This is a genomic window from Micromonospora sp. NPDC049107 (assembly GCF_040648595.1).
GTDB lineage: Bacteria > Actinomycetota > Actinomycetes > Mycobacteriales > Micromonosporaceae > Micromonospora.
The window spans coordinates 112,388-168,002 of sequence record NZ_JBEZEC010000015.1; the positions used below are offsets into that span (position 1 = coordinate 112,388).

Here is a 55,615-nt window from a genome sequence, read left to right on the forward strand (position 1 = left end):
GCACCAGAGCCAGCGGGCGACCCGGCCGGGCCTTACGGCCGGCGGTACGCGAGAGCAGGGGAAGCCCGAAGGCGAGCGTCTTACCGGAGCCGGTACGACCCCGGCCGAGCACGTCCCGACCGGCGAGCGAGTCGGGCAGCGTGGCCGACTGGATCGGGAACGGCTCGGTGATGCCCTGCGCGGTCAGGGCGCTCAACAGCGCCGGCGCCAGACCGGTATGGGCAAAAGACGGAATAACTGTGGTCACGCAGAAGCCTTCCTCGACGCGGCACGTGTCGAGGGAGGGCGCCGAACTCGGCGCTGTCACCGGCGAAACAAGGCCGCCAGGACTCACAAGCACGAACCGATTAGGGTACGGGCCGGCCCGCCGCCGAGCCGCCGCCCGCGTTACGCGGGTCGACGGCGGGGCGGGCCGGTCCCGTCACCGTCACACCCGGAGGGCGCGACGGGTACTACGAACCGATCCGAAGATCAGAGCGGACGGATGTTCTCCGCCTGCGGGCCCTTCTGGCCCTGGGTCACCTCGAACTCGACCCGCTGGTTCTCGTCCAGGCTCCGGTAGCCGGAGGACTGGATCGCCGAGAAGTGGGCGAAGACGTCAGCGCCGCCGCCGTCCGGGGTGATGAAGCCGAAGCCCTTGTCAGCGTTGAACCACTTCACGGTGCCAATAGCCATGTGTTTCGTCTCCTTGACGGAACGTCGGACGCGCACTTGTTGCGCGCCCGAAGAGGAGCGCTCCGCGCGGGGATGCGCGAATCGCCTGTCGCTTCTGGTCGCCCCGCCCGGAGAACTCCGGACACAACAAAGAGCGCCTGGGGCCACAATCCCGCCAGGCGCACACAGAGTCTCTGGTAACCAAAACTGCAACCCGGTCAACCTACCACGGATTTCCCCGTCGTGGTCAAACTTGGCCGGAATCCACGGGCAAGTGAGCGATCATGGCGGTGAGCCCGGTCACGTCCAGCAAGTCGGTCGGACGGACGGTCGCCCCGTCCCGCACATAGTGGAACGCCGCGCCCACCCGCTCGACGTCGACACCGGCCAGCTCGGCCCAGGCCAGCCGGTACACGGCCAACTGGACCGCCGCCACATCCGCCGCCGGGCCGGTGGGACGCGCGCCGGTCTTCCAGTCGACCACGTCGAACCGCCCGCCCGGGCGGGCAAAGACCGCGTCCATCCGCCCCCGGACCACCACACCCGCGATCACCGTGGCGAACGGCACCTCCACCTCGACCGGCACCCGGTCAGCCCACTCGCTGGCCAGGAAGCGCTCCTGAAGCTCGACCAGGGCCTCATCCGGGGCGGCGTCCGCATCCGCCGCGCCGGGCAGCTCGTCCACGTCGAGCAACCGGTCGGCGCCGAAACGCTGCTCCAGCCACGCGTGGAAGGCGGTGCCCCGGCGGGCGTACGGATTCGGCTCGGTGGGCACCGGGCGGCGCAGCGTACGGGCCAGCGCCGCCGGGTCACGCCGCAACGCCACCAACTGGGTGACGCTGAGCTGTCCCGGCAGGGCCACCTCGACCGCGCCGGAGAGCCGGGTCAGCTCGGCCCGCTCGGCCAGCAGCAGGTCCGCCTCCTGCCGCCAGCGCGCCACCTCCGGGTCTGCTGTCTCGGCCGTCTCGGCGTTCGACCCGGTCGACGGCAGCGCACCGGCGAGCGCCGGCCCGACCGGCCCCGGCAGCGCCGACGCCGGACCGTCGGTCATCAGCCGGCGGACCAGTCCGGCCGCCTCGGCCAACGCCGGCCGGCGGCCACCCAGCGGGTCGGCCGGCCACTCCGCGCGGAGCACCACCTCGGCCGTCGGGTTCGTGGCGTCCGGGGTGGGCTCCGGCGTCCACGTGTCGACCAGGTGCCCGGTGCCGCCGTCCAGGCAGGCGTCGTACACCTCGCGCAGGAAGATCGACGGACCTCGCGGTCGCTTCGTGCCCTCGCCCCACCAGTACCCGGAGCACAGCAGCAGCCGGCGCGGCCGGGTGACCGCGACGTACGTCAGCCGGCGCTCCTCCCGCTCGTCGTGGGCCCGCCACGCGTCGGTGAAGTCGGCCACCGCCCGGGCCACGGCACGCTGGTCGGCCGCCTCGTCGAGCGCCAGCTCGGGCAGCCCGTCGGCGTCCCCCCGCAGCGGGAACGGCAGCACGCCCAGGCCGCCCAGCCAGTGGTCGGAGTTGCGGACCGGACCGGGCCACGAGCCACGGCACAGACCGGCCACCGCCACCACGTCCCACTCCAGGCCCTTGGCGGCGTGTGCGGTGACCACCTGCACCGCGCCCTCCACGACCTCGACCTCGCCCGGGGCGAGGCCGCGCTCCTCGTCCTCGGCGGCGGCCAGGTAGGACAGGAAGCCGGAGAGCGTCGCGCCGGGCGTCTCACCGCTGAAGCGGGCCGCCACGTCGGCCAGGGCGTCCAGATGGCCCCGCGCCAGGCCGGCGTCGCCCGCGCCGTCGCGGCCGGCCCGCACCGCGACCTCCACGTCCAGGCCAATGGTCCGCTCGATGTCCGCGATCAGATCCGGCAGCGCCTGGTCCAGGCGGTAACGCAGCAACGCCAGCTCGGTGCCGTACGCCCGCAGCCGCGCGAACCCCTCCGCCGAGTACGCCTGCGCCGGCCCGAGATCGGCCAACGCCTCCACCAGGGTCGCCTCGTCCAGCAGGTCGGGGCTGATGTCCGAGTCCTCGTCGGCGGCCACCTGCCGGCGGGCGTTCGCGATGCCCCGCGCCCGTCGGTGCAGCGCCACCAGGTCCCGCGGCCCGATCCGCCACCGGGCGCCGGTGAGCAACCGCAGCAGGGCGGCACCGTCGGTCGGGTCGGCCAGCACCCGCAGCGTGCACACCACGTCCCGGACCTCGGGAGTGTCCAGCAGGCCACCCAGCCCGACCACCTCGACCGGGAGGCCACGCTCGCGCAACGCCGACTCGATCGCCGGGATCTGGCTGCGGACGCGGACCAGCACGGCCGTCGTCGGACGCTGCGCCACCGGGATGTGCTCCGGTGCCGCACCGGGCATCCGGGCGGCGCCACGCCACGCGGCGAGCACACTGTCGGCGATCCACGCGGCCTCGTCGGCATACGTGTGCAGCAGCGCGCAGTGCACCGTGCCACCGGCCGCCCCACCGGGGCTGCGGTGCGGAATCGGGTCCCGGACGGTCAGCGCGGAACGCAGCTCCGGAACCCGCGCGCCGGCCGCACGCAACGGCGTGGACAGCGCGTTCGCCACCCGCAGGATCTCCGGGCGGTTGCGCCAACTGGTGGTCAGCCCCAACGCCCGCGCCGGCTCGCCGTCGGACCGCGCGAACTCGGCCGGAAACCGGTCGAGGGTGCCGGCGCTGGCTCCCCGCCAGCCGTAGATGGACTGGCACGGATCGCCCACCGCGGTGACCGGGTGACCGCCACCGAACAGCGCGTTGAGCAGCACCACCTGCGCGTGGCTGGTGTCCTGGTACTCGTCGAGCAGCACCACCCGGAAGCGGTCCCGCTCGATCTCGCCGACCGCCGGGTGATCCCGCGCCACCCGGGCCGCCCGGGCGAGCTGGTCGGCGAAGTCCATCGCCTCGAAGTCCAGCTTGCGCCGGGCGTACGCCCGCACCAGCGGCAGCAGGCGCAGCCGGGTCTGTTGCAGGGTGAGCGCCTTGCGTACGTCGGCGTAGACCCGGCCCGGTCGCGACTGCACCTCGGCGAAGAACCGGCCGGTCCAGGCGGCCAGCTCGTCCGGGGCGACCAGGTGCTCGTCCAACTCCCCGGCGAGCGCCAGCACCGCGTCGGTGATGGTGCTCGGCATCCGGTCCACCTCGGACATGTCGCCGTCGTAGTTGCGCACCAGCAGGTCGACCAACTGCCAGCGGGACGCCTCGGTGAGCAGCCGGGTCGACGGCTCGTAGCCGGCCCGCAGACCGTGCTCGGTGACGATCCGCCCGGCGTACGAGTGGTACGTGGAGACGGTGGGCTCACCGGCGAGCGGATCGTCGAGCGGGTCGCGCTCCTGCCGGCCGACCCGCCGGATCAGTTGGTCGAGCCGGGTACGGACCCGGTGCGCCAGCTCACCGGCCGCCTTGCGGGTGAAGGTCAGCCCCAGGATCTGCTCCGGGCGCACGTACGAGTTGGCCACCAGCCAGACCACCCGCGCGGCCATCGTCTCGGTCTTGCCGGACCCGGCGCCCGCGACCACCAGCAGCGGCTCCACCGGGGCGGCGATGATCGCGGCCTGTTCCCGGGTGGGCGCCGGCAGCCGCAGCAACTTGGCCAGCTCCACCGGCGTGTACCGGGGGCCGGAGTCCGCGAGCCGGGGCGTCGGCGCGGGACCCGCGCCGAACAGGGTGGGCTGGCTCATGAATTCTCCGGGGGACGGACGGTCGGCGGCTCGACCACCTGCCGTCCCTGCCCGGAGACCGGACAGCTGGTCCGCACCGGGCAGACCCGGCACTTCGAGTTGGCCACCGCGGCGAACGTGGCGGCTGCCATCGTATCGGCGGTCCGCCGGACCAGCGCCGTCGCCCAGCCGGCCGCCGGTCCCTCCCCCGCGGCGGGCTGGTTCTGCTCCCGGGCGTCCTTGGCGGAGGTGCCGAGCTGCACCAGCGCCGCGCCACCGGACTCGTCGCCGAACTCGGCGAACGCCCCCGCCTCCACCGCAGCCTGGTACGCGCCGAGCTGCGGGTGCTCGGCCAGTTCGCTGCCGGTGACCGCGGTCGACTTGCCGGTCTTGAGGTCGATCACCACCAGCCGGCCGGCCTCGTCGACCTCAAGCCGGTCGACCCGCCCGGTCAGGTCGACCGGGCGCTGCGGATCGTCCAGCCGGACCGCGAACTCGTGTTCGATGGCGAGCAGCCGACGCGGATTGGTGGCCAGCCAACGCAGCAGCTTGTCGACCATCGCCTCGGCGCGCTCCCGCTCGGGGCCGGCCATCCACCGCGCGGCCAGCTCGATCGCGTCGAACCGGGCGGCCACGTAGTCGAGCAGGGCGCCCCGGTCGGCGCTCGCGTCCTCGGCGAGCATCGCGGCGGCGTGCACCAGGTTGCCGACGCCCTGCGCGGTGCTGGTCGGGCCGCTGCCGCCGTGCCGTTCGAGCAGCCAGCGCAGGCTGCACCGCAGCGCGCTCTCCATCGCCGAGGGCGTGACCCGCACCGGGTCCCCGTCGTCGACCAACGGCCGGTCGTCGGAGAGCGCCCGCAGCCCCCACCAGTCGTCGGGGTGCGCGCCGGGCACTCCGGCGGCGGCGAGCCGCGCCAACTCGGTCGCCGCGGCGCGCCGCCGGGCCGCCGACGCGGCCGGGTCGATGACGGCGGTACGCAGCTCGGCGACCAGCGCCGGCAGGGTGAGCGCCCGTGGCGGCCGGGTGACCGGCAGCGCACCGGGCTGGTCCGGCTCGTCGTCTTCGTCGCTCACGGCAGCGCCGTCGCCGGCCGGGCCGGTTCGCGGGCCGGGCGGGCTCGGCGGCACGGTCGGCGGGTCGGGCGGGCCCGGCCTGTCCGGTGGCGCGCTCGGCGGACTCGGCGGTGCGATCGGGCCCAGCTCGTGCAGGAACCGGCTGGGCTGCTCCTCGTGGTCGTCGCCGCCGACCGCCGCCGACGCCACCGCGCTGACCAGCAGGCGGTGTCGGGCCCGGCTGATGGCGACGTGGAACAGCCGGCGCTCCTCGTCGAGCAGCGCCGAGGTCTGACCCACGACGTTGGCGGCGCGGGCGCCGCCGACGGACCGGCCGGCCAGGACGTCGACCAGCCGTTCCGACCCGAGCAGGCTGCCACGCAGGCGCAGGTCCGGCCAGATGCCCTCCTGCACGCCGGCGATCGCCACCAGGTCCCACTCCAGGCCCTTGGCGGCGTGCGCGGTGAGCAGTCGTACCGCCGCGCCCCGGTCGGCGGTCGGCGCGATGGTGTCCGCCGGCAGGTCCTGGGCGAGCACGTGGTCGAGGAAGACCTCGGTGCGCGCGCCCGGTAGCCGGTCGGTGAAGCGGGCCGCCGCGTCGAAGAGCACGAGCACGGCGTCCAGGTCGCGGTCGGCCGCCTCGGCCCGCCGACGCCGGGCCAGGTCGCCCTCGCCGGCCACCGGCCGCCCCTGGGCGATCGCGCCGGCCCAGCGTTCGGCCAGGCCGCTGGCGTCCCACACCTCCCAGAGGACGGTCTCGGCGGTGGCGCCCGGTTGGGCGGCGGCGTCCCGGGCGGTGGCGAGCAGCCCGGCCACCGCCTGGGCCGGCTCCGCCCACCGCCGGTCGATGGTGGCCAGCTCCGTCGGGTCACGCAACGCCTCGACGATCAGCTCGCCGGACGGGCGGCGGTCGCCCCCGGCCAACGCCAGGGCGCGCAGCCCCTGCCGCAGCCGTCGTTCGGCCAGCGGGTCAGCGCCGCCCAGCGGCGAGTGCAGTAGCGCGACCGCGGCCTCCTCGTCGAGCCGGTCCGGTTCGAGGGCGCACCGCAGCAGCAGCAACAGCGGCGCCACCGCGGGTTGCAGGTGCAGCGGAAGGTCCTCGCCGTGCACCACGGTCGGGACGCCGGCGGCGTGCAGCGCGCGTCGCAGGGTCGGCAGTTGCAGGGCGGTGGACCGCACCAGCACCGCCATCCGCGACCACGGCACGCCGTCCAGCAGGTGGGCCGAGCGCAGCATGTGGGCCAGCCAGGCGGCCTCGCTGGTCGCCGACCGGAAGGTGTGCACCTCGACCACGCCGGCCGGGGCGTCCGGCAGCGGACGCAGCCGGCGGTGCGCCGTCGGACCACGGAGACGGCGGCCCAGCCGGGCCACCGCGTCGAGCAGAACCGGCCCGGCCCGGTACGACGTGCTCAGCAGCACCTGCGCGGCCGGCGCTCCGGAGGCAGTCCGGAAACGGTGCCGGAAGGTGGACACTCCGGCCGGGTCGGCGCCCCGGAAGGCGTACGTGGAGGAGTCGGGGTCGGCGAAGGCCACGAGCGGCTTGCCACCGCCGGCGATGACCGAGAGCAGTTCGAGTTGGGCGGGGTCGGTGTCGGCCAGCTCGTCGACGTACACGTGGGCGAGGCGGTGGCGCTCGGCGGCCAGCAACTCCTCGTCGTCGCGCAGCAGACCGGTGGCGGCCCGGACCAGTTCGGCGGGGTCGTACGCGATCGAACCCCGGTTGCTGACGTCGCGCAGCGCGAGCACCTCGACGTACTCCCGCAGGAAGCGCGCGGCGGCCGGCCAGTCGGCGCGGCCGAGCTTCTCGCCCAGCCGGGCCAGGTCGCCCGGACCCACACCGCGTTCGGCGGCGCGCATGAGCAGGTCACGCAGTTGACCGGCGAAGGCCCGGGTGCGCAGTGCCGGCCGCAGGTCGGTGGGCCAGCCGACCGGGTCGTCCTCGGGCGCCTCGCCCACCACGTCGAGCAGCTCACGGATGATCAGATCCTGCTCGGGGCCGGTCAGCAGGCGGGGTGACGGCTCGCCGCGCTCGGCGGCGGCGCGACGCAGCAGCCCGAAGGCGTACGCCGGGAAGGTACGCACCAGCGGCTCCCGCAGCACCCGGTAGCCGTCCTGCGCGACCCGGGCCTCGATGCGCTGGCGCAGTGCGGTGGCGCCGCGGCGGCCGAAGGTCAGCACGAGGATCCGTTCGGGGTCGACGCCCTCGGCGATCCGGGCGGCGACCGCCTCGACGAGGGTGCTGGTCTTGCCGGTGCCGGGGCCACCGACGACAAGCATCGGCCCGTCGGTGTGCCCGACGATCTCGGCCTGGACGGGATCGGCGTGCCAGCGCGGGCCCGCCGACCGGGTCGGGTCGGCCGCGACGGCGAGGACGCCACCGTCACCCGGCGCGTCCCCGTCCCCCAGCGCCGGCCCCCCGGGCCGCCGCACCAACCGGTACGACTGCATCACCAAATCCCATCACCCCCCTACGACAGCAACCCCATCCCACGCCGCCACGCCGATCGTGAAGGTGAAGGCACGACACGCCGACGGCCCTGCCGCCACCCTCACGACCGACGAGGTGGCCCGGAGTCAGGGTAGGTGGGACTCCAGCGCCTTCAGGGCCTCGGGGACCGTGGTGACCACGGTCAGCAGGTCGAGGCCGGCCGGTTTGAGGAAGTGCTGGTCGGTGATGGTGTGCAGCCAGTCCAGCAGGGGGCGGTAGAAGCCGTCCGCGTCGATCAGCACCATCGGCTTGGCGTGCAGCGCCAGGGTGGCGGTGGTCCAGACCTCGAACAGCTCGTCCAGCGTGCCGAGGCCGCCGGGCAGGGCGAGGAACGCGTCCGACCTGTCGATCATCAGGGTCTTGCGATCGGCCATCGAGTCGGTGACCAGCAGTTCGTCCGAGGCCAGGTCGGCGACCTCCAGGTCGACGAGCGCCTGCGGGATGACACCCACCGTGCGTCCACCGGCGGACCGGGCGCCGTCGACCACCGCGCCCATCATGCCGACGCAGCCACCGCCGCTGACCAGGGTGTGCCCGCGCCGGGCCAGCTCCGCACCGGTCTCGGTGGCGAGGTCGAGCCAGCGTTGGTCGAGGGTACGGGAGGAGGCGCAGAAGACACAGACGGCCGCCATCAGTTCTCCCGGGGCCGGTCGGCGGCCTGCTCGGCGGCGGCCTGCTGGTCGGCGCCGGTACGCGCCACGGCCTCGTCGCGGACCGCGTCCTGCTCGACCGAGAGCGCCGCCTCGGCCTCGACGATGTGGCGGACGGCGGCGTTGACGTCGTCGGTGAGGCAGATCAGGTCCAGGTCCACCGGGCCGATCTTGCCGCTGGCGGCCATCGTGTCGCGCAGCCAGTCGAGCAGCCCCTGCCAGTAGGCCACCCCCATCAGCACGACCGGGAACCGGGTGACCTTGCCGGTCTGCACCAGGGTCAGCGCCTCGAAGAGCTCGTCCATGGTGCCGAACCCACCGGGCAGCACCACGAACGCCTGGGCGTACTTGACGAACATGGTCTTGCGGGCGAAGAAGTAGCGGAAGTCGATGGCCAGGTCGACCCAGTCGTTGATGCCCTGCTCGAACGGAAGCTCGATGCCGAGCCCGACGGAGAGCCCGCCGGCCTCGGTGGCGCCCCGGTTGGCGGCCTCCATCACGCCCGGCCCGCCGCCGGTGATCACCGCGTAGCCCGCGCGGGCCAGCGCGCCGCCCACCTCCTCGGCCAGCCGGCACTCGGCGGTGTCCGGACCGCTGCGCGCCGAGCCGAACACGCTGACGGCCGGCGGCAGGTCGGCGAGGGTGTCGAAGCCCTCGACGAACTCGGAGAGGATCCGCAGCGCCCGCCAGGCGTCCCTGGTCTTCCAGTCCTCGCGCCCGCGCGAGTCCAGCAGCCGCTGGTCGGCGGTGCTGCTCGGGATCGCCCCCCGGCGCAGCGTGACGGCGCCCCGGTGCCGCTCCCGCCCCGGGCTGCGGCCGGCCTCCCGCCCGTTGTTCTGGCTCATGCAGCAACCGTAGTGGAGCCGCACACCTCGGGGGCGCGGGCTACCGACGCCGGGAAATAGTTCGCGATCAAGGGCAACTATTTGGCTTCCCCGTACGTCTTACTATTCACATACCGGGTATGCCCCGGCGCGCGCCTTCGGGGGAGGAGACAGCGTGATCAGCAACAGCGAGATGATCCGGATCCGTCGACAGATGCAGCGACGGATCCACGATGTGGTGGCCGAGCGCCGCCGCACCCGCGATCTCGACCCCGCCCTGTCGCCCGCCGCCGCCACCACCACGGGATCCGGAGCCGATCAAGAGGTTCGCGCCGCCGACAACGGGCCAGGCTGACGCGAACCTCTTGATCGCCGGAAACGGGGCCGACCGGCCCGACCTGAGCGATTCCGACCGGGTCAGGCCGGCGCGAGCCAGCGGTGCAGCGTCGCCGCGCCGTCCCGGATCTTGCTGATCTCGACGTGCTCGTCCGGGTGGTGGGCGAGGTTCGGATCGCCCGGGCCGAAGTTCAGCGCGGGAATCCCCATGGCCGCGAACCGGGCCACGTCCGTCCAACCCAGCTTGCCGATCGGGGCGGCGCCGACCGCCGCCAGGAACTCCTTCGCCGGGGCGGCGCTGAGCCCGGGCGGGGCGCCCGCGATCGAGTCGGTGACCCGCACCTCGAAACCGGCGAACACCTCACGCAGGTGTGCCTCCGCCTCGGCCGGGGTCCGGTCGGGGGCGAAGCGGTAGTTGACCTCGACCTCGCACAGGTCCGGGATGACGTTGCCGGCCACCCCACCGTTGATGCGTACCGCGTTCATGCCCTCGCGGTAGTCGCAGCCGTCGATGGTGACCCGTCGTGCCTCGTACGTCTGGAGGCGGCGCAGCACCTCCCCAGCGCCGTGGATGGCGTTGACCCCGTGCCAGGAGCGCGCCGAGTGGGCGCGTACGCCGGTGGTGGTGACCACTGAGCGCATGGTGCCCTGGCAGCCCGCCTCGACGATGCCGTACGTCGGCTCCAGCAGCACCGCGAAGTCCGCCTCCAGCCACTCCGGGAACGCCTGGGCGACCAGGTTCAGCCCGTTGTAGCGGGACTCGATCTCCTCGGCCTCGTAGAAGAAGTACGTCACGTCGTAGCGCGGCTCGGGCAGCGTCACCGCCAGGTGCAGCGCGTAGGCGGTGCCGGACTTCATGTCGGAGGTTCCGCAGCCGTACATCAGGTCGCCGCGCATGGTCGACGGGAAGTTGTTGTTCAGCGGCACCGTGTCGAGGTGCCCGGCCAGCACGACGCGCTGCGAGCGGCCCAGGTCGGTACGGGCCATCACCGTGTTGCCGTGCCGGTGCGTGGACAGGTGCGGTACGCCCCGCAGCACCTCCTCGACGCAGTCGGCGATCGCCTTCTCGTTGAGGGACACGGACTCTATGTCGACCAGTACGCGGGTCAGCTGCACCGGATCGGCGAGGACCTCGGGGGTCAGCGGGTTCTCCATGGTTCGCACGGTACCTTCAGGTCTGTCAGCGCGAGGAGCGAGCCGAGGCCGGCGTGGCCGCGACCGAGAGGGTTAACAGTGACGTCCGCAGATTCCGCGTGGGGCATCGGCCTGGCCACCGTCACCGCCGACGGGCAGGTGCTCGACACCTGGTACCCGACCGGCAAGCTGGGCCTGGGTGAGCTGCCGCTGATCGCCGGCGAGGACAAGTCGGACGTGCTGGACCTGCCGCCGGGTGCGTTGGGCGACCGGCCGCTGCCCGGTCTGCGTACCGTGCAGGTGGTCACCGTGATCGGCTCGCTGGACGAGCCCATCAAGGACGCCTCCGACGCGTACCTCCGGTTGCACCTGCTCTCCCACCGCCTGGTGCGGCCCAACCAGCTCAACCTCGACGGCGTCTTCGGCAAGCTGGCGAACGTGGCCTGGACGTCCGCCGGGCCGTGCCCCCCGGAGCGGGTGGACGAGCTGCGGGTGATCGAGCGGGCCGCGGGCCGCCACCTGTCGGTGTACGGGGTGGACAAGTTCCCCCGGATGACCGACTACGTGGTGCCCTCGGGTGTGCGGATCGCCGACGCCGACCGGGTGCGCCTCGGCGCCCACCTGGCCGCCGGCACGACGGTGATGCACGAGGGCTTCGTCAACTTCAACGCCGGCACGGTGGGCACCTCGATGGTGGAGGGGCGGATCGTGCAGGGGGTGCTGGTCGGCGACGGCTCCGACATCGGCGGTGGCGCCTCGATCATGGGCACCCTCTCCGGCGGCGGCACCGAGAAGGTGACCATCGGCGAGCGGAGTCTGATCGGCGCGAACGCGGGCGTGGGCATCTCCCTCGGCGACGACTGCGTGGTCGAGGCCGGCTGCTACATCACCGCCGCCTCCAAGATCACGCTGCCGGACGGCCGGGTGGTCAAGGGCCGGGAGCTGTCCGGCGTCGACGGCCTGCTGTTCTGGCGCAACTCGGTGACGGGCGCGCTGGAGGCCCGCCCGCGCACCGGCCGCGGCATCGAGTTGAACGCCGCCCTGCACGCCAACGACTGACGTACCCGCCGGGTCCGCGGCGCTCGGCCGCGGACCCGACGGGGGTACGCCTCAGCGCAACCGGTAGGCCTGGATGATCCGCTGCGTCACCGTGTTACCGGCGGCGTCCCGGGCGGTGGCCCGCAGCGACACGTGGCCCTTGCCGGCCGGATGCCGCAACAGTGCCGACCAACCATCGGCCGAGGTACGGACCAGCTTCGCCTTGTCCCAGGTCTTCCCGCCGTCGTACGAGACGTCGACGGTGAGCCCCTCCACCGGGGAGGCCGGAGCGCCCGGCTGGCGCTGCACCCGCACCGGTACGACGAAGCTCCGCCCGGCCGGAGCGCTGCCGTCGACGCGCAGCGGCGGCGCGAAGCGCACCGCCATCAGCGGCAGGCGGGCCGGCGTGTCACCGGCGACGTGCCGGGACCGGAAGGTCCAGCTCGATTCCACCTCGGTGCTCAGGTCGGTGAAGCTCCGCTTCGATGACGTGACGAGCCGGTAGTCCGCCGCGGCCGGCGGCACGGTGAACTCCCCGTAGCCGGCGTACTCGCTCTCGCCGACCAGCTTGCCGTCGCGCCAGAGCTTGGTGTGCTCGCTGTCGTTCAACGAGCCGCCCGGGTGACCGGCCGCGTCGCTGAAGATCGGCAGGTCGACCGCGATGGTGTCGCCGGCCCGGGTGAGGCTCTGGTACGGCCAGCGCGGGTTCGGGAAGGACGGCCCGAACGGCGCCTGGTTCCAGATCTCCTGGACCGTCCGCCCGGCCCGGTACGCGGTGGGGACGGAAAGGAGCACGGCCTGCGGGTTCAGCCAGCCGTCCTCGCCCCGGGTGCCGAAGTAGATGTCCGACTCCCACTGCACGCCCCGGGTGTTGTAGTACTCGACCCGCTGACCGGGCACGCTCGTGGGCAGGACCAGCGTGGAGCCACCGACGTTGTACTCCAACACGGGGTACACGGAGCGCTCGGCGTCCATGCCCGCGTAGGCACCGAGGAACCGGTGCACGACGGCGGCCAAGTCGCTCCGGCGGTAGTCACGGACGAACCCGGTGGGCATCCGACCGGGGATCGCTTCGGCCAGCGCGTACAGGTATGGGCTGTCGGGCGTGCCCGGCTTGATCCACTGGCTGCTGACGGTGGAGACGAACTGGTCGGCGGAGACCGTCTTGCCGAGCTGACCGCTGGTCAGACCGGTGAAGGTGTCCGCCCAGAGTCCGATCCCGTACCCACTGCCGTCGGCAGCCGTGAAGTTGCCGCTGACGTCGATCAGTTCCGGGGCGGCGTTACGGTCCGGAATGGTGGTCCGGACCGGTTTGGCCCGGCGGGCATCCACGACGATCCGGGTGTCCCGCTCGATCGTCAACACGGGCTGCATCAACAACGACATCCCGCGTTGCTCGTCCTCCGGCCCCGGCTCGAAGACCAGGCCGCTGAGGCCGTAGTGCCCCTTGGGCACCCGCACGGTGGCCACCCCATCGGAACTGAAGAGGTCCCAGGCGCCGAAGGTGTCCATCCCGACCAGCGTGCTCCAGTGGTCGGCGGTACGCGCGCCCGCGCGGTTCAGGTGTTCCACGGTCAGCGTGTAGCTCTCCACCTCCCGGTTCACGGCCAGCGGCGTCACGGCGACGGCCGACCCCGCGCGGGCCACGATCCGGCCGGTCCAGTAGCCGTCGGCGTCGCCGATCCGGGTGTCCGTGGTGACGGTCGTGGCGGCCGTGCCACCCGCCGGTACGGTGAGCTGGCTGGCGCCCAACTGGAAGAGACCGGCCGGCAGCGCTCGACCCCCCGGGCCGGCGCCCTCGACGCTCAGATCCACGGTGACCGGGGCCGGACCGTCATTACGCCAGGTCACCGTCCGGGTGACCGGGGTGTCGTCGTTGTGCGGCCAGAGCGTACGCCCGAACGAGACGCTCACCGGGTCGGTGGTGATCTGCTGGGTGATCGCGTGGGCGACGTCGACGCGCCCGGCGCCCTGCTGGTAGGCGGTCTGCTCCGGGTGCGGCTTGGCGGCGGCCATCAGGGTGGCCTTGAGCCGGTCGGCCCGCCATCCCGGGTGCTGCTGGGCCAGCAACGCGGCCGACCCGGCGACGTGCGGGGTGGCCATCGAGGTGCCGGAGAGCGTGACGTACCGGTCCCCCACCGGATCACCGATGACGCCGTTGGCGGACTTCGCGGCGACGATGTCGACGCCGGGTGCGGTGATGTCGGGCTTCAGCGCGTCGTCACCGACCCGGGGACCCCGGCTGGAGAACTCAGCCAACTCGTCGTCGCGATCCACCGCGCCCACGGCGAGCCCGGCGTCGGCGCTGGCCGGGGAGCCGACCGAGCCGTCCGAGCCGTCGTTCCCCGCGGCGAGGACGAACAGCGTGCCGGTCTGCGCGGTCAGGGTCTGCACCGCCTCTTCGAGCGGGTCGACCTCCGGCGTGTCCCAGCCGCCGAGGCTCATGTTGATGACGGCGGCCTTCTTCTCCACGGCGGCCCACTGCATGCCGGCGAGGATCGCCGAGTCGGGGCAGCCCTGGTCCTCACAGACCTTGCCGTCCAGCAGCGTCGCGTCCGGTGCCACACCCCGGTAGCGGCCGTCGGAGGCCGCGCCGGAACCGGCGATGGTCGAGGCCACGTGCGTGCCGTGGCCGACGGTGTCCCGGGCGTCGGCGACCTCGGTGAAGTTGCGCGCCTCGGCCACCTTGCCGGCCAGGTCCGGATGGGTCGCGTCGACGCCGGTGTCCAGCACGGCCACGGACACGCCCTTGCCGGTGAACCCGGCCGACCAGGCGGCGGGCGCCCCGATCTGCGGCACGCTGTGGTCGAGGGCCACCCGTCGACGGCCGTCCAACCAGATCCGCTCGACGCCCCCCGCCGCGCCGAGCCGAGCCGCGCTGGAGCCGGTGCTGACCGCCGCCCAGACCGCGCCGAGGGAGGACTTGTCGCTGGTGAGGGCGGCGCCGTCGATCGCCGGTAGGTCGCGGACCACCCGGGTGCCGGGCAGCGTGGCCGGCGCTCGCCGGGCGGCGTCCGTCGAGCCGTACGACACCAGCAGCGGCAGCGTCTTGCGGTGGGTGTCGTCGTAACCCGCCTCGATCAGCCCGGTGACGTCGAAGAGTCGCCGGTCCACCCGACCCGAGCGCAGCAACGGCAGCGCGTCCGTCGGCAGCACCGAGAGGCGTCCTCTCTCGCGCTGGACCAGGAACTGCACAGCTGCACGGCCGGGGCCGGGCTGGGCCGAGGCGCCGGATGCGGTGACGGTGACGCGGTCACCGGTGATCAGCGTGACGGTGGTCGAGCGCTCGGGGCTGGTTCCGAGCGCAGTGGACTGTCGGTCGGCGCCGCCCGGTGCGGCGGGCGCGGCGGTCGCGGCTGAGGCGGGAGCCGGCGCGGCGAGCGCCAGCACCGACACGAGGCCGAGAGCGGCCAATCTTCTTCCCTGGTGCAACGTTTCCTCCTGGTCGTGCGTCCTGATTGATAGGAGTCGCATTGACAACCCAGAATTGCATACCGAGTATGCAAAAAGAAGTCGAAAATACGACGAACCTGCCACGGGACACCGCGCCCCGCCGGCATCATCGACCGGGTGACCTCCATGAAGGACCGGATGCTGGCGGGTGAGCCCTACCTGGCCGACGACCCCGAACTCGTCGCCGACCTGGACCGGGCCGCCCGCCTGATGGAACGCTTCAACACCAGTTCAGCGGCCGACCCGGCGGCCCGGCTCGCGGCGCTGCGCGACCTGCTCGGCGACCTGGGCGACGACACCTGGGTCCGGCCGCCGTTCTACTGCGACTACGGCTGGAACATCCGGATCGGGCCGCGCAGCTTCGTCAACTACCACGCGGTCTTCCTCGACGTCGCCCCGATCACCCTCGGCGCGGACGTCCAGGTCGGACCGAACGTGCAACTGCTCACCCCGACCCACCCGGTGCAGCCCGGCCCACGCCGCGACAAGTGGGAGGCCGCGAAGCCGATCACCATCGGCGACAACGCCTGGCTCGGCGGCGGCGCGATCGTCCTGGCCGGGGTCGCGGTCGGCGCGAACACCGTGGTCGGCGCGGGCGCCGTGGTCACCCGGGACCTGCCCGCCAACGTCGTCGCCGTCGGCAACCCGGCCCGACCGGTCCGCGACCTCGACTAGGGCGTGTGTCGAAGTCCTGGGTCGAGCCGAGGCGGAGTCCAGGCGGCGGTCCGGCAAGGCGGAGATGGGCTCGGATACCGGTGTTGTATCCGGGTCCATCTCCAACGCCGCCGGCCGTCGGCTGGGCCCGCCGCAGGCCGGCCAAGGGCTTCGACACACGCCCTAGTCCCGCAGGCGGACCACCAGGTCGGCGTGCACGGCCGTCGGGGTGATGAGAGCCGCGTTGGCCTCGTCGCTGCCCAGCGCCCAGGTCCGGGCCTCCTCCGGCGAACGCCCGTACGCCTCGTGCCGGGCGGTCAACCGGCCCTGGCGCAGCTCGGCGTCCAGGTCGAGGAACCACACCTCGTGCAGCAACGTCCGGACCTCCTGCCACGGAAAGTCCGGCACCAGCAGATAGTTGCCCTCGGTCACCACGAGGCGAACCGACGGCGGCACCTCGATGGCCCCGGCCACCGGCTCCTCCACCTCTCGGCGGAACTCCGGCGCGTACACCGAGGTCGGCTCCAGCCGGCGCAACCGGCGCAGCAGCGAGACGTACCCGTTGGCGTCGAAGGTGTCGATCGCGCCCTTGCGGTCGGCGCGGCCCAACCGTTCCAGCTGCGTCTGCGCCAGGTGGAAGCCGTCCATGGGCACCAGCCGCGCGCTCGCCCCGACCTCGGCGACGATCCGCTCCGCCAGGGTGGACTTTCCCGCACCGGGCGCCCCGGTGATGCCGAGCAGTTGCCGCGGGCCGGCGTCGGCCAGTGACCGTGCCCGCGCCACCATCTCGTCGATGGCCAGCACCCGGGCCGGCGGCATCAGTCGAGCACCGGTTCGCTGATCGTGAACCGCGCCTGCACCGCCGCCTGCACGGTCTGCGGTTGCGGGTCCAACTCCAGCTCGGGAACACCACCGCCGGCACCGCCTCCGACGTCGAACGCCGCGCGGGCGAACATCGGCCGGTCGGCCGGACCGGAGTCGGCCAGCTCGATGAGCGCGGTGACCCGGGCGCCCAACGCCTCGGCGTACTCCCGGGCACGCAGCAACGCGTCGCCGATCGCGGCGTGTCGCGCCTCGCGGTACGCCGGACTGTCCGGGCGCAGCTCCCACCAGGGGCCGGACACCTGGACCTGATCCTGGTCGGCGAGCCGGAGCATCAGCTCACCGAGCGCGGTGAAGTCGGTGACCGTCACGTTGGTGGTGACGCTGCCGAGCCAGCCCACCACACGCTCACCCGAGCGCTTGGTCTGCGGCCGGACCCACAGGTCGCCGGTCTCCCGTCGGGCCACCGCCGGCTCGGAGCCGTCCAGCAGCACCCGGACGGCGGCTGCCCCCTCGGCCAGCTGGGTGAGCGTCGCCTCCCGGTCCCGGCCGCGGGCCGTCACGGTCACCGCGAACCGGGCCAGTTCGGGCTGCACCTCCCGGGTCGCCTCGCCGCGCACCTGCACCACCGGGCCGTCCGTCGCCATGCCTGTCAGCTTAGGGCCTGTTTCATGAGGGCGGTCGAGCCGAGGCGGAGTCCGGGCGGCGATCCGGCAAGGCGCGGTGACGTCCGGATACCGGTGTTGTATCCGGACGTCACCGCAACGCCGCCGGGTGCCGTCCGGGCCCGCCGCAGGCCGGCCAGTCCTGATGAAACAGGCCCTAATCAGCCAGCGGCAGCAGTGCCGGGTAGGAGACGACGTCCGGACCGACCCGGCAGCCGGTCAGATGGCCGCCGGCAACACCCAGTTCGCGCAGCCAGGCCACCTCGACGGTGTGGTCGCCGTCGGCCGGGAACTCCCGGTCCGCCGCGGCGAACCGCCGGTTCCGCAGCGCCGACCGCGCCGCGCCGGCCTGCGCGTACCGGGCGGTCAACCCCGTCGCGTCGGCGGACCGCAACGCGTCCGCCAGCTCATCCAGGAGTACGCGCACCTCGGCCAACTCGTCCAGCACCCGCGCCCGGTTGCCGAGCAGCATGTTGGCCGTCCGCTCGGCCGGCGTCCCGGCGACCCGGGTGCCATCGGAGAAGCTGCCCGCGGCCAGCGCCAACACCGCGTCACGCAGCGGCGACCGCTGCGTCGCACCGGCCAACGCGCCGGCCAGCAGGTGTGGAACGTGCGAGGCGAGCGCGGCCACCGAGTCGTGCGCGGCCGGGGACATCGGCACCACCCGGGCGCCGAACAACTCCACCAGGAGCCCGGCGAGCCAGCGGAAGGCGAGCGTCGCCGCGCCCGGCGCCGGGCAGAGCACCCAGGCGGCCCCGGCGAGCAGCGTCGAAGAGGCCGCCGCCAGGCCGGCGGACTCCGCGCCCGCCATCGGATGCCCGGGTACGAAACGCTCGGTGAGCCCGAGCCGGTCGGCAGCCTCGGCCACCTCGACCTTGGTGCTGCCCACGTCGGTGAGCACACAACCCGGCGCGGTCAGCTCGGCCACCTGCGCCAACGTCCGGGCAAGGGTGGGCAGCGGACCGCAGAGGAAGACCAGATCCCGACCGGCGACGGCCTCCTCGACGGCGTCCGGTGCCGACACACCGCACGACCGCATGCTCTCCCGGGTGGCCGGATCGGGATCCCAGCCCGCCACGTCGAGGCCCGCGTCGCGCAGCCGCAACAGCACCGAACCGCCGATCAGACCGGTGCCGACGACCGCCACCCGCGTCCGGGCGTACGCCCCGCCGGCCGCGGGTTTCCGGTCGTCCACCTCCGGGCCTGACCCGGCGGCCTCGCGGCGCTGGTCGCCCGTCTCGCGGCGCTGGTCGCCCGTCTCGCGGCGCTGGTCACTCGGTGGCGTGGCGGTACCGGCGTCCGGCGTCGGGACGGTCCTGCCGTCGGTCATCGCCGGACGCCCCGGTCAGGCCCGCAGCCGACCGGCGACCGCGGCGACGTGCTCGTCGGACTCGGTGAAAGCCACCCGCACGTACCGCTGGGCGGCGGGGCCGTAGAACGCGCCGGCCGCGACCAGGATGCCGCGCCGGGCCAGCCAGTCGACGGTCTGCCAGCAGTCCTCGTCGCGGGTGAGCCAGAGGTAGAGGCCCGCCTCCGAGTGCTCGATCGTGAAACCGGCCTCGGTGAACGCGGCGCTCAGCACCTCGCGCCGGGCACGGTAGCGCTCCCGCTGCTCGACGGCGTGCCCCTCGTCCTGCAGGGCGGCCACCATCGCGGCCTGCACCGGCGCGGGCACGATCATTCCAGCGTGCTTACGGACCTTCAGCAGCTCGGCGACGAGGGCCGGATCGCCGGCCACGAACCCGGCTCGGTAACCGGCGAGGTTGGACCGCTTGGAGAGCGAGTGCACGGCCAGCACACCGGTGTGGTCGCCACCGCAGACCTGCGGAGACAGCACCGAGACCGGCTCGGCCGACCAGCCCAGCGGCAGGTAACACTCGTCGCTGGCGACCACCGCGCCACGCTCCCGGGCCCAGTCGACGACCTTGCGCAGGTGCGCGGCGGGCAGTACCCGGCCGGTCGGGTTACCGGGCGAGTTGATCCAGACCAACCGGACCCGCGAGGTCGGCCCGACCGAGGTGAGCGAGTCGGCGCGGACCACGGTGGCGCCGGCCAGCCGGGCACCGTCCTCGTACGTCGGGTAGGCGATCGACGGCACGACGACCACGTCGCCCGGGCCGATGCCGAGCAGGGTGGGCAGCCAGGCGACCAGCTCCTTGGAGCCGATGGTCGGCAGCACACCGAGACCGTCGACGCCCGCGCCACAGGCCCTGGCCACCCACGCGGCGATCGCGTCGCGGAGCGCCGGGGTGCCGGCGGTCAGCGGGTAGCCCGGCGCGTCGGACGCGTCAGCCAGCGCCTGACGGATCACCGCCGGGACCGGATCGACCGGCGTACCCATGGAGAGGTTGATCAGGCCCTCCGGATGCGCCGCGGCCAGGGTGGCCGCGGCGTCCAGGGTGTCCCAGGTGAACTCGGGTAGCCGTGCCGAGACCGGCGCGGGCCGGTTCAGTGGCCCTCGCCGCGCGGCGGCTGCGCGGCGACGAAGGTCGCGTCCTTCTCCACCTTGCCAATCTTCGAGGCGCCTCCGGGCGAGCCCAGGTCCTCGAAGAACTCGTAGTTCGCGCCGGTGTAGTCCTTCCACTGCTCCGGGACGTCGTCCTCGTAGAAGATCGCCTCCACCGGGCAGACGGGCTCACAGGCACCACAGTCGACGCACTCGTCGGGGTGGATGTAGAGCATCCGGTTGCCCTCGTAAATGCAGTCGACCGGGCATTCCTCGATGCATGCCTTGTCGAGCACATCCACGCACGGCTCGGCGATGATGTAGGTCACCGGTCTTCTCCTCCGCAAGACGCGCCGCGATCTCCCGCGACGGTAAGAGCCTAGTATCTCGCCGGGGAGGGGGTCGATCGTGCTCCGACAGCAGGATGTGGGACATCGGATCGTAGTCCGGCGGATTGTGGGGATTCGCGAAGGCCGCCCGCTGTTCAGCGACGCCCTCGGCGAGCTGGTCGAGCTGAGCGAGACTCATCTCACCCTCGCCACGGCGCAAGGTCCGCTGCGCGTGCCGGTGGCGCAGGTGCACCGGGCGAAGCGGGTACCGCCGACCCGCCGGCCGACGGCCGCGGCGGTGGTGGCGCTGGAACGGGCCGCCAACGAGGCGTGGCCCGCCCCGACCCGAGGCCGACTCGGTGACTGGCTGCTGCGCTCGGCCGAGGGCTGGACCGGCCGGGCCAACTCGGCCCTGCCCATCGGCGATCCCGACCGGCCGTTGCCGGCGGCCGTGGACGCGGTCGAGCGCTGGTACGCCGAACGGGGTCAGCCCGCGATGATCAACACGCCGCTGCCGCTCGCCGCGCCGGTCGGCGCCGAGCTGGACGAGCGCGGTTGGACCACCCGCCCACCGACCCTCGTCCAGACCACGCCCCTGCCCCTCGACGCCCTCGCGCTCGGTGGGCCGGGCGCCGCGGTCGTCGAGGTGGTGACCGCGCCGAGCGAGGACTGGCTCGCCATCGCGGCCGGCCGCAAGGGCGGCCTACCGGATGCCGCCCGGCACGTGCTCACCGCCGTGGACCAGGTCCGCTTCGCCCACGGGTACGTCGACGGCGCGCTGGCGGCCATCGGCCGGGCAACGGTGACCGGCCAGGGCCGATGGCTGGGCCTCAGCCTGATCGAGGTGGTGCCGGCCGCCCGCCGGCAGGGGCTGGCCCGCCACGTGATCGGCGCGCTGGCCGCCTGGGGCGGATCGGCGGGCGCGACCCACGCGTTCCTCCAGGTGGAGCAGCGCAACACGCCAGCCATCGCCCTCTACCGAACGCTGGGCTTCACCACCCACCACACCTACCTGACGCGCGTCGCCCCGAGCTGACCCCCACTCGTCGATCTTGCACTTTCTGCGGCGACATAAAGGGCATCTGCCCTCATATCGACGACCGAAAGTGCAAGATCGACGCGAGGTTCTGGCTGGCGCGAGGCGCGAGGGCGTCAGCGGCGGACTACCCGGCGGGGCTTGGCGGCCTTGACCTCGGCGTACCGCTTGAGCTGCTGCGAGCGGTGGTCGAGACCGAGGGCGGTCGCCACCAGGTAGCCGCCCAGCGCGCCGAGGCCGGTGGCGAGCAGGTAGAGCCAGATCTGGGCGAAGAACGTCCCCGCGCCACCGGCGAACGGGCTGTGGCCGACGAGCAGCGGCCCGACCAACACGGTCAGGGCCATGGCGATCAACACCACGACCGTCACGTCGCCCGCCCAGACGGCCAGCGGCCGGGCGCGTCCCCAGCGAAAGGCGACCACGGCCAGGGTCAACCCGATCACCACGAACATCACCAGTGTGACCCGGTCGGCCGCAGCGTCGTCGCCGTCGAAACCGAATCGGGTGATCAGCCGGGCAACCACGTTGACCGCGAACAACGCTCCCGCGAGCACCCCGACATCACGCCACCGTCTGTCCATCGCACGACCTCCTGCCGTACGCCCCTCGTCGCGGGGCCGCTTCCCTGGCAGGAATATCTACCACTCGTAGCTGTGTGACGTCACCAGCCGCCGAGGGTGGACGGCGGGGCGAGGACCTGCCGGAAGCCCATCACGGCGAACGTCATCGCGCCGGCCACGATCATCGCCAGGCCGACCCAGTTGTCGCCGGCCAGCAGCAGGTCGCCCTCGGTGGTGCGGATGGCCGCCACCGCCATCAGGGCGAACCACGGCACCGCCGGCAGCGCCACCGCCCAGCGACGGCCGACCGTCTCGTGCGCGAACCAGCTCAGCAGGATGTTCGCGCCGACGGCGAGCAGCGCCGAGAGGCCGATGAGCTGCCCGCCGACCCGGACGGTGGCGAGTAGCAGCTCCAACACCCCCGTCACCACACCGGCCACCACCACGACGATCGCGCCGGCCACCCGTAGGCCCAGGTCCAGCAGACGCGGCGGCGGCCCCGCCGGCGGCGGGGCGTCCTCATCGTTCACGACCGACATCGGCGCGGCGGGCAACGTCACCGGAGACCGGCCGCCGCGACCGGGGAGCGGTCCGCGTCGGCCACGTCCGGCAGCCCGGCGAAGAGGTCTTCCTCCCAGCCGTACGGGCCGAAACCCGGCCCCTTCGCGCCGACGGCGAGGGTGAAGAACTCCACACCCATGAACTCGCCGCCGAAGTTGCCCGCGATCGAGTAGAGCCACGAGGTGGCCGGGATCTGGGTGCCGTGTGCCCGCATCGCCGCCTCCTTGGCCGCGTGCTGGTCGGTGCCGTCGATCCGGGCGGCGATCTGCTCGTCCGGAGTGCCGAAGGGCAGCTCGGCCAGGTCCTGGATGCCGGCGAACGGATTGTCCGAAGATTCGGCGAAGTGCGACATGCCGGCCTCCAGCACGCTGAGCGGCATCGCCGTCCAGTAGACCTTGGCCGGGGCGCAGCCCTCGAGAGCGGCCAGCTCGACGGCGCGCATCGCCACCCGGTGCGCCTGGATGTGGTCGGGGTGGCCGTAGAAGCCGTTCGGGTCGTAGGTGACCAGCACCTGCGGGCGTACCTCTCGCATGATCTCCACCAGGTGCCCGGCGGCCTCGTCGAGGTCGGCCTGCCAGAAGGCCCGGGGGTGCTCGTTCGTCGCGAGGCCCATCATCCCCGAGTCGCGGTAACGACCGGCGCCGCCCAGGAAACGGTGGTCGGCGACGCCGAGCGCCGCGCAGGCGGCCGCCAGCTCCGCGATCCGGTACCCGCCGAGCTGGTCGGCCTCGGCGGCGGCGAGCTGCGCGAGCGCCGGGACGTGGATCTCGCCCTCCTCGCCGAGCGTGCAGGTCACCAACGTGACGTGCGCGCCGGCGGCGGCGTAGTGGGCCATGGTCGAGCCGGTGCCGATCGACTCGTCGTCAGGGTGCGCGTGGACCAGCAGCAGGCGGCGGTCGGGCAGCGTCGTCACGACGGTCACTCTAACCGGCGGTACGGTCCGGGAGTCGTTGGACGCGTCCGCCCAGGTCGGCCACATCACGCCCGGCGCGGCTCTACGATTTGGCCTGTGGACTTTCCGGAGCTGGCCGCCCGTACCCGCCGGTTCAGCCACGGCGCGCCCCGGGCTGTCTCCGTGGCCGCGGACGGCTCCCGGGTGATCTTCCTGCGCTCGGCCGGTCCGGAGGATCCGGCGGACGCGCTCTGGCTGCTGGACGTGGCGACCGGCGAGGAACAGCTCGTGGCCGACCCGGCGGCCCTGCTGGGCGACGACGGCGACGTCCGGGCGCTCACCCCCGGCGAGCGGGCGCTGCGGGAACGGCTCCGGCTCAGCGCCGCCGGCATCGGCTCGTACGCGTTGGACGCCGTCGGCCGGGTGGCCGTGTTCGCGCTGGCCGGCCGCCTGTTCCGGGCGGATCTGGTGCACGGCGACGTGGTGGAGGTGGCCACCGTCGGTCCGGTGCTGGACCCTCGACCCGATCCGACCGGCGAGCGCCTGGCCTACGTGACCGACGCGGCCGAGGGGGTACGCCGGGGTGAGCTGCGGGTGATCGACGCCGACGGCGCCGACGCGCTGCTGGCCGGCGAGGACGCGGGCGTGAGCTGGGGGTTGGCCGAGCACATCGCGGCCGAGGAGTTCGGCCGGTACCGGGGCTACTGGTGGGCCCCGGACGGGCGCATGGTGCTTGCCGCCCGCGTGGACGAGTCCCGGCTGGACCGCTGGCACCTGCACGACCCGGCCGAGCCGGGCAGTCCGCCGACCGCCGTCGCGTACCCCCGGGCCGGCGGCCCCAACGCCGAAGTGAGCCTGCACCTGCTGGACCTCGACGACGGCTGGGTCGACGTGCACTGGGACCGGGAGACCTACCCGTACCTGACCGGGGTGAGCTGGGGTGAGGGCAGTCCGCTGATCACCGTGCTGCGCCGCTCGCAGCAGCACGGGCTGGTCCTCGCGGTGGATCCTCGTACCGGTGAGACGCAGGTGCACGCCGAGCTGGCCGACCCGCGCTGGGTGGAGCCGATCGCCGGTACCCCGGCGCACCTGCCCGACGGCCGGGTGCTGGTCGGGGGCGAGTTGGCCCACGACGGGTACGACGCGCGGTGCCTGTTCGCCGACGGCACGCTGCTCACCCCACCCTCGCTGTACGTGCGGCGGGTCGTCGGTCGACTGCCGGCCGTCAGCGGTCCCGCCGACCTGCTGGTGGAGGCGAGCGACGGCGAGCCCAGCGAGCGGCACCTGTTCCGGGTCCGTACGACGATCGGCGGCGGGGTGGACGCCCGGCGTATCACCACCGACTCGGGCTGGCACACCGCTGCTGTCGGCGGGGACGTGCTGGTGGTCGGGACGGCGTCGCTGGACCACGCCGGGGTGCGCTGGACCGTGTCGCGCGGCGGCCAGGAGCTGACCGAGCTGCGGTCGTTGGCCGCCGAGCCGCCGTACTCGCCGCTGCCGCTGCTGGAACGGGTGACCGACCGGCGGTTGCCGGCGGCGGTGCTCTACCCGGACAACCACGTGACCGGCCGGCGGCTACCGGTGCTGCTCGACATCTACGGCGGCCCGGGGCACCAGGAGGTGGTGGCGGCGCGGGCCGCGTGGTTGGAGCGGCAGTGGTGGGCCGACGCCGGGTTCGCCGTGGTCACGATCGACAACCGGGGTACGCCGGGAGTGGCCCCCTCGTTCGAGAAGGCGATCCACCGACGGCTGGCCGACGTGATCCTGACCGACCAGATCGACGCGCTGACCGCGCTCGCCGGCAAGCACCCGGACCTGGACCTCGGTCGGGTGGCCATCCGCGGCTGGTCGTTCGGCGGGTGGCTGGCCGGGTTGGCGGTGCTGCGTCACCCGGAGCTGTTCAAGTGCGGCATCGCCGGCGCCCCGGTGACCGACTGGGCGTTGTACGACACCGCGTACACCGAGCGGTATCTCGGCCTGCCGGAGGACGGCATGGACGTGTACGCGCACCACTCGCTCATCGAGTTGGCCGCCGAGCCGGTCACCGGTCCGGACCAGGCCCGCCCGTTGCTGCTGGTGCACGGCCTGGTCGACGACAACGTGGTGGCCGCGCACACGCTGCGGCTGTCGGCGGCGCTGCTGTCCACCGGCCGGCCGCACGCCGTGCTGCCGCTGACCGGCGCCACCCACATGGCCGCGAACGGCACCGCCGAGCGGCTGCTCCCGCTGGAACTGGAATTCCTGCGTACGCATCTGCGCTGAGCGGCATTCCGCACATCGAGCCCACGGCCGCATGCCATGCTGATCGAAGGCGGGACCCGACGGCGCAATTTCCGGGGTGATACCGCGTTTCGCTATCCCGAAAGGAATCCAGGATGGTTGGCATCGCCCAGAAACCCTCGGTCGCCGCCGTCCAGGAGGGCGAATTTCCCGTCACGCACTTCCGAACCGCGACCGTGAACGGGATCGACATCTTCTACCGCGAGGCCGGGCCGGCCGACGGTCCCGCGGTCCTGCTGCTACACGGCTTTCCCACGGCGTCCTCGCAGTTCCGCCACCTGATTCCCCTGCTCGCGGACCGGTACCGGGTGATCGCGCCGGACCTCCCGGGTTTCGGCCACAGCGTCAGCCCGGACCGGTCGACGTTCGACTACACGTTCGCCAACTTCGCCGACCTGATGCACGGCCTGATCGACCAGCTCGGCGTGGACCGTTACGCGCTCTACTGTTTCGACTACGGAGCGCCGACCGGATACCGGCTGGCCCTCAAAGGGCCCGAGCGGATCAGCGCGCTCATCGTGCAGAACGGCAACGCGTACGAGGAGGGCCTGAGCGAATTCTGGAATCCGATCAAGGCCTACTGGGCGGAGAAGACCGACGAACGCCGACAGGCGATCGCGTTCATCCTCAGTTCCGACGCGGTGCGGTCGCAGTACACCCAGGGGGTGCGGGACCTCAGCCGGCTCGACCCCGACCGGTGGATCCACGACGAGACGCAGCTCGCCCGCCCCGGGAACGCGGACATCCAACTCGACCTGTTCTACGACTACGGCAGCAACGTCGCGCTGTACCCCGAGTTCCAGGCCTTCTTCCGCGACCACCAGCCACCGACGCTGGTGATCTGGGGCAAGAACGACATCGTCTTCCCGCCCGATGGCGCCCACCCCTATCAGCGTGACCTGCCGTCGGCCGAGTTCCACCTGATCGACACCGGCCACTTCCTGCTGGAGGACAAGCTCGACGTCGCCGCGCCGATGATCCACGACTTCCTCGACCGCTCGATCGGTCGCTCCTGACCCGCAGTGGTGACGACGCCGCAGGGCCCCTTTTAGACAGCGCTGTCTAAAAGGGGCCCTGCCCGCTCAGCAGTGGATCCGCGCGGGTGGTGGCGCGGACTGCGGTCAGCCCTTGGGGCTGGGGCCGAAACGGTTCGCACCCGGCGTGCTGTCCTGCACGAAGAACACGATCAGGACGATGGCGCCGATGAGCGGGATCAGGGCGATCAGCAGCCACCACCCCGTCTTGTCGGTGTCGTGCAGGCGTCGTACCGCGACGGCCAGCGTCGGCAGCAGCAGCGCCAGGGAGACGACGAGGCCGATGAAGCCGCTCGACGAACCGTCCACGAAGTTCAGTCCCAGCGCGCTGTCCAGGACGGAGGTGACAATGCTGACAAGGACAGTGAACAGGGCGAACCACCAGTACTCGGACCGGCGGGCCCGACCCGCGAAGCCGACGTACTGACTGAGAACCGATTTGATCGCGGCATTGAAGGACACAGCTATCTCCCGTTGGGTGAGGGGCTTGCAAGCTCAACGCGGAGGCAGCCAAGCAGATCGATCTGGCGGGGGCAACGGCCGAGCGGCCGGATAGCGGTAGCTACAGCGCCTGACTGTCGGCGGTATCGGCGGCTACAGGCTCCCCGACTCCGGCCAGTGGGACCAGTGTGTGTTCGGGTGCGCTCTCGGCGCGTAGAGCGTGCGATCGCCGGTCGCCAGGACATCGGCGATCTGGCGGAACGTCTCGGACTGGCTCGGACGTGAGCCACCGGCCAGGTCAGGGTGGTGCCATTCGTCCAGCCGCAGAACCTCGGGCAGGTCGACGGGGACTCGGCGTCGCAGTTCCCGTTCGTCCGCCAGGAGAAGCTCGCGGTGACGCGGAACAAGCCGACGCAGTACGTCGATGAGATCCTCACCTGATTCGGCGGCAACGGCGATGTCCTGACCGCGGAGCACCAAGGGCCCTCCCCGGTAGGTCTCCGGCTCCTCCGAATCCTCTATCTCGTCCCAGTTGTCGACCCGATCGAGAAAGTCGCCGTTGTCGGTGCCAGGTTCGCCGCTGGTCAGGCAGTTGCCGAACACGAAGAGTACGTCGGTGAGGTTGCCGGCCCGTGGCGAGTAGCCGATCGTCTCGACGATGAGAGCCCATCGCCCCGCGTCCCGATATCCGTGCAGCCGAGCGTCGACGGCGTAGGAGTAGCCATTGTCGAGGTCCGGAAACCGGAACTCTTCGGCTGCGGCGTCGAACTGTTCGAGGATGTCGGTCGAGCGCACAGCCGAGCACTGTAGTGCCTAACGCGGTGACCGTGGAACAGACCGATCCCGCCGGCTACTACCGCGGAGCCCGTTACCACGGCGCCATCCAGCTTCTGGTGGAACCGACGGGCAGGCGGATGGCCGGAAAATGGGTCGGATTCGGCAAGGACATGGACGTCAACACCGGCCCATGGGAACTGACCTTTCGCGATGCCTCCACCTCGAAGGCGACGCTCGACCGGTACAACACGTCACCCGAATAGGGCTGCCCTCTTGTGGTCAGGCGCGAGGCTTGGCGAGCGCTCTGCTGAACAGGGCGAGGTAGCTGTCGTGGGCCAGGCACAGTCCGCCGAGCTCGTCTTCGGTGAACCAGCCGATGGCGTCGTGTTCGTCGGGCGCGGCGTTGACCGGGGACCCCTGCCACGCCTCGACCAGCCAGATCTGCATGTCGAACGTGTCGGTGTGCACCTCGTGCATCGGAGACGCCGAGGGTGCCGTGATGTCGATGCCCACCTCCTCCCGAAGCTCCCGGGCGAGCGCCTCGCCCGGTAGTTCCCCGGGCTCGACATGCCCGCCGGGCATGTCCCAGACGTCGGGGTACCACCGACGCCGCGGAGAGCGGTGACACAGCAGCACCCGGTTCCCGTCGCGCAACAGGCCGGCGACGATACGTGCCTTGGCAGAGCTGTCCACGGTGTTCGACACGGCCATATCGTGCCGCCTGTCGCGGCTCAGCGATGCCCCGCGCCCCGCGCCCCACCCCGCCCCGCGCCGCCCCGCCCCGCGCCGCGCCGCGCCAAGATCCTCACAACATCCCCGATGTTGCTGCCTCAGGGTCTCCGCAGGCAGCAACATCAGGGTTGTTGCTGCTTCAGAGGCTCGGCACACAGCAACATCACCGCTGTTGCTGCTTCAGAGGCTCGGCACACAGCAACATCAGGGTTGTTGCTGCCTCAGGGGCTCGGCTGGCACCACCGTCGGCGTCGTTGCTGGGGCGATCAGGGGAGATCGCGCCGACTCGGCGGCCAGCGGTCGGCGCGCCAGTCGTTCCAGGTCGCGAAACCGGCCGGTGGGTCGTCGACAGGTTCGGAGCCGTCGAGTTCGCCTGGCGTCGGGATGTCCATGCGGGCGGCCCAGTCGGCGAGTTCCTCGTCGGACATCGGCCATGTCGTGTGGGGCGCGTCCGCCTGGCGCTGATCCAGCCGCACACGCTGCTCGGCCGGGGTGAGTTCGAAGTAGCGCAGCTCCACCCGCGCGCCGAGGTCGGCCGCGGCCTGCCGCAGGGCGGAACGCTCGTCCCGACTCCAGAGGCCGAAGTCGATCACCACATTGGTGCCGAGTTCGAGGGCGCGCAGCCCGATCTCGATGAGTCGTCCCTCGATCACGTCCGAGGCCGCAGGCGGATTCTCGACCCCGTAGAGGGCCTTCACCCACTCGTCCTTGGTCAGCCGAAGCGCCTTCTGCTCGACCTCGATCCGGCGCGCGGCAGTGGTCTTTCCGGTACACGGGAGCCCCACCGTCAGGAACAGTGTCGGTCGCGTCAGCACGGATGCCATCCGGTCAGCATGCCCGGATCTGCCAGGTTGGCAGCGGGCATCGTCGTTGTGCACGATGACGTCGGCGTGCTGCTGTTCAAGCTCCACCTGCTCGCTCATACCCGAGTCCCCCGGCCGGGCCATCGCCGACTGTCGACCTCAGGCCAGGTTCGCACAAGTCCGCCGGAGAGCCGAGCACAATTCAGTCAAGCCAGCAGATCACCGCGTCGCCGTCACTGGCGGCCGCGGCGAAGAAGGTCTGGACGCCGGGCAGATAGTGGGCCACCCACGCCAGTTCGCCGGGCTCTTCCCAGGTGTGTGGGTAGACCTCGGCCAACTTCAACTCCTGGGGGTCGACACCCCCGATCAGGTTCTCCTGCGTGAGCGCGGCCAGGTGCGAGGCCGCGACCGTCACCTGCGACGGGGTGAGGTAGGAGGGCGGCCCGTAGCCCCAGTCGTCTTCGAGGTTTTCCAGGAAGTCGAACATCTCGTCGCTGTCGGGTTCGACGTCCGGCAGCTCCACAAAGCTCTCCGCGCCGAGGACCAGCGGAACCTCGAAGCCGAGCCGGTCGAGGAGGAAGTCGAGCCCGTGCCACGCCTTGTCGGTGCCGGCCCAGCGTCCGGAGTTGTCGTCCCGCGCGCTCATGGCGTGCTCGTAGGCCCAGCCGAGGTCCCCCTTGGCCCGCTCCAATTCGTCTGGCGAGACGCGCAACCAGTTGCCGTTCATGCTCACGCCGCCAAACCTAGATCCCGGCTACGACAGGACTCGCGCCGGCTCACCTCGGGTTCCAGGAAAGTGGGCTGTCGGGGCGGCCGGAACACCCCGATTTTCTGGAAATCGAGTCGATCAAGGGGCCGAGACGGCAAAGGGCCCCTCCCCACAACCTCTGCCGCGAAGGGCTCGTCACGAATGGCGAGATCGGTTACGGTCTCTGCAACAAACGCATGTGACGACGCGGGGGCCACCCTGACCGTTGAACCGGCGCCTGCCGAGCCGGCCGTCACATCACGGGAGGACAACGTGTCGGATTATCCGAAGATGATCGTCCCGGTCGACCACATTGAGCCGGTGCCTCGCCGGATCCGGGCCTTCCTCGGCGGCGAGCAGGTACTCGAAACCACGCGGGCGTTGTACGTGTGGGAATGGCCGTTCTTCCCGCAGTACTACATCCCCGTCGACGACGTGGATCGCAACCTGTTGATCGAGGGCCAGCACACCGAGGCGTCCCGGCGCGGGACCGCGCGGCTGCTCGGGCTGCAGGTTGGCGAGACGATCCGTCCTTCGTGCGGGCGGTTGTACGGAGATGACGCGCTGGCCGGGTTGGCGAACACGATCCGGTTCGACTGGGCAGCCATGGATGCCTGGTTCGAGGAGGACGAAGAGGTCTTCGTGCACCCCCGGAACCCGTTCTCGCGGGTGGACGCGGTGCGTTCCACCCGCAGCGTCAGGGTGGAACTGGAAGGGGTCGTCCTGGCCGAGTCGACATCGCCCGTGATGGTCTTCGAAACCGGTCTACCGCCCCGCTATTACCTCAACCGGACCGACGTGAACTTCACACACCTCGTGGCCTCGGCGACGAGGACCGCCTGCCCGTACAAGGGCCAGACCAGCGACTACTGGTCGGTCCGTCTCGATGACCAGACCCACCCGGACCTGGCCTGGTCGTACGACTTCCCGACCGCCGCACTCCTGCCGATCGCCGGCCTGATCGCCTTCTACAACGAAAAGGTCGATCTCTTCGTCGACGGCGAGCGACTGAGCCGGCCGGCAACGCCCTTTCACTGAACCAACCGCAGGCCCCGGCACCGCGTCGAACCGGATTCCCGGTGTACGGATGCCCAGCACGCTCGATCCGGTACGCGGGAGCCCCACCGTCAGGAACAGTGTCGGTCGCGTCAGCACGGCTCCCAACCGGTCAGCGTGCCCGGGTCTCCCAGACCGGCTTCTGCGGCTCGTCATTGTGCACGAGAAAGTCGACGTGATCGGTCGGGCGCACGGTGTCGAAGTAGAGCTGTTGGGCGGGGATGTAACGCTCCCGCCAGCGCCGTTCGACCTCCGCCCGGGATGACACCCGCCGCTCACGGATCACGGCACGGTCCACCGTCGTCTCGATCGCCGTGGAGACGAGAATGCGCAGCTCCCACCGATCGATCAGCTCCGGGCGCATGAGGAAGACGCCGTCGAACACCAGCACGGCGTCGGCGGGGGCCGTCCTGCTCGGCGGGGACAGCACGGTATCCGTTGCGCGGTCGTACACCGCGGGTTGGAAGCCCCGATCGCCGCCCGGTCCGAGGGGATCGAGCAGAACCCGGTTCAGCGCCGCCCAGTCGTGGGTGTCGAAGTAGCAGCCTTCGGCCGAGTACTCGCCGCGCGGATAGCGTCGCGCCCGCGGAAAGAGGAAGTCGTCGACCGTCGCGCGGATGACCTGGCGGCCCTGACTCCGCAGGACGGCGGCGAGTTCGTCGGCGAGGGTGGTCTTGCCGGTGGCTGGTGGACCGTCGACGGCAACCCGTACCGGGTGTGCGACATCAACGGACCCGACCGCCTCGGCGAGACGGCCGAGCAGCTCCACCCGGCGCGGCCCCGGCCGTACCTCACTCACCGCAACTCGCAATCTCGGATCTGCAGCCACAGCCTCACGTCAGTCGTCCTCGATGCGCCCGGTGGTGGGATCGACCATGGCCAGGAAATCCCGGATGTTCTTCCGGTGCTCCTCCAGCGACAGGTCCGGAGCCGAACCCACGCCGAATCCGTAGCCGGGCCTCGGCCCGCTGAGCCACGTGTAGTGGGTGCCGTTGCACTCGTTCGGGCGGAGAGCGAACAACTCTCCGTCGACGTCAACCGTGAGTGACGCGGCGTCGGCGGCATCTTCAGGATCGGGGTACAGGCTGGGCACAGCCTCCGGATCGGCGTTGCCGTCATTCGGGTAGATGGGCTTCACGTAGCCATCATCGCGCGGAGAGGACCATCCTGGCGGCCCAGCCGCAACTGCCCTGCTGCCGCACCGACCAACCCGCGACCACGCCGACCCACGACGCCGGCGGTTGCCGTCATGCCCGCACCAGGACGTCCGTCGACCCGCCGACGGCGGTGCGCGAGTGGGAATTGCCATTCCTACGCGGCACAGCCGCGCCGCCAGCCGTCATTGCGGGAACAGGTCCGCAGATTGCGACCGGACGGTGACCCGATCAGCGGAAACGGAGAGGCCCCCTTCCGACGGCATTGTCGGTAGGGGGCCCTCCTGCGACGAGCTACGGCTTGACGTACGCGTTGACGAACGCCGGGTAGCCGAACACGCTGGAGACGAAGACGCCGCCGGCCTTGGAGCCGTGCACGTGGTACGCCACGTCGACGTACATCGGCACCACGGGCGCGTGCTCCTTCATGATCCGCTCGTCCAGCTTGGCCCACTCCGGGCCCTGCTCGGACGGGGCGAGCGCCAGGATCCGGTCCATCTCGGCGTTGATCGTCGGGTCGTTGAAGTAGGACTGGTTGCTGTTGCCCTCGGCCTTGATGCTGCGGCCGTCGTACAGCACCGGCAGGATCGCCGCGCCGCTCGGCCAGTCCGCCGCCCAGTTACCGATGTACAGGTCCCACGGGTTGTCCTTCTTCTTGATCTCGTCGAGCTTCGCGTCGTCGGAGATGTTCCGCAACGTGATCTTGAAGCCGGCGCGCTCCAGGTTGGCCTTGAGCTGGGCGCCCTGCTGCTGCTCGGTCGAGTTGTCGGCGACACCGAGGACCAGCTCGGGAGTCTGCCCGCCGAGCAGCTCCTTGGCCTTGGCGACGTCGCCGTTGGGGCCCGCCGGGTACGCCTCGTACGCCTTGTAGCCGATCGTGGCCGGCGGCATCAGCGTGGTCAGCGGGGCGGCGACGTTCTGGCCGCCGAGCGCCTTGACCATGCCCTCCCGGTCGATGGCGTAGTTGAGCGCCTGCCGGATCTTGAGGTCCTTGACCCGCTGGTTGTTGATGACGAGCTGGTTGGCGCTCGGCGTCGGCGAGAGGATGCTGCGCGACTTCAGCGTGGCGTCCCCGGCCACCTTGGCGACCAGCGAGGCGGGTACGGCGTTGAAGGCGAGCGCGCTCTGGTCGGCGCCGTTGTCGGCGATGACCCGGTTGTTGGCGGCGTCCGCGGTCGGGCCGAAGCTCCAGACGAACTGGTCCGGGTACTGGTGCCGGACCGGGTCGGTGTTCGGGTCCCAGTTGGTGTTGCGGTCGAGCGTGATCTGGACGCCGACCTGGTTCTTGGCGACCTTGTAGGGGCCGGACGAGAACGGCTGCTTGTCCAGGTCGATGCCGGTGTCCTTGTCCGGGGGCAGCGGCGCGGTGGTCGGCAGCGACACGGCGAACGGCAGGTCACAGCGCGGCTTGGCGAACTCGAACCGCAGCGTCTTCGCGTCCGGCGTGGTGAGGCCGGGCGGCAGGGACGTCTTGTTCTTCTTGAAGTCCCACTTGGTGTCGAACTGCGGGGTGTCGGCCAGCCACTCCTGGATATAGGTCGGGCCGCCGGAGAGGTCGGGGTCGAAGGAGCGGGCGATGCCGTACGCGATCTCCTTGGACGTGATCGGCCGGCCGTCCTCGAACTTCACCCCGTCCTTGATGGTGAATTCCCAGACCTTGCAGTCGTTGTTGACGTTCTTGCCCGGCGTCTCGGCGAGGTCACCGACGAGGACCAGGCCGCCCTTGCCGTCGTCCTTCCAGGTGGTCAGGTAGCGGGCGAAGAGCGGGTTGGTCATGAGGCCGGCGAACGAGTACGTCCGCTGCGGGTCGAGGTGGGAGATCGGCGACTCCCGGATGATGGTGAAGGTGCCGCCCTTCGCGGCGCCGCTCACCTCGGCCGCCGGCCCCTGCGAGTCCTTGGGGTCGGTCGCGATGACCCCGGTCTGCTGCCGGTTGTTGTCCACCGTGGTGCCCTCGCCCGTGTTCTTCGAGCACGCACCCAACGTCACAACCAGAGCGATCGCGCCGCCTGCGGCAACCGCCACGCGTGGTCGCATGAAGTACCTCCTTCACCCATGTGTCGTGCGGTTCCGTCGGGGCGGGAACCGCCGACGTCCCGAGGATCGTAAGGAAGAAAACCTACAAGTTGTGTAACAGTTGTCGATAAATTCCGCCAGCAGCCACGCGCGGCACGGCGCACGGCTCAGCGCAGCCGCACCCGTGGGTCGATGGCCGCGTACAGCAGGTCCACCAGCACGTTCGCCAGCACCACGAAGACGGCGGCGATCAGCACGGTGGCCATGATGGTGGGCAGGTCACCCGAGCGCACGGCGTCCACCGCCGTACGCCCCAACCCCTGGATGCCGAACGTCGTCTCGGTGATCACCGTGCCGCCCAGCGCCCCGCCCACGTCCAGCCCCGCGATGGTCACCACCGGGGTGATCGCCGCGCGCAGCGCGTGTCGCCCGTACACCGTGGGTTTGGCCAGACCCTTGGCCCGCGCGGTCCGGACGAAGTCCTCGGACAGCGTCTCCAGCATCTGCGCCCGCGACAGCCGGGCGTAGATCGCCGAGAACAGGAACGCCAACGACACCCAGGCGAGCACCAGCCCACTGGCCCACTTCACCGGATTGTCGAACAGGGACGTGTAGCTGGGCACCGGCAGCCACCGCAGGTTGTAGACGAACACCAGCAGCAGCACCGCGCCGACGAAGTAGAGCTGCAACGACGCGCCGGTGAGCGAGAAGCCGATGGCCGCCCGGTCCAGCCAGGTACCCCGACGCAGCGCCGAGACCATGCCCAGCCCCACCCCGAGCAGCAGCCAGAGGATCGCCGCCGGGATGACGATGCTCAGCGTCACCGGCAGCACCCGGGCGATGGTGTCCGAGACGGCCTCGTTGGTGACGTACGACCAGCCCAGGCAGGGCGCGTCGCACCGGCCACCCTGGGCGCTGCCCAGGTCCCGACCGGTGACGATGCCCTTCATGTAGCCCGCGTACTGGCTGATCAGCGGGTCGTTGAGGCCCAGGTCGTCGCGGACCCGCTCCAGCCGCTCCGGGTTGCAGTTCTTGGAACAGATGCTGCTCACGGGATCACGTGGCAGGGCGAAGAACATCAGGAACGTCAGCACGCTCACCGCGAACAGGGTGAGCACGGCGGAGAACACGCGCTTGAGCAGGAATCGCGTCATGGCGAACCCCCTACCGGGACGACTTCGGGTCGAGCGCGTCCCGCAACGCGTCGCCGAAGAGGTTGAAGGCGAACACCAGCGCGAAGATCGTGATGCCCGGGAAGAACACGTACGCCGGGTCGGTCTGGAGGAAGTCCAGACTCCGGTAGATCATCCGGCCGAAGCTCGGCGTCTCGTCGCTGAGACCGACGCCGATGAACGACAACGCCGCCTCGCTGGTGATGAACTGCGGCACCGCCAGGGAGAACGACACCAGGATCGGCGCCCAGATGTTCGGCAGAAGCTGTCGGAAGATGATGTGCCCCAACCCGGCGCCACTGGCCTTGGCGGCCTCTACGAACTCCCGCTCGCGCAGCGCGATCACCTGCCCGCGCACCAGGCGGGCCGTGCCGGTCCAGCCGAAGATCGCGAAGACGGCGATCAGCACCCCCACCCCGAACGCGGACGACACCTGCCCCCGCTCGCCGTAGAAGCGCAGCGTGATCGTGGGGGTGAGCGCCAACGCGATGATCAGGAACGGCATGGCCAGCGTCAGGTCGGTGATCCAGTTGATCACCGCGTCCAGCCAGCCGCCGAGGTAGCCGGCCAGCGCGCCGAGCGCGATGCCGATCGCGGCCGTGATCAGGGCCGCGGCGAACGCGATGAACAGTGACGTGCGCAGCCCGTAGATCAACCGGATGAAGATGTCCCGGCCCAGCCCCGGTTCCAGGCCGAACCAGTGCTCCCCGGTGACCCCGCCGACGTAACCGAGCGGCATGCCGAAGCCGTCCAGCAGGCTCTGAAACTGCTCGCGCGGCCCGACGCCGTAGACCATCTCGATCAGCGGGGCGGACAACCCCAACAGCATGAAGAACACCAGGAGTACGCCGCTGACCACAGCCGTACGGTCGCGGCGCAGCCGCATCCAGGCGAGCTGGCCGGGTGAGCGCCCGACGACACCCTTCGTCGCCGGCCCGCTCGCCTCCGAGCCGGCCTCGATCTCGGCCAGCGCCACACCCTCCACCGGGGACAGGCTCACGACGACACCTCCTCGACGATCGGGGCCGCTACCTCGGGGCCGGTGCCGCCTGCTTCCCCTTCGGGGCCGGTGCTGCTTGCTTCCCCTTCGGGGAAGTGGCACGCGGTGGCCTGCCGGCCTCCGTCGCGCGGCGTCAGCGCGGGCTGCTCGGTGGCGCAGACGTCCTGCGCCTTCCAGCAGCGGGTACGGAACCGACAGCCCGACGGCGGGTCGAGCGGTGTGGGCACGTCACCGGTCAGCCGGATCCGGCCCGCCGGGCCGAGCTGCGTGACGTCCGGGATCGCCGAGAGCAGCGCCCGGGTGTACGGATGCTGCGGGCGCTCGTAGATGTCGTCCCGGTCGCCGATCTCCACGATCCGGCCCAGGTACATGACCGCGACCCGCTGACAGAAGTGCCGGACCACGGCCAGGTCGTGCGCGATGAACACGAACGCCAGCCCGAGTTCTCGTTGCAGGTCGCGCAGCAGGTTGACGACCTGCGCCTGGATCGAGACGTCCAGCGCGCTCACCGGCTCGTCCGCGACGATCAGCTTCGGCCGCAGCGCCAACGCGCGGGCGATCCCGATGCGCTGGCGCTGCCCGCCGGAGAACTCGTGCGGGTACCGGTTGTAGTGCTCCGGGTTCAGCCCGACCAGCTCCAGCAGCTCCTGCACCCGCGCCTTGATTCCGCCGGGCGGCTTGATGCCGTTGACCTGCAACGGCATCGCCACGATCCGGCCCACCGTGTGCCGGGGGTTCAACGACGCGTACGGGTCCTGGAAGATGATCTGGAGTTCCTGCCGCAGCGGGCGCAGCTCGCGCCGGCCGGCGTGGGTGATGTCCCGCCCGGCGAACTCGATGCTGCCACTCGTCGGCTCCAGCAGCCGCACCAGCATCCGGCCGGTGGTCGTCTTGCCGCAGCCCGACTCCCCCACCAGGCCGAGCGTCTCGCCAGGGCGCACGTCGAAGTCGAGCCCGTCGACCGCCCGCACGGTGCCGGTGGCGCGCAGTCCCTGCCGTACCGGAAAGTGCTTGGTCAGCCCACGGACCCGCAGCAGTGGTTCGTCGCTCATCGGGCCACCCCCACGGATGCCACGTTCTCGGCGTAGATCGCCGCACGCTCCTCGGCGCTCAGGTGGCAGGCGACCAGGTGGCCGTCGCCGCCCGCCGGCCGCAACTCGGGCACCTCGACACGGGACCGGTCGCCGACCCGGTCGTCGTACCGGCAGCGCGGGTGGAAGGCGCACCCGGACGGCAGGTTGATGAGGCTCGGCGGATTGCCGGGGATCGGCACCAGGTCCGCGTCCGCGTCGCCGTGCAGCGACGGCACGCTGGAGAGCAACCCCCAGGTGTACGGATGCTGCGGCGAGCGGAGCACCTGCTCCACGCTGCCGCGCTCCACGGCCCGCCCGCCGTACATGACCAGCACCTCGTCGGCGACCTGGCCGACCACACCGAGGTCGTGGGTGATCAGGATGATCGCGGAGTGGAACTCGGCCTGGAGGTCGGCGAGCAGGTCGAGGATCTGCGCCTGCACCGTGACGTCCAGCGCGGTGGTCGGCTCGTCGGCGATCAGCAACGCCGGGTCGTTGACCAGCGCCATGGCGATCATCGCCCGCTGGCGCATGCCGCCGGAGAACTCGTGCGGGTACGCATCGAAGCGGCGGGCGGGCTGCGGGATGCCGACCCGGTCCAGCATGTCCACCGCCCGCTGGCGGGCCGCCCGCCGACCGACCTTCGGGTGGTGCACCCGGTACGCCTCGGCGATCTGCCGGCCGACGGTGTAGTACGGGTGCAGCGCGGACAGCGGATCCTGGAAGATCATCGCCATCTCCTGGCCGCGCAGTCGGCGTACCTCCTCCTCGGGCAGACCGACGAGCTGCCGGCCGCCGACGGAGATCTCTCCGGTGATCGTGGCCCGCTTGGGGTCGTGCAGACCGAGGATGGCCAGCGACGTGACGCTCTTTCCGGAGCCGGACTCACCGACGATGCCGAGCGTGCGGCCCCGCTCGACGGCGAAAGACACCCCGTCGACCGCGCGCACGACGCCGTCCGAGGTATCGAAGCGGACCCGCAGGTCACTCACCCGCAGGTAGGGATCCGAGCTGTCCACGGCACCTCCCTCAGTGACGAAGAGAACTTACAACAATGTCCAGAGGGTGAAAATAAGCTACAAGTTCGGCACGTGTCAGCGGGCCCGAGCGTAACGACTCCGCATCAGCCCCGCACGCCCGTCACCTACGGCGTTCATGGCCTCGGACGCACGTCAGGTGCGACCATGGGGCGAGCGACCAGCAGAGGATGCACCCGGCACGAGGTGGAGGTGACGATGACCGCGGCGGTGTTCAACCACGAAGGCCCGTGGACCGAAGAGGATTACCTCGCCCTCGGCGAGACGCAGCAACGCGTCGAACTTTTCGACGGGAGCCTCCACGTGACCCCAGCCCCCACCCCCCGACACCAGCGCATCTCCCGCAGGCTCGGCAACATCCTCGAAGCAGCCACCGGGCCCGCCGGCCTCGAATTGCTGGAGGCGGTCAACGTCCGACTCCGGCCCGGTCGGATCCCGATCCCCGACCTCGTGATCACCGGTCCGATCGACTTCGACGAACTCAACGTCGAAGCGGGTGACGTGCGGCTGGTATGCGAGATCATCTCACCGAGCAATGCATCCACCGACAAGGTGTTGAAGATGCACTACTACGCCGCCGCCGGGATCGGGTGGTATCTGTTGGTGGAACAGGAAACCGGCGCGCTGCGCCTCTACCGTCGCCAAGGCGGCCACTACGTCGAAGTAGGGGCCGCGAAGCGCGGCGAGGTTCTGGAACTGACCGAGCCGGTCAAGGCCACCATCCGGCCGGAAGAACTTCTTCCCTGACGGGCGTCGGTCCGCTGCCCTAGGGTCGTCGCATGACCGAGTTCGACGCGGCCACCGCCGCCGTCCAGGCCGCTCTCGACGCGGGCGCCCGGTACGCCGACGCGCGGGTGATGCACCGCCGCTACGAGTCGATGACCGCACGCAACGGCGACGTGGAGGAGCTGACCCAGGACGAGAGCATCGGGCTCGGCGTCCGGGCGCTGGTCGGCGCCAGCTGGGGCTTTCACGCCGTACCCGATCTGTCGGACGCCGCCGCCCGCGACGCCGGCCGGCGCGCGACCCGGACCGCGATGGCCAGTGCCCGGGTGCCCGGCCCCGCGGTCGACCTGGTCGCGGTCGAGGCCGTGACGGCGAGCTGGTCCTCGGACTGCCGGATCGACCCGCTCGCGGTTCCGCTGTCCGACAAGGGCGACCTGCTCGTCGGCGCGACCCGCACCATGGCCGAGCACGGCGCGGACCTGGCCGAGGGGCTCTACCAGATCTGGGACACCGCCAAGTGGTTCGTCTCCAGCGAGGGTCACCGCATCGACCAGCGCATCCGCGAGTGCGGTGGCGGTATCTCGGCCACCTCGATCGGCGACGGCGAGACGCAGCGGCGGTCCTGGCCCAGTTACCGGGGGCAGTACGGCACCACCGGCTGGGAGCTGGTCGAATCGCTCGACCTGGCCGCGCACGCCGCGCAGATCGCCGAGGAGTCACGGGCGCTGCTCACCGCGCCACCCTGCCCGGCCGGCGAGACGGATCTGATCCTCGGCAGCGAGCAACTGGCCCTGCAGATCCACGAGTCGGTGGGCCACGCCATCGAACTGGACCGGATCCTCGGCTGGGAGGCCGCTTTCGCCGGCACGTCCTGGCTGGACCTGGCCCAGCTCGGCTCGCTGCGCTACGGCTCCGAGCTGATGAACATCACCATCGACCCGACGATCCCCGGCGCGCTGGGCAGCTTCGGTTTCGACGACGAGGGCTCCCCCGCCGTCAAGCGGGACGCGGTACGCGACGGCCGGTGGGTGGGGGTGCTCGCGGGTCGCGACTCCGCGGCTGTGGCCGGTCTCGGCTACGGCGGCAGCGTACGCGCCGACGGGTGGGCCCGGCTGCCGATGGTGCGAATGACCAACGTGGGCCTGGAACCCGGTCCGCACACCCTGGAGGAGATCATCGCGGCCACCGACGACGGCGTGCTGATGGACCTCAACCGCTCGTGGTCGATCGACGACAAGCGGCTCAACTTCCAGTTCGGTTGCGAGATCGGGTGGGAGATCAAGAACGGTCGGCGGGGGCGGATGCTGCGCAATCCGACGTACACCGGGATCGGCCCGCTGTTCTGGCGTTCGATGGACATGCTCTCCGGCGAGACGGTGCCCTGGGGGACCCCCAACTGCGGCAAGGGCCAGCCGGGCCAGATCGGGCACACCGGCCACCCGGCCGCGCCGGCCCGCTTCCGCAACGTCCGGGTGGGGGTGTCCGCGTGAGCGCGAGGAGTGAGCCGGTCCTGCGAGCCCCGCAGTCGCGAACGAAAGGCGGCCCAGCATGAACGAGTTGGAACTGGCGGGGCAGGTCATCGAGTTGGTCCGGCGGCTCGGTGGCCCGGCCGTGCAGGCCGAGGTGGTGGCGACGCGGGCGGATCTGGCGCTCACCCGCTTCGCCAACTCGGCCATCCACCAGAACGTCTCCGAGTCGACGGTCGGCGTCCGGCTGCGGGTGCACCTCGACGGACGCACCGTCGCCGGCAGCGGGAGCATCGTCACCCCTGACGGGCTGCACGCGCTTGTCGAGCGGACCCTGGCCGCGACCCGCCTGGGTCCGCTCGACCCGGGATGGCCCGGCCTGGTGCCGCCCACGCCCGCGCCGGCCGCGCCGCCCGTCGACGAGGCGACCGCCCACGCCGAGCCGGACCAGCGGGCCGACCGGGTGGCCGCGTTCGTGGCCGCCGCCGGGCCGCTCACCACGGCGGGGTACTGCCGTACCGCGCACCGCTCGTCGGCGTTCGCGAACTCGGCGGGGCACAGCGCGGACGGCCGGTCGGCGGAGGCGGCGATGGACGGCATCGCCCGCCGCGACGGCGCGGACGGCGTCGCGCGGCACAGCGCGGACCGACTGTCTGACCTCGACGGGGCCGAGTTGGGCGCGCAGGCGGCCGCGAAGGCACAGGCGGCAGCGGATCCGGTCGAGTTGCCGCCGGGGCGCTACGAGGTGGTGTTCGAACCGGCCGCCGTGGCGGACCTGTTGCAGAACCTGTCCTGGTACGGCTTCAACGGCAAGCGGTACGCCGAGCGGCAGTCCTTCGCCGAGCCGGGGGCGGCCCAGTTCGACCCGCTGGTGACCCTGGTGGACGATCCGCTCGGCGCGTCCGGCCTGCCGTTCGATGCCGAGGGCACCGGCCGGCGGGCGGTGACCCTGGTCGAGGCGGGCACCACGCGGGCCGTCGCACACGACCGGCGGACCGCCGCCGACGCGGGCGCGGAGTCCACCGGACACGCGATCGCTGGCGGCGCGACCTGGGGCCCGATGGCCCGCAACCTCCGACTCTCGCCCGCGGCGGCCGGCCCGGCCAGCGCGGTGGGCCGGAACACCACGGGCACGGCGGCCGGGGCGGTGGTCGACGCGGACACGGCGGCGCTGGTCGCCGGAGTACGGCGAGGGCTGCTGGTCAGCGACCTCTGGTACACCCGCGTGCTCGACCCGAAGAGCCTGGTCGTCACCGGGTTGACCCGCAACGGGGTGTGGCTGATCGAGGACGGCGCGGTCGTCCGGGCGGTCCGCGACCTGCGGTTCACCGAGTCGTACCCCCGGGCGCTCGGGCCGGGCGCGGTGCTCGGGCTGGGTTCGGCGACGGTGCGCCAACCGGACCGGGTGGACGGTGCCTGGTGGGCGGCGCCCTCGGTGCGGCTGGCGTCCTGGCACTTCACCGGAGGCGCGTCGGGCTGAGGACCGCGACGGCCGGCACACCTCGGCGTTTTACCAGGCCAGACACACGGGACACTCCCTTGCGCGGACGGCCCGCAAAGATCGGCGTAACGTGTGTCACTTAGCTGCGTCGGTCGATCCGGCGTGGTCGTTGGTGTGCGCATGACGTGGCAGCGGGTGCGGGTTCGCCGGTCCGCGTGCCGACCGGAGACAGCAGCCCGCCCGTACGGGCCCGTCGAGGAGACGACTCGAATGACTTCAACGGCAACGAGGCCGCGGGGGGCGCGGGCGCGCGCCGCCATCACGGCGAAGACGTTGCGTACCGACCGATGGTGGTTCGCCCCGCTGATCACGGTGATCGGGCTCGGCGCCTGGGTGGCGTACGCGACGGTCCGGGTGTTCATGCACGACCACTACTGGGTCGACGCCTACCACTACCTGACCCCGTTCTACTCCCCGTGTGTGACCGACCGGTGTGTCGAGCAGGCCTCACACTTCGGCCGGTTCCTGCCCGGCTGGTGGATCATCCCGGACGCCGCGCTGACCCTGCCGTTCCTGCTGCTGTTCCGGCTCACCTGCTACTACTACCGCAAGGCGTACTACCGGTCCTTCTGGCTGTCGCCGCCGGCCTGCGCCGTCCCGGACGGTCACAAGGAGTACGGCGGGGAGACCCGTTTCCCGCTGCTCGGCCAGAACCTGCACCGTTACTTCTTCTACGCCGCCGCGATCATCTCGCTGATCAACACGTGGGACGCCATCCTCGCGTTCCACTCACCCAAGGGCTTCGGCTTCGGGCTGGGCAACCTCGTCCTGCTGCTCAACGTGGTGATGCTCTGGGCGTACACGATCTCCTGCCACTCCTGCCGGCACATCATCGGCGGCCGGCTCAAGCACTTCTCCAAGCACCCGGTGCGCTACCGCGCGTGGACCGTCGTCTCGGCGTTGAACGTCCGGCACATGCAGCTCGCCTGGATCACCCTCGGCACCCTCGCGCTGACCGACTTCTACGTGCTGGCGCTGTCGGCCGGCTGGTTCAACGACCTGCGGTTCATCAACTAAAGGGCCCCTGACATGACCACTACCACTCGTATCGAACGACACCACTACGACGTCGTCGTCATCGGGGCCGGCGGCGCCGGTCTGCGCGCGGCCATCGAGGCCCGCCTCGCCGGCAAGAAGACGGCGATCATCTCGAAGTCGCTGTTCGGCAAGGCGCACACGGTGATGGCCGAGGGCGGCGCCGCCGCCGCGATGGGCAACGTGAACAGCCGTGACAACTGGCAGGTGCACTTCCGCGACACCATGCGCGGCGGCAAGTTCCTCAACAACTTCCGGATGGCCGAGCTGCACGCGAAGGAGTCGCCGCAGCGGATCTGGGAGCTGGAGACGTACGGCGCGCTCTTCGACCGTACGAAGGACGGCAAGATCTCCCAGCGCAACTTCGGTGGGCACGAGTACCCCCGACTGGCGCACGTGGGCGACCGGACCGGCCTGGAGCTGATCCGCACCCTCCAGCAGAAGATCGTCTCGCTGCAACAGGAGGACAAGCGCGAGTTCGGCTCGTACGACGCCCGGATCAGGGTCTTCTCCGAGACGACCATCACCGAGTTGGTGCTCGACGGCGACCGGGTAGCGGGCGCGTTCGGCTACTACCGCGAGTCCGGCGAGTTCATCCTCTTCGAGGCGCCGGCGGTGGTGCTGGCCACCGGCGGTGTCGGACGCTCCTACAAGGTCACCTCGAACTCCTGGGAGTACACCGGGGACGGCCACGCGCTGGCGTTGCGCGCCGGGGCGACGCTGATCAACATGGAGTTCCTCCAGTTCCACCCGACCGGCATGGTCTGGCCGCCCTCGGTGAAGGGCATCCTGGTCACCGAGTCGGTCCGTGGCGACGGTGGTGTCCTCAAGAACTCCGAGGGCAAGCGGTTCATGTTCGACTACGTCCCCGACGTCTTCCGCAAGCAGTACGCGGAGACCGAGGAGGAGGCGGACCGCTGGTACACCGACCCGGACAACAACCGGCGTCCACCGGAGCTGCTGCCCCGCGACGAGGTGGCCCGCGCGATCAACAGCGAGGTCAAGGCCGGTCGGGGCTCCCCCGCCGGCGGGGTCTTCCTGGACATCGCGAGCCGGCGCTCCGCCGACGAGATCCGCCGACGGCTGCCCTCGATGTACCACCAGTTCAAGGAGCTGGCCGACGTCGACATCACGGCCGAACCGATGGAGGTCGGGCCGACCTGCCACTACGTGATGGGCGGCGTCGAGGTGGACCCGGATTCGGGTGCCGCCTTCGGCCACGTACGCGGTCTGTTCGCCGCCGGTGAGGTCTCCGGCGGCATGCACGGCTCCAACCGCCTCGGCGGCAACTCCCTGTCCGACCTGCTGGTGTTCGGCAAGCGGGCGGGCGGGCACGCGGCCAGCTACGCCGACGGGCTGTCCGCCCGGCCGAAGGTGGCCGTGGACGCCGTCGAGGCGGCCGTGGAGACCGCCCTCGCCCCGTTGCAGCGGGACACCGGCGAGAGCCCGTACACCCTTCAGCAGGACCTCCAGGCGGTCATGGGGGATCTGGTCGGCATCATCCGGCGCGAGGGCGAGCTGGCCGACGCGCTGGTGCGACTGGCCGAGCTGCGCGAGCGGGTCGCCAAGGTGAGCGCGGCCGGCGGCCGGCGCTACAACCCGGGGTGGCACCTGGCCCTGGACCTGCGCAACATGCTGGTGGTCTCGGAGTGCACCGCGAAGGCGGCGCTGGAGCGGCAGGAGTCGCGCGGCGGGCACACCCGCGAGGACTATCCGGCGATGGAGCCGAAGTGGCGGCAGGTGAACCTCGTCTGCTCCCTGGACGGCGACACCGTGCAGCTGACCCGTAAGCCGCTGCCGACGATGCGGCCGGAGCTGATCGGCCTCTTCGACCGGGCCGAGCTGGCCAAGTACCTCACCGACGAGGAGCTCACCGACTTCGACGCTCTCGTCGCCGACGCTGGAGAGGCGGACAACCGATGAGCGCGAAGCGTCAGTTCCGGATCTGGCGGGGCGACGAGACCGGCGGCGACCTGCAGGACTACATGGTCGAGGTGAACGAGGGCGAGGTCGTCCTCGACGTCATCCACCGCCTGCAGGCCACCGACGCGCCCGACCTGGCCTGCCGGTGGAACTGCAAGGCCGGCAAGTGCGGCTCCTGCTCCATGGAGATCAACGGCAAGCCGCGACTGGGCTGCATGACCCGGATGTCGACCTTCGGCGACGACGAGACGGTCACGGTCACCCCGCTGCGGACCTTCCCGGTCATCCGGGATCTGGTCACCGACGTCTCGTTCAACTACGAGAAGGCGCGGGAGACCCCGGCGTTCGCCCCGCCGGCGGACGTCGCCCCGGGCGACTACCGGATGCAGCAGGTCGACGTCGAGCGCTCGCAGGAGTTCCGCAAGTGCATCGAGTGCTTCCTGTGCCAGACGGTCTGCCACGTGATCCGTGACCACGAGGAGAACAAGCAGGCGTTCTCCGGTCCGCGGTACTTCATCCGGGCGGCCGAGCTGGACATGCACCCGCTGGACGCCCGGACCGACCGCAAGGAGTACGCACAAGCCGAACAGGGCCTCGGTTTCTGCAACATCACCAAGTGCTGCACCGAGGTCTGCCCCGAGCACATCAAGATCACCGACAACGGGATCATCCCCATGAAGGAACGCGTCGTCGACCGCAGGTACGATCCCCTTGTGTGGCTTGGTAGCAAGATCTTCCGTCGGGGCGAGACGCCCCAGACCAGCGTGACCACCGCCCGTCAGGGCTCGGCGACGTCGTCGGGTGCGACCCGGGGCGGGTTGCACTCGCACGCGGGTGGCTCGCACGACCAGCGGGCCGAGGCGCAGGCGCAGGCCGGCGTCAACTGGGACCGGGAGGTGCCCCACCCGACCGCTCCGGCGGTCGACGACCGGGGCCGGCTGCCGCTGACCGAGCTCACCTTCGACCGGCCCGCCGCGCCGTCGCCCTTCGGCGACGACGTGACCTTCCCGCTGCCTCCGGAGCACCTCAACTTCGCGCACCCGGACCAGGACGACAAGCACTAGCAGGACCACCGGATACGGGGGCTGTCGGCATCGCCGACAGCCCCCGCCCCATTCCCCCACCCTGCCAACCAACCCCGCCCCCGCCCTTGCCCCGGTTGATCATGAAGTTATTGCCCCGACACGCCGGCGGGAAGGGCAATAACCTCATGATCAACGGGGTGGGGCGGGGGGTTAGGGGGTTTTCAGGTGGGGGTGTAGGGCGGCCACGATGGGGGCGTCGGCGGGGAGCCAGGTGACCGAGTCCAGTTCGTCGATGGTCAACCAGCGCAGCGCCTGGTGCTCCAGTGCCTGCGGTTCGTCACCGTGGAGCAGGCGGGCGGCGTACACCTTGAGCACCGACCGGCCGTGGGCCATCCGGACGTTGCGGCCGACCCGGGCGCCGACCTCGACGCGTACGGCCAACTCCTCGGCGCACTCCCGGATCAGCGCGTCGGTCTCGGCCTCACCGGGCTCAACCTTCCCACCAGGGAACTCCCACATGCCGGCCACCTCCGGCGGGGCGGAGCGCGCACAGGCGAGCACCCGTCCGTCCCGGATGATCGCCGCTCCCACGATCACCTTCAGGTCCCGTCGCTGGGCCTGCCCGCCACCATTAGCCCGTTCGGTCTGCACGGGCGTCCAGGGTGCCAGATCAATCGGCGGTTTGGGTACCGACACCGTCCGCTAGGCCAATAGAACACGGAAGTGTGGGCGTGGACACCCCTACCGAGCGACGACAGACTAGAAGGCACCGACAAGACACGGGATGGCGACGATTTGGCCACAAGCCGGCAACGGCGCTTGGGGGGTGCGGTAATGCGCGTGCTGTTCAGCAGCCGAGCCAAACACGACTACCTTTCCGACGCGTTGACCTTGCTATCTGGTTGGACGCGGGACGGTGAGCAGATCCGGCGCACGCTGGTGATCGACGATACCCAACACGCGGCCCTGACTGAACGGGTCAAGGTTGTGGCGGACGCCCTGCATCTACGTCCCGAGATAAGCCGCCGGTCCGACAGCACCCTGATCCGGGTCGGGCACGGCAACGGTGACCCCCTGACCGAGGGTGAGGTCCTGCTGGCCGCCCGTATCGAGGACGCCTACCGGGCGGTCACCGAGTCCTGACGAGCCGGCGCGGTGGCGCCGGTTTCCTAACCTGGATCGCATGGCGAACATCGCGTACGACCGCAAGGAGCAGGTCCAGCAGATCGAAAGTGGGCTGCTCGACGGCGAGCAGATCATCGCCGTCTACGACGCCGTCGGCACCGGCACCGGGTTCATCGGGCTGACCGACCGGCGCGTGATCATCCAGGACCGCTCCTTCGTCGGTAAGCGGTATGCGATCACCAGCATCCCGTACTCGAAGATCACCAGCGTGAGCGTGGTCAGCAACAAGTCCTGGGGTGGGTCGTTCTTCTCCACCGGCGCGATCGCGATCCACGTCGGCACGCACACCTACGAGGTGGAGTTCCGCGGCGCGCAGAAGAGCCACCACGTGCACAACGTGATCCTGCACCACATCTCCTGACGATCCTTCGACCGGGAGCCCGGCGGGCGTAAATGCCTTGCCGGGCTCCCGGCGTCTCTGGTGTCCTCGGTGCACAGCCGCCCGAAGGGAGCAGTGCCATGCCCAACACGACGAAGTCCCCCCGACCGAACGTCATCCGACTTGAGGAAACGAGGCTTCGTGAGCAGAACTGCTCCGCAGAGGACACCCGTCACTGAGCACAACCCCGGAGGCCGCTGATGTCGGTCTTCGACGATCCGGGCCTCTTCGGCCGGCTGTGGGCTGCCGGATACGACAGCCCCGGCAACCCCGACCCGGCGCCCGCCGTGGACTTCCTGGCCGATCTGGCCGACGGCGGTCCGGTCCTGGAACTGGCGATCGGCACCGGCCGGGTCGCACTGCCACTGGCCGAGCGCGGCCTCACCGTGCACGGCATCGAGGCGTCCGACGAGATGCTGGCGCTGATGCGGGCCAAGCCCGGTGGCGACCAGATCCCGACGGTCGTCGGTGACATGGCGGACGTGGGCGTAGAGGGCCCGTTCCGCCTGGCGTACCTGGTCTTCAACACGCTGTTCAACCTGGTGGACGCCGAGCGGCAGGCGGACCTGTTCCGCAACGTCGCCCGGGTGCTGTCGCCGGGCGGGGCGTTCGTCATCGAGACGTTCGTCCCCGACCCGAGCGGTTTCGACGCGGACGAGCAGTTACAGGTCCGCGAGGTGACCGAGGACTCCGTGACGATCCGGGTGCACCGGTACGACCGGCCAGCGCAGCGGTTCATCCGGCAGACCATCACCTTCGACGGCAACGGTGTGCACCTGAAGCCGTTCGCGATGCGATACGCCTGGCCGCACCAGATCGACGAGATGGCCCGGCAGGCGGGCCTTGCGCTCACCGAGCGGTACGCCGACTGGCACCGGCAGCCGTTCACGGCGGAGAGTCCGTCACACATCTCGGTCTACCGGGCGCGGTAGCGGTCGGTCGACTCGGGTCCCCCGTGGACGTCCACGGGGGACCCGAGTCGATCCCGCCGAGCGCCTTGCGCGCTGGGCTGATTCTGCTGGCAGCAGTACCTGCTGGCGGATGGCGTCGATGCCCGGTCGACTGCTCTCATGCCTCGTTTTCCGCGTACCTCGCCGTACTGGCCGGTGGTCAGTCATCCCCTGCTGCGGCGCGTACTACCCGGGTTGGCCGTGTCCGCTCTCGGCGACGGCATGGCGGTGGTCGCGGTACCCTGGCTGGCCAGGCAGCTCGCACCAACCGGTCAGCACGGTCTCTGGATCGCGGTCGCGGTGGCCGCGTACACCCTTCCCAGCGCTGTCGGAACGCTGGCGTTCGGTCGGCTGCTGCGCGGGCGCGGCGGCGCCCGGCTCGCCGGGTGGGACGCGATCCTGCGGGCTGCCGCGCTCGCCGCGATCCCGATCGCGTACCTGACCGGCACGCTGACGATCGGGCTGTACGCCGTCCTGCTCGCCGCCTCCGCCCTCCTGCACTCGTGGGGTTCGGCCGGACGGTTCACCCTGATCGCCGAGTTGCTGCCGCAGCGACACCATCTGCCGGCGAACGCGGTCCTCACCACCATCTCCGGCTTCGCCACCGTCGTCGGCCCACCGCTGGCCGGCATCCTGATCGGCTGGGTGGGGCCGGTGTGGGTCATCGCCGCCGACGCCGCCACGTTCGCGGTGCTGGCGCTCACCTATCGGCTCGCGCTGCCCGCCACCGGAACAATCCGTCGGTACGAGCACAGCGCCCCGCGCACCGCAGGTTTCGCGTTCATCCGCCGTCAGCCCACGCTGCTGGGCCTGCTGGTGCTGAGCGTCGCATTCTTCTTCCTGTTCGGCCCGGTGTACGTCGCGATGCCGTTGCACGTCACCGACGACCTGCGAGGTTCCGCGACGCTGCTCGGCGCGTACTACACCGCTTTCGGCATCGGTGGCCTCCTCGGCGGTGTGGTCGCCGGCCACCTCCGGCACTGGCCGCTGCGCGCGACGATCATCGGGATCGTCATCGGGTTCGGCGTCGCCATGCTGCCACTCGGCGTGGGGGCGCCCGTCGGATTGTCCCTGCCGGCCTTCGCGCTGGCGGGCCTGATCTGGGCGCCGTACATGTCCATGTCGATGGCGCTATACCAGCGCAGCGCGTCGACCGGGCAACTCCCCGCCGTACTTGCCGCGAACAGCGCCGTGCTTGTTCTCGCGGTGCCTCTGGGCACCATGCTCGGCGGCCCGCTGGTCGGCGCCATCGGTCCCCGCCCGACGCTGCTCCTCAGCAGTACGGCGATTCTGGCGCTCGGGCTGGCCGCGGCAGGGTTCGCCATGCTGCGGCAGAGTACGCCGAGTCCCGTCAGAGCGCCCCGCCGGTCCAGCTCGCGGCCCTGGCGCTCACAAAGCGAGCGCGAGGCCGAGACCGACCAGCACTGACACGGCGGCGCCGGATCGAGAAACCCGTGCAGCCCTGACGGAGGCCGTCGGCGACCGTCAGAGTCGGCGGGCGCGAAGGACACCGGTCAGCATCGGCAGGGTGAAGTCGCCCTCGGCGGTCTCGGCCATTCCGCCCAGGAACTCGCGGATCCGGTCGAGCGTGGCCGTCCGCTCCGGTTCCGGCATGACCAGCAACCCGGCCCGGGTGGCGAGCGTCGCGACCAGGGAGTCGGCGCTCCGGCGCTGCCCGTGGGGAAACTCGGCCTGCTCGGGCGTACCGAATCGGTCGGCAGTTCCGTTGCCCGGCCTGAGCAGGCCTGCTGTCGCCGCGCGCCAACTGCTTAAGGTGTCACGCGGGCCGATGGCCGCGCTCCCGCTGACCCGTTCGAGGGCTGCCACCCAGTCCACCCGGTCGTCCATCACGTTCCACAGACCGGCCAGGATGCCGCCGGGCGTCAGGACCCGGGCGATCTCCGGCCCCGCGACGGTCATGTCGAACCAGTGCAGGGCGTTGCCGGCCAGCACCGCGTCGACGGACGCGTCCGGCAGGGGGATCGCCTCCGCGCTACCGGGGAGGGCCCGTACGGTCGGCAACGCCCGGCCCAGCTCGGTGAGCATCGCCGGGTCGGGCTCCACCGCCACGACGTCGACACCGAGCGCGATCAGCGTGGCGGACAGCTTGCCGGTGCCGGCGCCGAGATCGAGGACTCGCGAGCCGGGCGCGACCTCGAGCGCCCACCGCGCCGCGGCCTGCGCGTAGTCCGGGCGATGCCGGGCGTACGCGGACGCCGCCGTACCGAACGACGAGCTGAGCACCATCGATTTCACGTCCTTCGATTGTCGGTGTCCGCATCATCCCTCGGATCCTGGATGTCGGGGTGTCCCGATCGACCGGACACCCCGACATCCAAGACGCCGGAGGCGCAGATCTGCCGTGGTCAGCAGCAGTGTGAGCCGACTCCGCTGGCCACCGGTTCGGTGTCGGTGGCCTTGGTGAGCGTGTCGGCGTCGGCCTTGACGGTGTAGACCTCCCAGCGCTCGGCACCGGGGCCGCGGACCCAGACCTTGTCCTGCAGCGCGTAGCAGCATTCGGTGTCGTTCTCCTCCAGCGTGATCAGGCCGGAGTCGGTGAGGCGCCTGGTGGCGGCGGTGACGTCGTCGGTGCTGAACACCTCGACACCCAGGTGGTCCAGCGCGGTGGGCTGGTCGGCCTCGCCCTCGATGAGGACGAGCTTCAGCGGCGGGTTCTCGACGGCGAAGTTGGCGTAGCCGGGCCGACGCTTGGCCGGGTCGACGCCGAACAGCTTCGAGTAGAACGCGATCGAGCCGTCGAGGTCGGACACGCGCAGAGCGAGCTGAACACGGGACATGGGAATCCTCCTGCTGGGGCGAACTGCTGTCTAGACGGATTTCGAAGCAACCCCACCGTTGCAGCCTGATTCGATGTCTGTCAAGGTAGATGAGTGCCGAAACAGAATTTGCCGGTCGTGGACCTGCAAGCGGTAGCCTGCTGTGCGCCGCTGGCGGCCCGCCCGATGGACGCCGAACAGGCGGCGGTGGTCGCGCCGATGTTCAAGGCCCTCGGTGACCCGGTCCGACTGCGATTGATGTCGATGATCGCGTCGGTGCCGGAGATCTGCGTGTGCGACCTGACCCCGGCGTTCGACCTGTCCGGGCCGACCATCTCCCACCACCTCAAGGTGCTGCGGGAAGCCGGCCTCGTCGACTCCGAACGTCGCGGCACCTGGGTGTGGTACAGGGTGGAGCCCGAGGCGTTCCGTCAGCTCGGCGTACTGCTCGATCTGCCGACCACTCCTGCCACCGCGTGAGCCGCAACCTCACCCGCCGGGCCTCGGCCGAGTTCGCCGGCACCGCACTCCTCGTCGCCGCCGTCGTCGGGTCCGGGATCGCCGCGGCTCGCCTCTCCCCCGGTGACGTCGGGCTCCAACTACTGGAGAACGCGATCGCCACCGCGTTCGCGCTGGGCGCGCTGATCCTCGTGTTCGGGCCGGTGTCCGGCGCGCACCTCAACCCCGTCGTGTCCGCCGTCGACTGGTGGCTCGGCCGCCGCGCCGGCACCGGCCTGACCGTCCCCGACCTCGTCGCCTACACCGCCGCGCAGGTCACCGGCGCGGTCGCCGGATCCGTGCTGGCGAACCTGATGTTCGACCTGCCGGCGGTCACCTGGTCACACACCGAGCGCACCGGCGCGAACCTGTGGCTCGCCGAGATCGTCGCCACCGCCGGCCTGGTCGTCCTGGTCTTCGCCCTCGCCCGCAGCGGCCGGACCGCCACCGCGCCCGCCGCCGTCGGCGCCTACATCGGGGCGGCCTACTGGTTCACCTCGTCCACGTCGTTCGCGAACCCCGCCGTCACCATCGGCCGGGCCTTCACCGACACCTTCGCCGGAATCGCCCCCACCTCGGTGCCCGGCTTCGTGGCCGCCCAGCTCGTCGGCGGCCTGGTCGGCGTCGCCGCGCTCGCCGCCTGGTACCCCCACGCCGGAGACGTCGCTGGCGATGTCCTCGTACCCCACCTCGCCGAGGAGACAGAAGCCCGATGAGCGACAAGCCCAGTGTCCTGTTCGTGTGCGTGCACAACGCCGGCCGCTCACAGATGGCCGCCGGCTGGCTCCGCCACCTCGCCGGGGACACCGTCGAGGTCCGCAGCGCCGGCAGCGAACCCGCCGAGACGATCAACCCGGTCGCCGTCGACGCCATGCGCGAGGTCGGCATCGACATCACCGACCAGACCCCGGTCCGACTCACCTGGGACGCCGCCGAAGCCAGCGACGTCATCGTCACCATGGGCTGCGGCGACGTCTGCCCCGTCTTCCCCGGCAAACGCTACGAAGACTGGAAACTCACCGACCCGGCCGGGCAATCCATCGACGTCGTCCGCGAGGTCCGCGACGACATCAAGGGTCGCGTCGACGCCCTGCTACGAGAGCTACGCCCCTGACGCCGCCACCGCGCAGGGAAGGCCCGACAGCTACATTGTCGCCACCAACACTGCCGATCATGGGGGCGTCTTGGCCAGGAACGACGATGGTGCGGGCCGCGGCAGGAACGCGCTCAGGAACCTGTTCGCCATCGGCGGTCTCAGCGGGATCGCTCTGATCGCCATCGTGGCGCTCATCGTGCTCCTCTGTTGCGCCCCCTGCCTCTGGTACCGGTCCCTGTCGCCAGACCTGCCCTTCAACTGAGGAATCCTCGGATCCGCTTCTCAGGCGGTGTCTTGACCGTCGGCGAGCGCTCGTAGCGGCGTCAGCGCCTCGCGTCCTTCACCGTCGTTGCCCCTCGCCGACCCGCGTATCGGGGCACCTCACGGGCACGCGACTGGTAAGACCGGGGCCACAGGTGCTGCTTACGCAGGGCAGCGAGGGTGTGACCGTCGATGTATCTTCGGCGGCATGGGTGGAGGCCGGAAGCCTGGTAGCCGTAGTAGGCGACGGCAGGTCAGCGAGGATGAGCGCGCTGCGGCGGTGGAGGCTTACAAGGAGTCGGTCGCCCGGTTGCAGCACACCGCCTATCGGAACATGCGGCAGGTGGTCGCCTACGCGACGATCTTTGTCGCGGTCATGGCCACGTGGATGGTGTTCATCGGCCAGCCCACGCCGGCTACTTTCCCGTGGTACGCGATCGCGATCCTCAGCGGCGCATTGGGCCTGTCTAGCTACGTCATCAGTGAACCGCGTCCGCGGCTCTACGTGCTCGCCGCCGCTGTCGTCTTCGCTGTTGTGGGCGTGACCGGCGTCTTCGTTACGGACTAGGCGCTAACTATGACGTTGTCCGTCGAGCCGGAAGCTTTGGTCGGCTTCGCCCGCCAGGTCGATCGTGGTGCCGCCGATGTGTGGGAGGTGCGCAGCTACCTCAACCGCCATGCCGACGTGGCCACGGGAGGCGAGCATCTGAAGATCGCCAAAGCCGCACATGAGCAAGCGGTCGAGGTCATAGACAGCACTCTCAAGCGACTCGCCTGCCTTCTGGAGAACTCCGCCCCCGAGCTGCGGGCTGCCGCTGGCTATTACCGCACAACTGACCTGGCCAACGCCGACCGCCTTGAGCTCACCCTGCCGCCAGCGGGCGACCGGTGCATCACTGCCCTTGAACTGGAATTGGCGAACAACCCCTGCGCTCCCGCAAACTTCGTCGACGTGCGCGACGTGCGCGGCCACCTTGACACGCCGGGCGACCCGGACAAGCCCCCGAACGCGCTGGGTTGGATGGACTACGTCAGCCCGTCGAACTGGCTCAACGAAGTGTTCAACAACATCTTCGGCTTCGACCCCATCGGTAGGCTCCAAAGCCAGGTCTCCGGGGACTGGGAAGCCCTGGCCAAGATGGGCCCGGTTGTCGACAACATCGGGGCCGCCCTGCATGACCTCGCCTACAACGTCCAGTCCGGTACCACGACCCTGCGTCCCTTGTGGCAGGGCGTCGCGGGCGACGGAGCTTTCCGCTACTTCACGACCACTGCCAACGCCACCGCTGACCTCCGCACTCCCCTGTCCGCAATCAGCAAGGCGTACCGGGGCATGGCCGACGCCGTCTGGTCCGCCGGGGAAGCCCTCGGCGGCATTGTCAAAAGTTTCATCGACGGCGCCATCATCATTGGCGTCAGCGCTGCCGCCGGCACCGCCACCGCAGCAAGCGGGGTCGGCGCGATCGTCGGTTACGGCGTCGCGGCCGCAGAAGTCGCCGACATGTTCCGACTCTGGGGCGAAGCAACCAAACTCTCCCAGCAGATCGCCGCCGCCGTCCTCACGTTCCGCGCCATACTCAGCCGCGAACTCAGCGACCTCGACGCCGTCGCCCTCCCCGCGCTCCCCGACGGCGGCCGCTATGACCACCCCCTCGCAGGCGTGAAGGCATAAGACTTCGTGGACAACCTAGACGACATCGGCAGCGGCGGCGAGAAACAAGCCCATGCCCTCCGCCGCATCCTCGACCACCTGGCGCGCAGTGAGAATCCCCTACTCAGCGAGATGGCCACCGCCGTCCAATCCGGTCAACTCACCCTGCGCCAAGCAGCCACGAGCCCGGCCTACAGCGCTGAGCTAACAACACCCTTCCAGACCTTCTGGAACGCCTATCAGAAGATGACCCCGGAAGAGCGTGAAGATCTCGCCTCTAGTTACTTGCCGCCCGAGTGACGCTCCATCTCGATCCGCCTATGGATATCAACCCCGACCCCTTGACCCCCAGGCAACCAACACACCCTTGCCACCTGCCGAACGTGCACATCGCGTTGGCCGAGTGCCGCCAGCTCGACGTGACGCCCGGCGCGGGCGAGCAGGTCCATGTGCCACAGGTGTGCGTTATGGCGCTCGTAGTGGGTCTGTGCATCTAAGGGTGTTTCCGGCCTGACCCATCGGGCGTTGTGCCTGGTGAGGAGGGTGCCGTGATGACCGCGACACTGAACGACCAGA

General features: G+C 71.0%; 54 protein-coding genes and 1 pseudogene (1 of these 55 only partly in view). 24 read left to right on the plus strand and 31 right to left on the minus strand.

All coding sequences use genetic code 11. The annotated features are described in order from the left end of the window. From AB0B55_RS30140 to AB0B55_RS30165, 6 genes are all read right to left on the minus strand, one after another. Window positions 1–247 carry the start of a DEAD/DEAH box helicase gene (locus tag AB0B55_RS30140; RefSeq protein WP_355050584.1) on the minus strand. It extends 1,070 nt beyond the left edge of the window, so the window shows 247 of its 1,317 coding nt (coding positions 1–247); its start codon is at window positions 245–247; the stop codon falls past the left edge of the window. 224 nt (window positions 248–471) lie between these two features. Beyond that, entirely contained in the window at window positions 472–675 is a 204-nt protein-coding gene (locus tag AB0B55_RS30145; RefSeq protein WP_007464836.1) for a cold-shock protein, read from the minus strand. A gap of 226 nt (window positions 676–901) precedes the next feature. After that, window positions 902–4,324, minus strand: a complete 3,423-nt coding sequence (locus AB0B55_RS30150; RefSeq protein WP_357175368.1) for an ATP-dependent DNA helicase — start codon at window positions 4,322–4,324, stop codon at window positions 902–904. Then, window positions 4,321–7,803, minus strand: a complete 3,483-nt coding sequence (locus AB0B55_RS30155) for an ATP-dependent DNA helicase (protein ID WP_357175371.1) — start codon at window positions 7,801–7,803, stop codon at window positions 4,321–4,323. Before AB0B55_RS30155 ends, AB0B55_RS30150 begins: the two co-directional genes overlap by 4 nt. A 126-nt stretch (window positions 7,804–7,929) precedes the next feature. Beyond that, window positions 7,930–8,475 (minus strand): TIGR00730 family Rossman fold protein, encoded by a 546-nt coding sequence (locus AB0B55_RS30160; RefSeq protein ID WP_357175374.1) that lies wholly within the window; start codon window positions 8,473–8,475, stop codon window positions 7,930–7,932. Next, window positions 8,475–9,338 carry a TIGR00730 family Rossman fold protein gene (locus AB0B55_RS30165; RefSeq protein ID WP_357126017.1) on the minus strand — a complete coding sequence of 288 codons (864 nt, stop codon included), beginning with the start codon at window positions 9,336–9,338 and terminating at the stop codon, window positions 8,475–8,477. The genes AB0B55_RS30160 and AB0B55_RS30165 overlap by 1 nt, the downstream gene beginning before the upstream one ends. 154 nt (window positions 9,339–9,492) lie before the next feature. Here AB0B55_RS30165 and AB0B55_RS30170 point away from each other — a divergent pair, with 154 nt between their 5' ends. Next, on the plus strand, window positions 9,493–9,672 hold the full coding sequence (locus AB0B55_RS30170) for a hypothetical protein (protein ID WP_357126020.1): 180 nt from the start codon (window positions 9,493–9,495) through the stop codon (window positions 9,670–9,672). A 62-nt stretch (window positions 9,673–9,734) separates the two neighbouring features. On the opposite strand, the gene dapE is transcribed toward AB0B55_RS30170, so the two are convergent. After that, window positions 9,735–10,808: a succinyl-diaminopimelate desuccinylase gene (gene dapE / locus AB0B55_RS30175; RefSeq protein WP_357126023.1), complete on the minus strand. Its 1,074-nt coding sequence runs from the start codon at window positions 10,806–10,808 to the stop codon at window positions 9,735–9,737. Window positions 10,809–10,886: 78 nt separating this feature from the next. Here dapE and dapD point away from each other — a divergent pair, with 78 nt between their 5' ends. Then, window positions 10,887–11,846 (plus strand): 2,3,4,5-tetrahydropyridine-2,6-dicarboxylate N-succinyltransferase, encoded by a 960-nt coding sequence (gene dapD, locus AB0B55_RS30180; protein WP_357175376.1) that lies wholly within the window; start codon window positions 10,887–10,889, stop codon window positions 11,844–11,846. Window positions 11,847–11,897: 51 nt separating this feature from the next. Here dapD and AB0B55_RS30185 read toward each other — a convergent pair whose 3' ends face one another. Next, window positions 11,898–15,299, minus strand: a complete 3,402-nt coding sequence (locus tag AB0B55_RS30185) for a S8 family serine peptidase (protein ID WP_357175378.1) — start codon at window positions 15,297–15,299, stop codon at window positions 11,898–11,900. Between the two features lie 96 nt (window positions 15,300–15,395). Between AB0B55_RS30185 and AB0B55_RS30190 the strand changes: the two genes are divergently transcribed. Continuing rightward, on the plus strand, window positions 15,396–15,953 hold the full coding sequence (locus AB0B55_RS30190) for a sugar O-acetyltransferase (RefSeq protein WP_357175381.1): 558 nt from the start codon (window positions 15,396–15,398) through the stop codon (window positions 15,951–15,953). 162 nt (window positions 15,954–16,115) lie between these two features. Here the strand turns inward: AB0B55_RS30190 and AB0B55_RS30195 are convergent, their stop codons facing one another. The 5 genes from AB0B55_RS30195 to fdxA all read right to left on the minus strand — a co-directional run bounded on the left by AB0B55_RS30195 (window position 16,116) and on the right by fdxA (window position 20,194). After that, entirely contained in the window at window positions 16,116–16,751 is a 636-nt protein-coding gene (locus tag AB0B55_RS30195; RefSeq protein ID WP_357175384.1) for a nucleoside/nucleotide kinase family protein, read from the minus strand. Then, window positions 16,751–17,401 (minus strand): SIMPL domain-containing protein, encoded by a 651-nt coding sequence (locus AB0B55_RS30200; RefSeq protein ID WP_357175387.1) that lies wholly within the window; start codon window positions 17,399–17,401, stop codon window positions 16,751–16,753. The genes AB0B55_RS30195 and AB0B55_RS30200 overlap by 1 nt, the downstream gene beginning before the upstream one ends. A 175-nt stretch (window positions 17,402–17,576) precedes the next feature. Beyond that, the gene (locus tag AB0B55_RS30205) at window positions 17,577–18,749 is read right to left on the minus strand and encodes a prephenate dehydrogenase/arogenate dehydrogenase family protein (protein ID WP_357175390.1); all 1,173 of its coding nucleotides are present in this window, start codon (window positions 18,747–18,749) and stop codon (window positions 17,577–17,579) included. A 15-nt stretch (window positions 18,750–18,764) separates the two neighbouring features. Then, a complete protein-coding gene (dapC, locus tag AB0B55_RS30210; protein WP_357175446.1) occupies window positions 18,765–19,871 on the minus strand; it encodes a succinyldiaminopimelate transaminase in 1,107 nt (368 codons plus the stop codon). After that, on the minus strand, window positions 19,868–20,194 hold the full coding sequence (fdxA, locus tag AB0B55_RS30215; protein WP_007464872.1) for a ferredoxin: 327 nt from the start codon (window positions 20,192–20,194) through the stop codon (window positions 19,868–19,870). The genes dapC and fdxA overlap by 4 nt, the downstream gene beginning before the upstream one ends. A 79-nt stretch (window positions 20,195–20,273) precedes the next feature. Between fdxA and AB0B55_RS30220 the strand changes: the two genes are divergently transcribed. Then, window positions 20,274–21,230 (plus strand): GNAT family N-acetyltransferase, encoded by a 957-nt coding sequence (locus AB0B55_RS30220; RefSeq protein ID WP_357126046.1) that lies wholly within the window; start codon window positions 20,274–20,276, stop codon window positions 21,228–21,230. 116 nt (window positions 21,231–21,346) lie between these two features. Here AB0B55_RS30220 and AB0B55_RS30225 read toward each other — a convergent pair whose 3' ends face one another. The 3 genes from AB0B55_RS30225 to mshB all read right to left on the minus strand — a co-directional run bounded on the left by AB0B55_RS30225 (window position 21,347) and on the right by mshB (window position 23,273). Further along, on the minus strand, window positions 21,347–21,811 hold the full coding sequence (locus tag AB0B55_RS30225) for a hypothetical protein (protein ID WP_357175393.1): 465 nt from the start codon (window positions 21,809–21,811) through the stop codon (window positions 21,347–21,349). A gap of 80 nt (window positions 21,812–21,891) precedes the next feature. Then, window positions 21,892–22,329 carry a hypothetical protein gene (locus AB0B55_RS30230; RefSeq protein ID WP_357175396.1) on the minus strand — a complete coding sequence of 146 codons (438 nt, stop codon included), beginning with the start codon at window positions 22,327–22,329 and terminating at the stop codon, window positions 21,892–21,894. A gap of 17 nt (window positions 22,330–22,346) precedes the next feature. Then, entirely contained in the window at window positions 22,347–23,273 is a 927-nt protein-coding gene (gene mshB / locus AB0B55_RS30235) for an N-acetyl-1-D-myo-inositol-2-amino-2-deoxy-alpha-D-glucopyranoside deacetylase (protein WP_357175399.1), read from the minus strand. A gap of 87 nt (window positions 23,274–23,360) precedes the next feature. On the opposite strand from mshB, the gene AB0B55_RS30240 reads away from it, so the two are divergent. Both AB0B55_RS30240 and AB0B55_RS30245 read left to right on the plus strand, forming a co-directional pair. Continuing rightward, the gene (locus AB0B55_RS30240) at window positions 23,361–25,505 is read left to right on the plus strand and encodes a prolyl oligopeptidase family serine peptidase (protein WP_357175402.1); all 2,145 of its coding nucleotides are present in this window, start codon (window positions 23,361–23,363) and stop codon (window positions 25,503–25,505) included. Window positions 25,506–25,618: 113 nt separating this feature from the next. Next, on the plus strand, window positions 25,619–26,539 hold the full coding sequence (locus AB0B55_RS30245) for an alpha/beta hydrolase (RefSeq protein WP_357175405.1): 921 nt from the start codon (window positions 25,619–25,621) through the stop codon (window positions 26,537–26,539). 105 nt (window positions 26,540–26,644) lie between these two features. Here AB0B55_RS30245 and AB0B55_RS30250 read toward each other — a convergent pair whose 3' ends face one another. Both AB0B55_RS30250 and AB0B55_RS30255 read right to left on the minus strand, forming a co-directional pair. Next, window positions 26,645–27,019 (minus strand): DUF805 domain-containing protein, encoded by a 375-nt coding sequence (locus AB0B55_RS30250; protein WP_357126063.1) that lies wholly within the window; start codon window positions 27,017–27,019, stop codon window positions 26,645–26,647. A 132-nt stretch (window positions 27,020–27,151) separates the two neighbouring features. Next, on the minus strand, window positions 27,152–27,793 hold the full coding sequence (locus AB0B55_RS30255; RefSeq protein WP_357175408.1) for a hypothetical protein: 642 nt from the start codon (window positions 27,791–27,793) through the stop codon (window positions 27,152–27,154). 53 nt (window positions 27,794–27,846) lie between these two features. Between AB0B55_RS30255 and AB0B55_RS30260 the strand changes: the two are divergent. Beyond that, a pseudogene (locus AB0B55_RS30260) lies at window positions 27,847–28,038 on the plus strand (hypothetical protein); the annotation flags it as partial. 16 nt (window positions 28,039–28,054) lie between these two features. Here AB0B55_RS30260 and AB0B55_RS30265 read toward each other — a convergent pair. The 3 genes from AB0B55_RS30265 to AB0B55_RS30275 form a co-directional block, all read right to left on the minus strand. Next, window positions 28,055–28,480: an NUDIX hydrolase gene (locus AB0B55_RS30265; RefSeq protein WP_357126069.1), complete on the minus strand. Its 426-nt coding sequence runs from the start codon at window positions 28,478–28,480 to the stop codon at window positions 28,055–28,057. Between the two features lie 293 nt (window positions 28,481–28,773). Beyond that, window positions 28,774–29,430: an ATP-binding protein gene (locus tag AB0B55_RS30270; protein WP_357175411.1), complete on the minus strand. Its 657-nt coding sequence runs from the start codon at window positions 29,428–29,430 to the stop codon at window positions 28,774–28,776. Between the two features lie 82 nt (window positions 29,431–29,512). After that, entirely contained in the window at window positions 29,513–30,037 is a 525-nt protein-coding gene (locus AB0B55_RS30275; RefSeq protein ID WP_357126565.1) for a YfbM family protein, read from the minus strand. Window positions 30,038–30,331: 294 nt separating this feature from the next. Here AB0B55_RS30275 and AB0B55_RS30280 point away from each other — a divergent pair, with 294 nt between their 5' ends. Beyond that, window positions 30,332–31,096: a DUF427 domain-containing protein gene (locus AB0B55_RS30280; protein ID WP_357126075.1), complete on the plus strand. Its 765-nt coding sequence runs from the start codon at window positions 30,332–30,334 to the stop codon at window positions 31,094–31,096. 130 nt (window positions 31,097–31,226) lie between these two features. Here AB0B55_RS30280 and AB0B55_RS30285 read toward each other — a convergent pair whose 3' ends face one another. The 7 genes from AB0B55_RS30285 to AB0B55_RS30315 form a co-directional block, all read right to left on the minus strand. Continuing rightward, complete coding sequence (locus AB0B55_RS30285) at window positions 31,227–31,913, minus strand: uridylate kinase (RefSeq protein ID WP_357175414.1); 687 nt, start codon at window positions 31,911–31,913, stop codon at window positions 31,227–31,229. A 39-nt stretch (window positions 31,914–31,952) separates the two neighbouring features. Further along, a complete protein-coding gene (locus tag AB0B55_RS30290) occupies window positions 31,953–32,252 on the minus strand; it encodes a hypothetical protein (RefSeq protein ID WP_357175417.1) in 300 nt (99 codons plus the stop codon). A gap of 310 nt (window positions 32,253–32,562) precedes the next feature. Then, window positions 32,563–34,305, minus strand: coding sequence for an ABC transporter substrate-binding protein (locus AB0B55_RS30295; protein WP_357126084.1), 1,743 nt, complete (start codon window positions 34,303–34,305; stop codon window positions 32,563–32,565). 146 nt (window positions 34,306–34,451) lie between these two features. Further along, complete coding sequence (locus AB0B55_RS30300; protein WP_357126087.1) at window positions 34,452–35,438, minus strand: ABC transporter permease; 987 nt, start codon at window positions 35,436–35,438, stop codon at window positions 34,452–34,454. 10 nt (window positions 35,439–35,448) lie between these two features. Next, complete coding sequence (locus tag AB0B55_RS30305; protein ID WP_357126090.1) at window positions 35,449–36,456, minus strand: ABC transporter permease; 1,008 nt, start codon at window positions 36,454–36,456, stop codon at window positions 35,449–35,451. Further along, window positions 36,453–37,508 carry a dipeptide ABC transporter ATP-binding protein gene (locus tag AB0B55_RS30310; protein ID WP_357175420.1) on the minus strand — a complete coding sequence of 352 codons (1,056 nt, stop codon included), beginning with the start codon at window positions 37,506–37,508 and terminating at the stop codon, window positions 36,453–36,455. The genes AB0B55_RS30305 and AB0B55_RS30310 overlap by 4 nt, the downstream gene beginning before the upstream one ends. After that, complete coding sequence (locus AB0B55_RS30315; RefSeq protein ID WP_357126097.1) at window positions 37,505–38,548, minus strand: ABC transporter ATP-binding protein; 1,044 nt, start codon at window positions 38,546–38,548, stop codon at window positions 37,505–37,507. Before AB0B55_RS30315 ends, AB0B55_RS30310 begins: the two co-directional genes overlap by 4 nt. 216 nt (window positions 38,549–38,764) lie before the next feature. On the opposite strand from AB0B55_RS30315, the gene AB0B55_RS30320 reads away from it, so the two are divergent. From AB0B55_RS30320 to AB0B55_RS30345, 6 genes are all read left to right on the plus strand, one after another. Continuing rightward, a complete protein-coding gene (locus AB0B55_RS30320; protein WP_357126100.1) occupies window positions 38,765–39,313 on the plus strand; it encodes a Uma2 family endonuclease in 549 nt (182 codons plus the stop codon). A gap of 32 nt (window positions 39,314–39,345) precedes the next feature. Continuing rightward, window positions 39,346–40,782, plus strand: a complete 1,437-nt coding sequence (locus AB0B55_RS30325) for a TldD/PmbA family protein (protein WP_357126103.1) — start codon at window positions 39,346–39,348, stop codon at window positions 40,780–40,782. A 58-nt stretch (window positions 40,783–40,840) separates the two neighbouring features. Beyond that, on the plus strand, window positions 40,841–42,238 hold the full coding sequence (locus AB0B55_RS30330) for a metallopeptidase TldD-related protein (protein WP_357175423.1): 1,398 nt from the start codon (window positions 40,841–40,843) through the stop codon (window positions 42,236–42,238). Between the two features lie 231 nt (window positions 42,239–42,469). Further along, window positions 42,470–43,276: a hypothetical protein gene (locus AB0B55_RS30335; protein ID WP_357126109.1), complete on the plus strand. Its 807-nt coding sequence runs from the start codon at window positions 42,470–42,472 to the stop codon at window positions 43,274–43,276. A 12-nt stretch (window positions 43,277–43,288) separates the two neighbouring features. Beyond that, window positions 43,289–45,217: a fumarate reductase/succinate dehydrogenase flavoprotein subunit gene (locus tag AB0B55_RS30340; RefSeq protein WP_357126112.1), complete on the plus strand. Its 1,929-nt coding sequence runs from the start codon at window positions 43,289–43,291 to the stop codon at window positions 45,215–45,217. Continuing rightward, entirely contained in the window at window positions 45,214–46,281 is a 1,068-nt protein-coding gene (locus AB0B55_RS30345) for a succinate dehydrogenase/fumarate reductase iron-sulfur subunit (RefSeq protein WP_357126115.1), read from the plus strand. The genes AB0B55_RS30340 and AB0B55_RS30345 overlap by 4 nt, the downstream gene beginning before the upstream one ends. Before the next feature lie 171 nt (window positions 46,282–46,452). On the opposite strand, the gene AB0B55_RS30350 is transcribed toward AB0B55_RS30345, so the two are convergent. Then, a complete protein-coding gene (locus AB0B55_RS30350; protein WP_357126118.1) occupies window positions 46,453–46,893 on the minus strand; it encodes a (deoxy)nucleoside triphosphate pyrophosphohydrolase in 441 nt (146 codons plus the stop codon). Between the two features lie 183 nt (window positions 46,894–47,076). Between AB0B55_RS30350 and AB0B55_RS30355 the strand changes: the two genes are divergently transcribed. From AB0B55_RS30355 to AB0B55_RS30370, 4 genes are all read left to right on the plus strand, one after another. Then, window positions 47,077–47,385: a 4a-hydroxytetrahydrobiopterin dehydratase gene (locus AB0B55_RS30355; RefSeq protein ID WP_357126121.1), complete on the plus strand. Its 309-nt coding sequence runs from the start codon at window positions 47,077–47,079 to the stop codon at window positions 47,383–47,385. Window positions 47,386–47,425: 40 nt separating this feature from the next. Beyond that, entirely contained in the window at window positions 47,426–47,788 is a 363-nt protein-coding gene (locus tag AB0B55_RS30360; protein ID WP_355050625.1) for a PH domain-containing protein, read from the plus strand. A gap of 218 nt (window positions 47,789–48,006) precedes the next feature. Continuing rightward, entirely contained in the window at window positions 48,007–48,738 is a 732-nt protein-coding gene (locus tag AB0B55_RS30365) for a class I SAM-dependent methyltransferase (RefSeq protein WP_357126126.1), read from the plus strand. A gap of 138 nt (window positions 48,739–48,876) precedes the next feature. Then, complete coding sequence (locus AB0B55_RS30370; protein ID WP_357175426.1) at window positions 48,877–50,184, plus strand: MFS transporter; 1,308 nt, start codon at window positions 48,877–48,879, stop codon at window positions 50,182–50,184. A 57-nt stretch (window positions 50,185–50,241) separates the two neighbouring features. On the opposite strand, the gene AB0B55_RS30375 is transcribed toward AB0B55_RS30370, so the two are convergent. Both AB0B55_RS30375 and AB0B55_RS30380 read right to left on the minus strand, forming a co-directional pair. Further along, complete coding sequence (locus AB0B55_RS30375; protein WP_357126568.1) at window positions 50,242–51,003, minus strand: class I SAM-dependent methyltransferase; 762 nt, start codon at window positions 51,001–51,003, stop codon at window positions 50,242–50,244. Window positions 51,004–51,122: 119 nt separating this feature from the next. Beyond that, entirely contained in the window at window positions 51,123–51,554 is a 432-nt protein-coding gene (locus AB0B55_RS30380) for an ArsI/CadI family heavy metal resistance metalloenzyme (RefSeq protein WP_357126132.1), read from the minus strand. A 165-nt stretch (window positions 51,555–51,719) separates the two neighbouring features. Between AB0B55_RS30380 and AB0B55_RS30385 the strand changes: the two genes are divergently transcribed. From AB0B55_RS30385 to AB0B55_RS30410, 6 genes are all read left to right on the plus strand, one after another. Then, window positions 51,720–52,013: a metalloregulator ArsR/SmtB family transcription factor gene (locus AB0B55_RS30385; RefSeq protein WP_357126571.1), complete on the plus strand. Its 294-nt coding sequence runs from the start codon at window positions 51,720–51,722 to the stop codon at window positions 52,011–52,013. Further along, a complete protein-coding gene (locus tag AB0B55_RS30390) occupies window positions 52,010–52,747 on the plus strand; it encodes an MIP/aquaporin family protein (RefSeq protein WP_357175429.1) in 738 nt (245 codons plus the stop codon). Before AB0B55_RS30385 ends, AB0B55_RS30390 begins: the two co-directional genes overlap by 4 nt. Next, on the plus strand, window positions 52,744–53,145 hold the full coding sequence (locus tag AB0B55_RS30395; protein ID WP_357175431.1) for an arsenate reductase ArsC: 402 nt from the start codon (window positions 52,744–52,746) through the stop codon (window positions 53,143–53,145). The genes AB0B55_RS30390 and AB0B55_RS30395 overlap by 4 nt, the downstream gene beginning before the upstream one ends. 523 nt (window positions 53,146–53,668) lie before the next feature. After that, complete coding sequence (locus AB0B55_RS30400) at window positions 53,669–53,956, plus strand: hypothetical protein (protein WP_357126142.1); 288 nt, start codon at window positions 53,669–53,671, stop codon at window positions 53,954–53,956. Between the two features lie 9 nt (window positions 53,957–53,965). Next, the gene (locus tag AB0B55_RS30405) at window positions 53,966–55,060 is read left to right on the plus strand and encodes a hypothetical protein (protein ID WP_357126145.1); all 1,095 of its coding nucleotides are present in this window, start codon (window positions 53,966–53,968) and stop codon (window positions 55,058–55,060) included. Between the two features lie 6 nt (window positions 55,061–55,066). Continuing rightward, complete coding sequence (locus AB0B55_RS30410; RefSeq protein ID WP_357175434.1) at window positions 55,067–55,339, plus strand: hypothetical protein; 273 nt, start codon at window positions 55,067–55,069, stop codon at window positions 55,337–55,339. The last annotated feature ends 276 nt before the right edge of the window (window positions 55,340–55,615 follow it).

Coding starts and splice junctions, on each gene's coding strand:
- AB0B55_RS30295 (WP_357126084.1), bottom strand. CDS start 34,305: ATGCGACCACGCGTGGCGGTTGCCGCAGGCGGCGCGATCGCTCTGGTT.
- AB0B55_RS30230 (WP_357175396.1), bottom strand. CDS start 22,329: ATGTCGGTCGTGAACGATGAGGACGCCCCGCCGCCGGCGGGGCCGCCG.
- AB0B55_RS30355 (WP_357126121.1), top strand. CDS start 47,077: ATGCGCGTGCTGTTCAGCAGCCGAGCCAAACACGACTACCTTTCCGAC.
- AB0B55_RS30340 (WP_357126112.1), top strand. CDS start 43,289: ATGACCACTACCACTCGTATCGAACGACACCACTACGACGTCGTCGTC.
- AB0B55_RS30155 (WP_357175371.1), bottom strand. CDS start 7,803: ATGCAGTCGTACCGGTTGGTGCGGCGGCCCGGGGGGCCGGCGCTGGGG.
- AB0B55_RS30195 (WP_357175384.1), bottom strand. CDS start 16,751: ATGCCGCCGGCCCGGGTGCTGGCCATCGACGAGATGGTGGCGCGGGCA.
- AB0B55_RS30360 (WP_355050625.1), top strand. CDS start 47,426: ATGGCGAACATCGCGTACGACCGCAAGGAGCAGGTCCAGCAGATCGAA.
- AB0B55_RS30395 (WP_357175431.1), top strand. CDS start 52,744: ATGAGCGACAAGCCCAGTGTCCTGTTCGTGTGCGTGCACAACGCCGGC.
- AB0B55_RS30325 (WP_357126103.1), top strand. CDS start 39,346: ATGACCGAGTTCGACGCGGCCACCGCCGCCGTCCAGGCCGCTCTCGAC.
- AB0B55_RS30335 (WP_357126109.1), top strand. CDS start 42,470: ATGACTTCAACGGCAACGAGGCCGCGGGGGGCGCGGGCGCGCGCCGCC.
- AB0B55_RS30160 (WP_357175374.1), bottom strand. CDS start 8,475: ATGGCGGCCGTCTGTGTCTTCTGCGCCTCCTCCCGTACCCTCGACCAA.
- AB0B55_RS30165 (WP_357126017.1), bottom strand. CDS start 9,338: ATGAGCCAGAACAACGGGCGGGAGGCCGGCCGCAGCCCGGGGCGGGAG.
- AB0B55_RS30270 (WP_357175411.1), bottom strand. CDS start 29,430: ATGAGCGAGCAGGTGGAGCTTGAACAGCAGCACGCCGACGTCATCGTG.
- AB0B55_RS30245 (WP_357175405.1), top strand. CDS start 25,619: ATGGTTGGCATCGCCCAGAAACCCTCGGTCGCCGCCGTCCAGGAGGGC.
- AB0B55_RS30365 (WP_357126126.1), top strand. CDS start 48,007: ATGTCGGTCTTCGACGATCCGGGCCTCTTCGGCCGGCTGTGGGCTGCC.
- AB0B55_RS30370 (WP_357175426.1), top strand. CDS start 48,877: ATGCCTCGTTTTCCGCGTACCTCGCCGTACTGGCCGGTGGTCAGTCAT.
- AB0B55_RS30380 (WP_357126132.1), bottom strand. CDS start 51,554: ATGTCCCGTGTTCAGCTCGCTCTGCGCGTGTCCGACCTCGACGGCTCG.
- AB0B55_RS30150 (WP_357175368.1), bottom strand. CDS start 4,324: ATGAGCCAGCCCACCCTGTTCGGCGCGGGTCCCGCGCCGACGCCCCGG.
- AB0B55_RS30200 (WP_357175387.1), bottom strand. CDS start 17,401: ATGGCGACGGACGGCCCGGTGGTGCAGGTGCGCGGCGAGGCGACCCGG.
- AB0B55_RS30405 (WP_357126145.1), top strand. CDS start 53,966: ATGACGTTGTCCGTCGAGCCGGAAGCTTTGGTCGGCTTCGCCCGCCAG.
- AB0B55_RS30185 (WP_357175378.1), bottom strand. CDS start 15,299: ATGCGACTCCTATCAATCAGGACGCACGACCAGGAGGAAACGTTGCAC.
- AB0B55_RS30275 (WP_357126565.1), bottom strand. CDS start 30,037: ATGAACGGCAACTGGTTGCGCGTCTCGCCAGACGAATTGGAGCGGGCC.
- AB0B55_RS30320 (WP_357126100.1), top strand. CDS start 38,765: ATGACCGCGGCGGTGTTCAACCACGAAGGCCCGTGGACCGAAGAGGAT.
- AB0B55_RS30375 (WP_357126568.1), bottom strand. CDS start 51,003: ATGGTGCTCAGCTCGTCGTTCGGTACGGCGGCGTCCGCGTACGCCCGG.
- AB0B55_RS30385 (WP_357126571.1), top strand. CDS start 51,720: ATGGACGCCGAACAGGCGGCGGTGGTCGCGCCGATGTTCAAGGCCCTC.
- AB0B55_RS30300 (WP_357126087.1), bottom strand. CDS start 35,438: ATGACGCGATTCCTGCTCAAGCGCGTGTTCTCCGCCGTGCTCACCCTG.
- AB0B55_RS30225 (WP_357175393.1), bottom strand. CDS start 21,811: ATGGACAGACGGTGGCGTGATGTCGGGGTGCTCGCGGGAGCGTTGTTC.
- AB0B55_RS30330 (WP_357175423.1), top strand. CDS start 40,841: ATGAACGAGTTGGAACTGGCGGGGCAGGTCATCGAGTTGGTCCGGCGG.
- AB0B55_RS30205 (WP_357175390.1), bottom strand. CDS start 18,749: ATGACCGACGGCAGGACCGTCCCGACGCCGGACGCCGGTACCGCCACG.
- AB0B55_RS30145 (WP_007464836.1), bottom strand. CDS start 675: ATGGCTATTGGCACCGTGAAGTGGTTCAACGCTGACAAGGGCTTCGGC.
- dapE (WP_357126023.1), bottom strand. CDS start 10,808: ATGGAGAACCCGCTGACCCCCGAGGTCCTCGCCGATCCGGTGCAGCTG.
- AB0B55_RS30310 (WP_357175420.1), bottom strand. CDS start 37,508: ATGAGCGACGAACCACTGCTGCGGGTCCGTGGGCTGACCAAGCACTTT.
- AB0B55_RS30345 (WP_357126115.1), top strand. CDS start 45,214: ATGAGCGCGAAGCGTCAGTTCCGGATCTGGCGGGGCGACGAGACCGGC.